This window comes from Nocardia colli, assembly GCF_008704205.1.
GTDB classification, from domain to species: Bacteria; Actinomycetota; Actinomycetes; order Mycobacteriales; family Mycobacteriaceae; genus Nocardia; species Nocardia colli.
The window spans coordinates 1-57671 of record NZ_VXLC01000043.1 but is presented as its reverse complement, the minus strand read 5'-3'; the positions used below and the strand labels follow the sequence as shown (position 1 = coordinate 57671).

Annotated in this window: 42 protein-coding genes and 1 riboswitch (1 of these 43 running past the window's edge); of the genes, 24 read left to right on the top strand and 18 right to left on the bottom strand. The window is 68.2% G+C overall.

Annotated features, from left to right (window positions below; all coding sequences use genetic code 11):
• From F3087_RS43565 to F3087_RS46355, 3 genes are all read left to right on the top strand, one after another.
• Window positions 1–7564 carry the 3' portion of a non-ribosomal peptide synthetase gene (locus F3087_RS43565; protein ID WP_150408069.1) on the top strand. The gene continues 17699 nt to the left of window position 1, outside the view, so only the last 7564 of its 25263 coding nucleotides appear in the window; its start codon lies off the left edge, out of view; the stop codon is at window positions 7562–7564.
• A 41-nt stretch (window positions 7565–7605) separates the two neighbouring features.
• Entirely contained in the window at window positions 7606–7824 is a 219-nt protein-coding gene (locus F3087_RS43560) for an MbtH family protein (protein WP_150408068.1), read from the top strand.
• A gap of 123 nt (window positions 7825–7947) precedes the next feature.
• Window positions 7948–8109 carry a hypothetical protein gene (locus tag F3087_RS46355; RefSeq protein ID WP_191094439.1) on the top strand — a complete coding sequence of 54 codons (162 nt, stop codon included), beginning with the start codon at window positions 7948–7950 and terminating at the stop codon, window positions 8107–8109.
• A gap of 27 nt (window positions 8110–8136) precedes the next feature.
• Here F3087_RS46355 and F3087_RS43555 read toward each other — a convergent pair whose 3' ends face one another.
• Complete coding sequence (locus F3087_RS43555; protein ID WP_150408067.1) at window positions 8137–9483, bottom strand: helix-turn-helix domain-containing protein; 1347 nt, start codon at window positions 9481–9483, stop codon at window positions 8137–8139.
• 257 nt (window positions 9484–9740) lie between these two features.
• Here F3087_RS43555 and F3087_RS43550 point away from each other — a divergent pair, with 257 nt between their 5' ends.
• Window positions 9741–9929 carry a hypothetical protein gene (locus F3087_RS43550; protein ID WP_150408066.1) on the top strand — a complete coding sequence of 63 codons (189 nt, stop codon included), beginning with the start codon at window positions 9741–9743 and terminating at the stop codon, window positions 9927–9929.
• A 48-nt stretch (window positions 9930–9977) separates the two neighbouring features.
• Here F3087_RS43550 and F3087_RS43545 read toward each other — a convergent pair whose 3' ends face one another.
• Genes F3087_RS43545 through F3087_RS43535 form a run of 3 tightly spaced genes read right to left on the bottom strand, consistent with a single transcriptional unit; the run spans window position 9978 to window position 12476 of the window.
• Window positions 9978–10850 carry an aldo/keto reductase gene (locus tag F3087_RS43545; RefSeq protein WP_150408065.1) on the bottom strand — a complete coding sequence of 291 codons (873 nt, stop codon included), beginning with the start codon at window positions 10848–10850 and terminating at the stop codon, window positions 9978–9980.
• A 57-nt stretch (window positions 10851–10907) separates the two neighbouring features.
• Window positions 10908–11603: a type 1 glutamine amidotransferase domain-containing protein gene (locus tag F3087_RS43540; RefSeq protein WP_150408064.1), complete on the bottom strand. Its 696-nt coding sequence runs from the start codon at window positions 11601–11603 to the stop codon at window positions 10908–10910.
• A 51-nt stretch (window positions 11604–11654) separates the two neighbouring features.
• Window positions 11655–12476 (bottom strand): carboxymuconolactone decarboxylase family protein, encoded by an 822-nt coding sequence (locus F3087_RS43535; RefSeq protein WP_150408063.1) that lies wholly within the window; start codon window positions 12474–12476, stop codon window positions 11655–11657.
• A gap of 138 nt (window positions 12477–12614) precedes the next feature.
• Between F3087_RS43535 and F3087_RS43530 the strand changes: the two genes are divergently transcribed.
• Window positions 12615–13742: a serine hydrolase domain-containing protein gene (locus F3087_RS43530; RefSeq protein ID WP_150408062.1), complete on the top strand. Its 1128-nt coding sequence runs from the start codon at window positions 12615–12617 to the stop codon at window positions 13740–13742.
• Window positions 13743–13805: 63 nt separating this feature from the next.
• Here the strand turns inward: F3087_RS43530 and F3087_RS43525 are convergent, their stop codons facing one another.
• On the bottom strand, window positions 13806–14708 hold the full coding sequence (locus F3087_RS43525) for an oxygenase MpaB family protein (protein ID WP_150408061.1): 903 nt from the start codon (window positions 14706–14708) through the stop codon (window positions 13806–13808).
• A gap of 291 nt (window positions 14709–14999) precedes the next feature.
• Here F3087_RS43525 and F3087_RS43520 point away from each other — a divergent pair, with 291 nt between their 5' ends.
• The 11 genes from F3087_RS43520 to F3087_RS43470 are packed head-to-tail and all read left to right on the top strand — an operon-like array spanning window position 15000 to window position 24578.
• Complete coding sequence (locus F3087_RS43520) at window positions 15000–15224, top strand: hypothetical protein (protein WP_150408060.1); 225 nt, start codon at window positions 15000–15002, stop codon at window positions 15222–15224.
• Entirely contained in the window at window positions 15224–15412 is a 189-nt protein-coding gene (locus tag F3087_RS43515) for a hypothetical protein (protein WP_150408059.1), read from the top strand. The genes F3087_RS43520 and F3087_RS43515 overlap by 1 nt, the downstream gene beginning before the upstream one ends.
• 19 nt (window positions 15413–15431) lie before the next feature.
• Window positions 15432–16286, top strand: a complete 855-nt coding sequence (locus F3087_RS43510) for an MlaE family ABC transporter permease (protein ID WP_150408058.1) — start codon at window positions 15432–15434, stop codon at window positions 16284–16286.
• 1 nt (window position 16287) lies between these two features.
• Window positions 16288–17151, top strand: a complete 864-nt coding sequence (locus F3087_RS43505; protein ID WP_150408057.1) for an ABC transporter permease — start codon at window positions 16288–16290, stop codon at window positions 17149–17151.
• 8 nt (window positions 17152–17159) lie between these two features.
• Complete coding sequence (locus F3087_RS43500) at window positions 17160–18524, top strand: MlaD family protein (protein WP_150408056.1); 1365 nt, start codon at window positions 17160–17162, stop codon at window positions 18522–18524.
• A 2-nt stretch (window positions 18525–18526) separates the two neighbouring features.
• Window positions 18527–19549 carry an MlaD family protein gene (locus F3087_RS43495; RefSeq protein WP_150408055.1) on the top strand — a complete coding sequence of 341 codons (1023 nt, stop codon included), beginning with the start codon at window positions 18527–18529 and terminating at the stop codon, window positions 19547–19549.
• Window positions 19549–20571 carry an MCE family protein gene (locus F3087_RS43490; RefSeq protein ID WP_150408054.1) on the top strand — a complete coding sequence of 341 codons (1023 nt, stop codon included), beginning with the start codon at window positions 19549–19551 and terminating at the stop codon, window positions 20569–20571. The genes F3087_RS43495 and F3087_RS43490 overlap by 1 nt, the downstream gene beginning before the upstream one ends.
• The gene (locus F3087_RS43485; protein ID WP_150408053.1) at window positions 20571–21671 is read left to right on the top strand and encodes an MCE family protein; all 1101 of its coding nucleotides are present in this window, start codon (window positions 20571–20573) and stop codon (window positions 21669–21671) included. The genes F3087_RS43490 and F3087_RS43485 overlap by 1 nt, the downstream gene beginning before the upstream one ends.
• Window positions 21668–22750, top strand: a complete 1083-nt coding sequence (locus tag F3087_RS43480) for an MCE family protein (RefSeq protein WP_150408052.1) — start codon at window positions 21668–21670, stop codon at window positions 22748–22750. The genes F3087_RS43485 and F3087_RS43480 overlap by 4 nt, the downstream gene beginning before the upstream one ends.
• The gene (locus F3087_RS43475; RefSeq protein ID WP_150408051.1) at window positions 22747–23925 is read left to right on the top strand and encodes an MCE family protein; all 1179 of its coding nucleotides are present in this window, start codon (window positions 22747–22749) and stop codon (window positions 23923–23925) included. Before F3087_RS43480 ends, F3087_RS43475 begins: the two co-directional genes overlap by 4 nt.
• Window positions 23926–23936: 11 nt before the next feature.
• Entirely contained in the window at window positions 23937–24578 is a 642-nt protein-coding gene (locus F3087_RS43470; protein WP_223885796.1) for a hypothetical protein, read from the top strand.
• Here the strand turns inward: F3087_RS43470 and F3087_RS43465 are convergent, their stop codons facing one another.
• The 3 genes from F3087_RS43465 to F3087_RS43455 all read right to left on the bottom strand — a co-directional run bounded on the left by F3087_RS43465 (window position 24579) and on the right by F3087_RS43455 (window position 28807).
• The gene (locus tag F3087_RS43465; protein ID WP_150408050.1) at window positions 24579–25823 is read right to left on the bottom strand and encodes a TetR/AcrR family transcriptional regulator; all 1245 of its coding nucleotides are present in this window, start codon (window positions 25821–25823) and stop codon (window positions 24579–24581) included. It abuts the gene before it with no gap.
• A gap of 189 nt (window positions 25824–26012) precedes the next feature.
• Window positions 26013–27257: a TetR/AcrR family transcriptional regulator gene (locus tag F3087_RS43460; RefSeq protein WP_150408049.1), complete on the bottom strand. Its 1245-nt coding sequence runs from the start codon at window positions 27255–27257 to the stop codon at window positions 26013–26015.
• Between the two features lie 209 nt (window positions 27258–27466).
• Entirely contained in the window at window positions 27467–28807 is a 1341-nt protein-coding gene (locus F3087_RS43455; RefSeq protein ID WP_150408048.1) for a cytochrome P450, read from the bottom strand.
• A 131-nt stretch (window positions 28808–28938) separates the two neighbouring features.
• Window positions 28939–29108: riboswitch (M-box (ykoK) riboswitch) on the top strand.
• 257 nt (window positions 29109–29365) lie between these two features.
• Between F3087_RS43455 and F3087_RS46350 the strand changes: the two genes are divergently transcribed.
• Window positions 29366–29542, top strand: coding sequence for a hypothetical protein (locus F3087_RS46350; RefSeq protein WP_191094437.1), 177 nt, complete (start codon window positions 29366–29368; stop codon window positions 29540–29542).
• Window position 29543: 1 nt separating this feature from the next.
• On the opposite strand, the gene F3087_RS43450 is transcribed toward F3087_RS46350, so the two are convergent.
• From F3087_RS43450 to F3087_RS43425, 6 genes are read right to left on the bottom strand one after another with little or no spacing between them, the layout of a single operon-like run.
• On the bottom strand, window positions 29544–31496 hold the full coding sequence (locus F3087_RS43450) for an acetoacetate--CoA ligase (protein WP_150408047.1): 1953 nt from the start codon (window positions 31494–31496) through the stop codon (window positions 29544–29546).
• Between the two features lie 30 nt (window positions 31497–31526).
• Window positions 31527–32339 carry an HpcH/HpaI aldolase/citrate lyase family protein gene (locus tag F3087_RS43445; RefSeq protein ID WP_150408046.1) on the bottom strand — a complete coding sequence of 271 codons (813 nt, stop codon included), beginning with the start codon at window positions 32337–32339 and terminating at the stop codon, window positions 31527–31529.
• Window positions 32336–32836 carry a MaoC family dehydratase gene (locus tag F3087_RS43440; protein ID WP_150408045.1) on the bottom strand — a complete coding sequence of 167 codons (501 nt, stop codon included), beginning with the start codon at window positions 32834–32836 and terminating at the stop codon, window positions 32336–32338. Before F3087_RS43440 ends, F3087_RS43445 begins: the two co-directional genes overlap by 4 nt.
• Window positions 32833–33993: an acyl-CoA dehydrogenase family protein gene (locus F3087_RS43435; protein WP_150408044.1), complete on the bottom strand. Its 1161-nt coding sequence runs from the start codon at window positions 33991–33993 to the stop codon at window positions 32833–32835. The genes F3087_RS43440 and F3087_RS43435 overlap by 4 nt, the downstream gene beginning before the upstream one ends.
• Window positions 33990–36026, bottom strand: a complete 2037-nt coding sequence (locus F3087_RS43430; RefSeq protein WP_150408043.1) for an acetyl/propionyl/methylcrotonyl-CoA carboxylase subunit alpha — start codon at window positions 36024–36026, stop codon at window positions 33990–33992. The genes F3087_RS43435 and F3087_RS43430 overlap by 4 nt, the downstream gene beginning before the upstream one ends.
• Window positions 36027–36031: 5 nt before the next feature.
• Window positions 36032–37630 (bottom strand): carboxyl transferase domain-containing protein, encoded by a 1599-nt coding sequence (locus F3087_RS43425; protein ID WP_150408042.1) that lies wholly within the window; start codon window positions 37628–37630, stop codon window positions 36032–36034.
• A 93-nt stretch (window positions 37631–37723) separates the two neighbouring features.
• Between F3087_RS43425 and F3087_RS43420 the strand changes: the two genes are divergently transcribed.
• On the top strand, window positions 37724–38317 hold the full coding sequence (locus tag F3087_RS43420) for an SACE_7040 family transcriptional regulator (RefSeq protein ID WP_150408041.1): 594 nt from the start codon (window positions 37724–37726) through the stop codon (window positions 38315–38317).
• A gap of 8 nt (window positions 38318–38325) precedes the next feature.
• Here F3087_RS43420 and F3087_RS43415 read toward each other — a convergent pair whose 3' ends face one another.
• Both F3087_RS43415 and F3087_RS43410 read right to left on the bottom strand, forming a co-directional pair.
• Window positions 38326–39072, bottom strand: a complete 747-nt coding sequence (locus tag F3087_RS43415; protein ID WP_150408040.1) for a 3-hydroxybutyrate dehydrogenase — start codon at window positions 39070–39072, stop codon at window positions 38326–38328.
• Window positions 39069–40451 (bottom strand): MFS transporter, encoded by a 1383-nt coding sequence (locus tag F3087_RS43410; protein ID WP_150408039.1) that lies wholly within the window; start codon window positions 40449–40451, stop codon window positions 39069–39071. The genes F3087_RS43415 and F3087_RS43410 overlap by 4 nt, the downstream gene beginning before the upstream one ends.
• Window positions 40452–40591: 140 nt before the next feature.
• Here F3087_RS43410 and F3087_RS43405 point away from each other — a divergent pair, with 140 nt between their 5' ends.
• Complete coding sequence (locus tag F3087_RS43405) at window positions 40592–41518, top strand: LysR family transcriptional regulator (protein ID WP_191094436.1); 927 nt, start codon at window positions 40592–40594, stop codon at window positions 41516–41518.
• A gap of 6 nt (window positions 41519–41524) precedes the next feature.
• Here F3087_RS43405 and F3087_RS43400 read toward each other — a convergent pair whose 3' ends face one another.
• Together F3087_RS43400 and F3087_RS43395 are read right to left on the bottom strand one after the other, a co-directional pair.
• Window positions 41525–42268: an ABC transporter ATP-binding protein gene (locus tag F3087_RS43400; protein ID WP_150408037.1), complete on the bottom strand. Its 744-nt coding sequence runs from the start codon at window positions 42266–42268 to the stop codon at window positions 41525–41527.
• Window positions 42269–42314: 46 nt separating this feature from the next.
• Window positions 42315–43373 carry an ABC transporter permease gene (locus F3087_RS43395; RefSeq protein WP_150408036.1) on the bottom strand — a complete coding sequence of 353 codons (1059 nt, stop codon included), beginning with the start codon at window positions 43371–43373 and terminating at the stop codon, window positions 42315–42317.
• A gap of 130 nt (window positions 43374–43503) precedes the next feature.
• On the opposite strand from F3087_RS43395, the gene F3087_RS43390 reads away from it, so the two are divergent.
• The 5 genes from F3087_RS43390 to F3087_RS43370 all read left to right on the top strand — a co-directional run.
• Entirely contained in the window at window positions 43504–44700 is a 1197-nt protein-coding gene (locus tag F3087_RS43390; protein WP_150408035.1) for a sensor histidine kinase, read from the top strand.
• Window positions 44697–45314 carry a LuxR C-terminal-related transcriptional regulator gene (locus F3087_RS43385; RefSeq protein WP_150408034.1) on the top strand — a complete coding sequence of 206 codons (618 nt, stop codon included), beginning with the start codon at window positions 44697–44699 and terminating at the stop codon, window positions 45312–45314. Before F3087_RS43390 ends, F3087_RS43385 begins: the two co-directional genes overlap by 4 nt.
• 59 nt (window positions 45315–45373) lie before the next feature.
• Complete coding sequence (locus F3087_RS43380) at window positions 45374–45799, top strand: PPOX class F420-dependent oxidoreductase (protein WP_150408033.1); 426 nt, start codon at window positions 45374–45376, stop codon at window positions 45797–45799.
• A gap of 29 nt (window positions 45800–45828) precedes the next feature.
• Window positions 45829–46578 (top strand): precorrin-4 C(11)-methyltransferase, encoded by a 750-nt coding sequence (gene cobM / locus F3087_RS43375; RefSeq protein WP_150408032.1) that lies wholly within the window; start codon window positions 45829–45831, stop codon window positions 46576–46578.
• 377 nt (window positions 46579–46955) lie between these two features.
• On the top strand, window positions 46956–57671 hold a 10716-nt coding region (locus F3087_RS43370; RefSeq protein WP_150408031.1), incomplete at its 3' end, for a non-ribosomal peptide synthetase.

The window sequence follows — 57671 nt, the reverse complement described above, 5'->3', positions numbered from 1 at the left end:
CCAGCTGGTCGGCTACGTCACCACACACAACGCGGTCGCCGAGGACGAAGTGCTACGCGCGGCCGCCGAGACCCTGCCGTCGTACATGGTCCCGTCGACCGTCCTGGTGCTGGAGGCGTTCCCGCTCAACGCTTCCGGAAAGCTGGATCGAAAAGCACTGCCGGAACCGGTGTTCGGCCGGGTCGCCTTCCGCGCTCCGGTCACACCGGCCGAACGTCTGGTGGCCGAAGCCTTCGAATCAGTCCTCGCGAGCGGGCCGATAGGCGCCGACGACAACTTCTTCGAGCTCGGCGGCAACTCCTTGATCGCCACCCGGGTGATCGCCCGCCTCGGGGCTCGCCTCGGCCGTCGCGTTCCGGTCCGACTGGTATTCGAAGCACCGACCGTGCGCGCGTTCGCGGCGTGGATCACCAATGACGCTGCCGCACTGGAACAGTCGGTCCCGCTGATCGCGGGCCCACGTCCGGCAATCATTCCGCTGGCTCCGGTGCAGCGCGGCATGTGGTTCCTCAACCGGCTCGACCCCGCCTCGGCCACCCACAACATCCCCGTGGCAATGCGCCTCGAAGGCGAACTCGATGTGCTCGCCCTGCGTGCCGCCTTCACCGATGTCGTTGCCCGGCATGAGGTGTTGCGCACGGTCTACCCCGTCGATGCGACCGGCAGTGGCCATCAGGTGATCCTGCCCGCCGAACCGGCACCGATACAGCTCGCGAGCGAAGACCTCGAGGGCCGTCCGGTCTCCGAGCGGATCGCCGAATTCCTGGTCGCCGGTTTCGATGTCACCACCGAGGTGCCGGTGCGCGCGGTGCTGCTGCGGGTGCACGAAGCCGAGCACGTGCTGGTCGTGGTGCTGCACCACATCGCCGCCGACGGCTATTCGATGAGTCCGCTGCTGCGAGACCTGCTGTCCGCCTACCTCTCTCGCGCATTGGACACGGCACCGAGCTGGCCGGACTTGGCCGCGCAGTACGCCGACTATGCGCTCTGGCAGGCCGACGCAGTGGATTCGACTGCACGAGAGCAACTCTCGTACTGGACCGAGACGCTGCGCGACCTCCCGGCCGAATCGGCACTGCCGACGGACCGCCCACGTCCCGCGGTGGCGACAGCGCATGGTGCGAGCGTGCGTGCCCGAATCGGCAGCGAAGTCGCCACCCGAATCGGCGAAATCGCGAGGCAGCACAACGCAACTCCGTTCATGGTGGTGCACGCCGCCTTGTCCGTGCTGCTGGCTCGGCTGTCCGGCGCTGCCGACACCGCCATCGGCACCCCGGTGGCCGGACGCGGCGAAGCGGCCCTCGACGACCTGGTCGGCATGTTCGTCAACACCGTCGTCCTGCGCACCCGGCCGGACCTCGATCGATCGTTCACCGACCTGATCACCCAGACCAGAACCACCGACCTGGCCGCATTCGGCAACGCGACCGTGCCGTTCGACCGAGTGGTCGACGAGCTGGGCATCGAACGCTCCCCGGCCCGGCATCCGCTCTTCACCGTCGCTCTGAGCTACCTCAATACCGGCACCGCCACCTTCGACGTGCCCGGATTGGCGCTCACCGCAGTCGAATTCGACGAGCCGGTGGCCCGTTTCGATCTCCAGTTCACCGTCGCCGCCGAGCCCGATGCCGACGGTCACCTCGCCGTCGAACTCGACTACGCCACCGATCTTTTCGACGAAGCCACCGCCGCAAACCTGCTCCGCAGATTCGGTCGTCTGCTCGGCACTCTCACCGCCGAACCGGACCGTCCGATCGGGGCCGCGGACCTGCTCGCCCCGGCCGAACGCACCGAACTACTCGCCCGCCGCGGCGCACACCCCGTCGAGCCACACACCCTCGCCGACCTGATGGCCGCCGCCGTGGCCATGAACCCCGCCGCCACCGCGCTGATCTCGGCCGACCGCACCCTGACCTACCGCGCACTGGACGAACAATCGGCACGCCTGGCCAGAATGCTGATCGGCCACGGCATCGGCGCCGAAGACGTGGTCGCCATCGCCATCGAGCGCTCGATCGAATCGCTGCTCGCCGTCTGGGCGGTCGCCAAGACCGGCGCCACCTTCGTCCCCGTCGACCCGACCTACCCGGCCGAGCGCATCACCCACATGCTGTCGGATTCCACGGCCGCCCTCGGGCTGACCACGAGCCGCTCGCACCGGACGCTGCCGGCGGACGTCGAATGGCTGGTCCTCGACGCGCCCGCGACCGCGGTCCGGATGCGGCACACCAGCGCGGCCCCGATCGCCGCGGACGAGCTGATCCGCCCGGTCCGCGTGGGCAATCCGGCCTGGATGATCTACACGTCCGGTTCCACCGGAACCCCCAAGGGCGTGCTCGCGACCCACGCAGGCCTCGCCGGAGTGGCCCGCGCCCAGCGCGACCGGTACGAGATCACCGCGGCCGCCCGCATCCTGCACGTCGCCTCGCCGAGCTTCGACGCGTCCATGCTCGAACTGCTGCTCGCCCTGTCGGCGGGCGCCGCGCTGGTGATCGCGCCGGCCGGGGTCTACGGCGGCGCCGAACTGACCACGCTCCTGCGTGAGCAGCAGGTGTCGCACGCCTTCATCACCCCCGCGGTGGTGCGCACCCTCGACCCGGCCGACCTGCACGACCTGCGGCACCTGACCGTCGGCGGCGAGTCCTACGGCCCGGATATGGTGCGGCGCTGGGGAATCGGCCGCGCCTTCTACAACACCTACGGCCCGACCGAGACGACGATCATCACCACGATCAGCGCCCGGCTGCGCCCGGACGATCCGTTCGACATGGGCACCCCGATCCATGGCATGTCGGCGGTGATCCTCGATGCCCGGCTGCAACCGGTGCCGGTCGGCGTCACCGGCGAGCTTTACCTGCGCGGACCCGGTCTGGCCAGGGGTTATCATTCACGGCCTGGTCTTTCGGCCGAGCGGTTCATCGCCGACCCCTATGGTCCGGCAGGCGGGCGGCTCTATCGCGCCGGCGATCTGGTGCGGTGGACCACGACAGGCGCGGTCCACTATGTTGGACGCTCGGATCAGCAAGTGAAGGTACGTGGGTTGCGCATCGAACTCGGCGAGATCGATGCCGTTCTCGCGACTCATGCCTCGGTCGAGGCGGCGGTGACCCTGGGGCACACGGATGCCGCAGGTGTGACATCGCTGGTTTCGTATGTGGTCGGCCGCGGAATCGACGCCGAAGAGCTGCGGGCCCATGCCGGTCGCTCGCTGGCCGCCTACATGGTGCCCGCCACCGTCATGGTGCTCGATGAGCTGCCGTTGACGCCGGTCGGCAAGCTCGATCGGCAGGCCCTGCCCGAGCCGGAGTTCCGGGTGGCCGAGTTCCGCGCGCCCCGGACCGCCGCCGAACAGGCCGTCGCCGAAGTCATCACCGACGTGCTCGGCCTCGACACGCAGATCGGGCTCGACGACGACTTCTTCGCACTCGGCGGCAACTCGCTGACCGCGACTCAGCTCGCCGCACGGCTCGGCAACCGGCTCGCGCTAGGCGTCGGTGTGCGGCTGGTGTTCGAGCATCCGACCGTCGTCGCGCTCGCGGCGGCGGCTTCGGGAGCGGCCCAGTCGGGTCCGGTGCTGGCGAGGCGTACGGAAACCGGTCCGGTGCCACTGTCACTGGCGCAGCAGCGCATGTGGTTCCTCAACCGTCTCGATCGGCAATCGACCGCCTACAACATCCCGCTTGCCGTGCGGTTGACCGGTGATCTCGATGTCGCCGCGCTGAATGCCGCGATCGCGGATGTGGTCGACCGGCACGAGGTGTTGCGCACCGTCTACCCGCAGCACGAGTCGGGCCCGGTGCAGGTGGTGCTCCCGGCGGGGGAGTCGGGCACGCCGGTGCTCGCACCCATCGCCGTTCCCGCCGACGATCTCACCGCCGCCGTCGCGGACTTCGTCGGCGGCGGATTCGATGTCGCCGAAGCGGTTCCCGTGCGGGCCCGGCTGTTCGTGCCGGTCGCCGCGGACGCGGCGGCGCGCGAACACGTGCTGGTGGTCGTCGTGCACCACATTGCCGCCGACGGTTCGTCGCTGGTGCCGCTGGCCCGGGACGTGATGGTCGCCTATGCCGCGCGCAGGCAAGGTAGTGCGCCCGAATGGGTCCCGCTGCCGGTCCAGTACGCCGATTACAGCCGGTGGCAGCGCGAGTTGCTCGGGGCCGAGGACGATCCGGATTCGCTGGTCTCGCGCCAGCTCCGGTTCTGGACCGGCACCCTCGACGGCCTGCCCGCTCAGCTGACCCTGCCGACCGACCGGCCGCGGCCCGCCATCGTGGCCACCCGCGGCGGCCACGTCGACTTCGCCATCGACGCGCGGGCGCACGCCGGTCTGATCGCGCTCGGCCGGGAGTCCGGGGCCACGCTGTTCATGGTGCTGCACGCCGCGTTCGCGGTGCTGCTCGCTCGGCTGTCCGGCACCACGGACATCGCGGTCGGCACGCCGGTCGCCGGGCGCGGTGCCGCCGAACTCGACGACGTGGTCGGCATGTTCGTGAACACGCTGGTGCTGCGGGCCCAGGTCGACGCGGGCACCGGATTCGCCGAGCTGCTCGATCAGGTGCGGGCCGCCGATGTCGCCGCGTTCGCGCACGCCGATGTCCCGTTCGAGCGACTGGTCGAGGTGCTGAACCCCGAACGGTCGACGGCCCGGCATCCGCTGTTCCAGGTCGGCTTCTCCTTCCACAACCAGGCGGGCGCCGACTTCGCATTGGACGGATTGACCGCCACCGCAGCCGATTTCGACTCCGAGGTCGCGCAGTTCGATCTGCACCTGGTGGTCACCGACCGTTATGACACCGAGGGCGTGCCGACCGGGATGGCGGCCTCGATCAGCTACGCGACCGCATTGTTCGATGAGGGCACCGTCGCCGGATTCGCGGGCCGGCTGCAACGACTGCTCGCGGCGGTCTGCGCCGATCCGCAGGTCCCGGTAGGCGATCTCGCGCTGCTCGACCGGGCGGAGGCCGAGCGCATGCTGATCGCATGGAATCGTCCTGAACGCGAATTCGCCACGACCACACTGATTTCCGCGTTCGAGGCGCAGGTCGCCCGGACGCCGGACGCGGTGGCGATCGTGGATGGCGCCGAAACCCTCACCTATGGCGAATTCGGTGCTCGGGTAAACCGGTTGGCGCGGGTACTGATCGACCGTGGCGTCGCGCCGGAATCGGTTGTCGCCCTGGCCATCCCGCGTAGCGCGGAGCTGCTCGTCGCGATGTACGCGGTGGTCACCGCGGGCGGCGCGTACCTGCCGCTCGACCCGGCCCACCCGTTGGATCGCACCGTGCGGATACTCGCCGCAGCGAGCCCGGAACTGGTGCTCACCTCGGCGGCGCATCCGATGCTTCCGGTTGCCGTGTCGAATCACGCTGTGGTGCTGGATATTTCGACGATCGATCCGTCCATCGACGCACGGCCGGTACGAGACAATGAGCGGTCGGCGTCACTGTCACCGTCGAACACCGCGTACCTGATCTTCACCTCCGGATCCACCGGAACCCCGAAGGGCGTGGCCGTTCCGCATGCCGCCGTCGCCCATCAGCTGGAGTGGATGCAGTCGGAATACGCGCTCGGCGCCGACGACGCCACCCTGCTGATGACCTCGGCCGCCTTCGACCTCTCGATCTGGGAATTGTGGTGGGCGCCACGGACCGGCGCCAGAATCGTGCTGGCCCCCGCTGCCGCGCACCGGGACCCGGCCCAGGTCCTCGACCTGATCCGGCGCGCCTCGATCACCACCGTGACCCTGGTCCCGTCACTACTGGCCATGCTGAGCGAAGCCGCGGGCGATCGGCTGCCGCGCTCCCTGCGCAGGCTGCTCGTCATCGGTGAACCACTCCCGGCGACCACGGTCTACCAGGTCCGCGGCCGGACCGACGCTCGGATCGACAACCTGTACGGGCCGACCGAGGCGGCGGTCTCGGTCACCCGCTACCGGACCGTTCCCGGGACGCGACACACGGTGGTGCCCATCGGCACACCGGAATCCGGCAGCCGCGTCTACGTGCTCGACGACCGGCTGCATCCGGTCCCGGCCGGCGTCACCGGCGAGCTGTACCTCGGCGGCGCGCAACTGGCCCGCGGCTACCACGGCAGGCCCGAACTGACCGCCGAGCGCTTCGTGGCGGACCCGTTCGGCGCGCGGGGTACCCGGTTGTACCGCACCGGTGATCTGGTGCGCTGGGGAGCCGACGGGAACCTCGAATACGTCGAGCGCCGCGACTTCCAGGTGAAGGTCCGCGGCTACCGCATCGAACTCGCCGAGATCGAGCACGCGCTGCGCTCGCGGCCCGCGGTGTCGGAGGCCATCGTCGTCGCGCAGCACGCCGGCGACGAGAACGCGATGCTGGCCGGGTATTTCACCGCCACCGAGCCGGTCGATACGGACATCCTGCGCGCCGCGGTGGCAGACCTGCTGCCCAGCTACATGGTGCCCGCGGTGCTGCGGCAGCTGGACACGCTGCCGCGCAACGCGAACGGCAAGGTCGACCGGGCCGCCCTGCCCAAGCCCGAACCGCGCGGCCACGAGTTCCGCGCCCCGGCGACGGAACTGGAGCGGCAGTTCTGCGCCTGCTTCGCCGAGGTGCTCGGCGTCGACCGGATCGGCCTGGACGACAGCTTCTTCGAACAAGGCGGCAATTCCCTGCTCGCCACCCGCCTGGCCGCCCGGTTGAGCGCGGCTCTCGCCGAGCCGATTCCGGTCGTCTGGCTGTTCTCCGCGCCGACGCCGGGGGCGATGGTGACCCAGTTGGCCCAGCACCGGTCGGGCCGTGGGCGGGTCGATGCGGCCGCCGCGTTCGACGTGCTGTTGCCGTTGCGCGCCGGCGGATCGCGCGAACCGCTGTTCTGCCTGCATCCGGCGGGCGGCGTCGCGTGGTCGTTCGCCGGTCTCGCCGCCCATATCGACCCGGAGCGCGGCGTATACGGCATCCAGTCGCCCGCGCTGAGTTCGGCGGCGCCGCTGCCGGAGTCGATCGAGGACTGGGCCGGGCGGTATGTCCGGGAGATCCGGGCCGTGCAGCCGGAGGGCCCGTATCACCTGCTCGGCTGGTCGCTCGGCGGCGTGCTCGCGCACGCGGTCGCGGTCCAATTGCAGGACGCGGGCCAGCATGTCGCGCTGCTGGCCATGCTGGACAGCTCGCGGCAGAGCACGGTGGACGAGTCCGCGACCGTCCCGGTGGCGGATCTGCTCGGTGGGCTGCTCGGCGACCACGCCGCCGAAACCGACCTGGATCTCACCCAATTGGCGCTCCGGATGGCCGAATTGCCCGAGCCGTTCGCCTCGTTCGGCGCCGACCGGCTCGCCCGGGTGCTGGACGCGGGCACCCGTGCGGTGAACCTGATCACGCGTTACCGACCCCGCCCCTACAAGGGCAATCTCCTCTATTTCACCGCGGCCCTGGACGATCCCACCGGTGCTACCGGGGCCGCAACCTGGGCGGATGCCGTCGACGGCACCGTGCACAACCACGCCGTGCATACCTCGCACTGGCGGATGACCACCGAGTCGGCGCTGGCCAGGATCGGCCACGTCCTCACCGCCCTGCTGGAGCGTGCCGACCGCACCTGAGCCCCTCATACCTGACCCAACCAGGAAGAAGGAAAACCCCGATGAACAACCCTTTCGACGATGACGGCGCACAGTTCTACGTCCTGATCAACGACGAAGGCGAGCATTCGCTCTGGCCGATCTTCGCGGCCGTACCGGGTGGCTGGACCATCGCCTACGGCGCCGCGGCGCGTAAAGCCTGTCTGCACTACGTCGAAACGCATTGGCTCGATATGCGACCCAAGTCACTCATCGAGGCCATGTCCAACGAAAGTCCCTGAGGTTCCGGACAACCGCCCAAATCCACCTGTATGCGCGGGGCGCGCCGGTCCACATCCCCCCTGCTGACCGCCGCGCCCCGCCCCCTACTCGTACTTCGCTGCGCCCCAGTGCATCATGGACCTATGACGAATCAACGGATCACCCCCACGCTGCCGGAGACGTTGATCGAAGCAGCCCGTCGCTGGGCGGGCGGACGGCCGACACCCGCACAGACGCAACAGATCAGCGGCTGGCTGGATCGAGTGATGCACCGCCAGCACCCGCAGGACGCCGCGCAGGCGTAGCGGCACAGCGGCGCGAATGACGCTCCGCTATGCCTTGGTTCGTGCCGACTCGATCACCGCGCGAGCATGCTGGCGCCACTCCGCGACCGCGCGACCGCGAAATCCGGTGAGCGCCGCGTCGAACTTGCTCGCCCGCTTGGTGACGGTCAGCCCGATATACGTGTGATTACTGGTGATCGCCTGTGTCGCAACGGAACACGCTTCGTCGATCTCGCCGGCGCTCAGCAACGCGGTGGCGTGCTCGAACCGGACCAGCGCGGGCTCCATTGTTTCCTGCGGGTCGTAGAGGCTGAGTGCGCGCGCCGCGGCCTTGGCGGTTTCCGCCGCCCGGCCGAGATTGGAGTTGCCTATCGCCTGATAAAAAGCAAGTTTTTCCGGTCTATAGGAAAAGATCCCAATCGTAAGCTCTTCCTGCCCAACATTTTCCAATGCGCGTCCGGATTTCTCGATACACCGGGCAAACTGGACAGCATTTCCCAGGCTGGCATGCGCCCGCGCGGCCATTCCCCACAGCCAGGCGGCGGCGGGTCCGTGTGCCGGATTTTCTTCGAGGCGTCCGTCGAGCAAGCTCAAGACTTCCGCCGGTTTGTCGCTATAGGTCGGTAGATATGCGAGACCGGCCAGCGCGATATCCTCGGAATAGCGATCGCCTATGTCCTGGGCGGCGTGGATCGCGGTGGCGTACCACATCCTGGCCTGGCCCAAATGTCCTTCGTTGAACAGGATTTCGCCGACCACGTTGGCCAGCCTGCCCGCGGTGCGGACCAGCCGGACCTGATGGTGGGTGGCCTGCCGCTGCGCGAGAGTGCCACGGACAGTGCGGAATTGCTCGAGTGTGGTGTGCAGCAGCTCGTGTGGCGGCACCTGCACCACCCGCTTGCCGAGCGCCTCGGCCGATTGCTCCAGCAGCCCTAGCCTGCGCTCGCTGATGGATCCGGCATCCAGGGTGGCCAGCATCTTCTCCGGCTCGCCCGCGACCAGGTCGGCGGCCGTGCCGGTCAGACCGACCCCGATGCAGGCCAATAACTCTCGCCTTCTCACGTCGTCATCCTCGACTTCCTTGTCGAGCCCGATGTCCCTACCGAGCTGGGTTTCCGTATCGGGCGCCGAGTCGGAGGCTTCGAGGTCGAAGCCCGTGTCCCGGCCCGCGGTGACGGCACGCTCGAATCGTGCGACGACGACCGGATCGGCTTCTGACACGACCTGGTCGAGCAGACGTTGGCTTGCGGCATGCATCCGGGTTGTCCGGCCGTTTTCCCACAAGACCACGGTGCGCGGGGTGACGCCCACCAGACGTGCGAATTCGTACCGACTTCGCCGCATCGCGGCGCGAAGCGCACGGACATCCTCGCCCGTCCAGTCGATCTCAACCATAGGTCCTGCTTCCTCGCACCAGGCTGATACAAACGGAAACTACCCGCAATTACCGCATTCGGGTCTGTTATCCACCGAATCGCAACATGCACGCTGAATCAGCACCCGGCGCCGGGGTTCTGCCCAAACCCTTACCGGGGCGCCGGCATTCCGGAATCCGACGCACGGTCCCGACACGGCCCGATCCATCCGTGTCGAGCGGTGATTCCGTGGGGCGCTCAGGCGCCGGGTGCACTGGCTTTACTCGGAGGTGAACAATGGACGTATTGCACACGGATGTTCGTGAATTGTGGCTGGTACAGAGCCGCGACTGCACGCAGGATCCGGTGGGTCTCAGCTACGACCGAGCGCGGTTCATCCTCGCCGTGCACGGCGGTCACGGCGCCCGTTGTCACCAGTACCTCGGCGCCTCGGCCTACTGCTGTCGCCGGGCCGCCGAGAAGTGAGCAAGGCGGGCTCGACCGCAGCCGGGCCCGCCTTGTTTCGGGGTCGATTCAGGCCGCCGCGGACAGCGCCTCGAACTCCTTGTCGGTCAGCGTGATCCGCGCGCCCTCGGTGTTCTCCTCGAGATGCGCGATGCTGGACGTGCCCGGAATGGGCAGCATCACCGGCGACCGGCGCAGCAGCCAGGCGAGGGCGAGCTGGGCGGGGGTCGCGCCGTGTTCCTTGGCGATCGCGTCGAGCGGTCCACCCGGCTTGGCGAGTTCACCGGTGGCGATGGGGAACCAGGGGATGAAGGCGATGTTCTCCCGCTCGGCGTAGTCGAGCACGTCCTCGTCGGTCCGGTTGGTCAGGTTGTAGAGGTTCTGCACCGAGACGATGGTGGCGATCTCGCGCGCCTGCTTCAGCTGTTCGACGCTCACCTGGGATACGCCGATGTGGCGGATCTTGCCCTCCTGTTGCAGCAGGACGAGCTCGCCGAGCTGGTCGGCCAGCGGCACCTGCGGATCGATGCGGTGCAGCTGGTAGAGGCCGATCTGCTCGACGCCGAGGTGGCGCAGGCTGAGTTCGGTTTGCTGGCGCAGGTATTCGGGCCTGCCGACCGCGCGCCAGTCGCCGGGGCCACTGCGGGTGAACCCGCCCTTGGTCGCGATCACCAGGTCATCGGCGTAGGGGTGCAACGCCTTTCGGATGAGCAGTTCGCTGACGAACGGGCCGTAGGAGTCGGCGGTGTCGATGAAGTTGATGCCGAGTTCGACGGCGCGGCGCAGCACCCGGACCGCCTCGTCGGGGTCCTTCGGATCACCCCAGACGCCGGGTCCGGTGAGCTGCATGGCCCCGTAGCCGAGCCGGTGGACGGGCAGGTCCCCGCCGAGTGCGAAGGTGCCGGACGCTTCGGCAGGCCGTGCGTGGAGGTTGGTGCTCATGGGTTCGGTTCCTTCCGGAGTGGAATTACGCGAAAGCGGACGAACTCGAGTGAAAGGTCAGCCGATCGCGCGCAGCAGTTCCTCGGCCACCGCCGCCGACGAGGCCGGATTCTGCCCGGTGATCAGGTTGCGGTCGACCACGACCTTGGGCGCCCACGGCTCGCCCTCCTGGAAGTCGGCGCCGAATTCGACGAGCCGATCCTGCAGCAGCCACTTGGCCTGGTCGGCCAGCCCGGCCTGCTGCTCCTCCACGTTGGTGAAACCGGTGAGGGTGTAGCCCGCGAAGGCGTTGGCGCCGTCGGGGCCGACTGCGGCGAGCACTGCGGCGGGGCCGTGGCAGACGATCGCGAGCGGCTTGCCGGATTGCAGTGCGGTGGTGAGGAGTTCGCCGGACTCGGGGTTCACCGCGAGGTCTTCCATCGGGCCGTGTCCGCCGGGGTAGAAGACCGCGGCGTAGTCATCGAGGTCGACCTCGGACAGCTTGATCGGGTGCTGCAATTCGGTGCTCGCGGCCAGTACCGCGGCCCGCTGGTCGGCGCCTTCCTGGCCGCCGTTGAAGTCGGGGGACAGGCTGCCCTGGTCGACCGGCGGCACCACGCCGCCGGGGGTGGCCACCACGATCTCGTGGCCCGCGGCCTTCGCCGCCTCGTAGGGCACGGCGAACTCCTCGGCCCAGAAGCCGGTCGGGTGGGGGGTGCCGTCGGCCAGGGTCCAGGTATCGGCGCCGGTCAGTACAAAAAGTAGTTTCGCCATGTCATCGACAGTAGGACCGTCGCCGATACGTGGCCAATGGGATCGCCGATATCAGACATCGGAATTCTGATGGCTCTCGCGCTCGGCGAAGACCGTGCGCGCCACCCCGATTCCATTGAGCGCGGCCGGGAATCCGGCGTAGCCGGCCATCTGGATCAGTACCTCGACGACCTCGGTTTCGGTGCCGCCGACATTGAGCAGGCCGTGGATGTGCACGCCGAGCTGGGGCGCGACGCCGAGCGCGGTGCACATGGCCACCGTCACCAGCTCGCGGGTCTTCAGGTCGAGCCCGGGCCGGGAGTAGATGTCGCCGAAGGAGAACTCGATCAGGATGCGGGCGAAGTCCGGGGCGATGTCCTGCAACGAGGCGATCACCTGCTCGCCCGCGTGCCCGTCGACCTCGGCCAGCTTGGCCGATCCGCGCTCGAATCGGTCACCGTCCGGCGCGCCTGCCGCGGCGGGCTCGGCGGGCAGGTCCGTCCGGGTGGCGAACACCTCCTTCGCTGCGGTCAGGCCGTTGAGCGCGGCCGGGAAACCCGCGTAGACGCTGGCGTGCACCATGACCTCGACGATCTCGGTGCGGGTCGCGCCGACGTTGAGCGCGCCGTCGATGTGGAATCGCAGCTGGGGCGCGGCATTGCCGAGCGCGGCCAGCGCGCCGACGGTGGCGAGCTGGCGCTCGCGCAGGGTCAGGCCGGGCCGCGAGAGGATGTCGCCGTAGCCGAACTCGACGGTGATGCGGCCCAGATCGGGGGCGATATCGGCCAGGCTGTCCAGCACGGCCGGACGCTCCTGCCCGCCGATGTGCTGGAGCAGCGCGAGGCCGCGCTCGTAACGATCGTTCTGGCCGGTGGCGTCCTGTGTGCTGGTCATGGCACGACCTTAGAAGTTGGAGTGCGCTCCAGCGCAAGTGCCGCGGACGCCTCATCCTTGAAGGGGAGGTGAGATCAGGGGGAATCTCGGGGTGCGTCCCCGATGTGGCCCGGCGGCCTGCTCAATAGCGTTTCGGGTATGCGATTCGCCCCGATCATCGTCGCCATCTCCGCGGCTGCCCTGCTCGCCGGGTGCACGTCGGGCCGGGAGTCGGACACCGCTTCCGGTATGTCGGACAACAAGATTCGCGCCGTGCAGGCCGATATCGACGCCGTCGTGGCGACGGGGGTCACCGGGGCGATCGCCACCGTCACCGATAACGGCAAGACCGTCGTACTCACCAGCGGCGTCGCCGATATCGCCACGGGCGCAACGATTCCCGCCGATCCGCCGCAGCGCGTCCGGGTCGGCAGCATCTCGAAGACCTTTACCGGTTCGATCGTCTTGCAGCTGGTCGCGGAGGGCAAGGTGCGGCTGGACGAGCCGATCGAGACCTATCTGCCCGGCCTGTTGCGGGGCGAGGGGATCGACGGGCGGGCGATCACGGTGCGGCAGGTGCTCCGGCATCAGAGCGGATTGCCGGAGATCACCAAGGATCCGCGCATCGACGAGTATCAGGCGGCACTGGAGAACCGGATCATGACGCCGGCCGAGGTCATGGCGATCGGGCTGCTCCGGCCCGCCGACTTCGCCCCCGGCGCCCGCTTCGAATACAGCAACACCAACTACTACGTCGCGGCGATGCTCGTCGAAAAGGTCACCGGCGCAGCGTATGCCGACGAGCTGAACCGGCGCATTCTGCGACCGCAGGGGCTGTCCGACACCTATCTGCCCGCCGCCGGGGATCGCGATATCCGCGGTCCGCATCCCAAAGGCTATGCGGTGGTGGACGGTACGCTCACCGACGTCACCCGCATCGAGCCGTCGGTGCCGTGGGCGGCCGGTGCGCTGGTCACGACGGGTTCCGACCTGAACCGCTTCTACTCCGCATTGCTCGCCGGGCAGGTGGTTCCCGATGCCCAGCTGCGCGAGATGCGCGATGGTGTGCTGATGGACGAGGGCCTGAAGATGTACTACGGACTCGGCCTCGGTCACACCACATTGCCTTGCGGCGCAGAATATTTCGGACATTCCGGCGGCATCTTTGGCTACAACTCCATTGCCGGCGCGACGCCGGAGGGTCGCGCGGTCACATTCACCTTCACCAAATCGGTGGATACGATGCCCGACCTGATCGGCATGCTCGGCCACGCACTGTGCCCGTAGGGCTTTCCTCGAGGGGTCTCCGCCGTCCGGGCGCTCAGCGTCCGGACGGCGGTGTCATGTCGCTCAGAGGAGGTTCTCCTGCTTGCGGATTCGGCGGCGCACATCCGCCATCAGGCTGTGGGTTCCGCCGTGCCGCAGGAAGCGCGGGATGAACCGGTTGACGAAGGCGACGAACACGAACAGATGCTCGAAGCGCCGCTGATCGGCGGCGGTCCATTCGACCCGGAGTTGTTCGCGGAAAATCGGCGCGAGGAATCCGATGGTGAGGAATTTCAACAGGTTTCGGAACGGCAACCGCAGATACCAGTGGATCATCCGCAGGTTCAGCAGGTCGTCCAGGTAGCCGCGCACGTATTCGTCGATCGAGACCTGCGCGCAGGCCTCGTTCCAGTACTGATCGAATTCCGCCCGGGTGGCGGGCCACATCTCCTCGGTGACCTGCAAGGTGGTGCCCAGCGTCGAGGACGACACATAGAACGCCTCGGCCTGCTCGTCACTCATCCGGCCTTGCAGCAGTTGGTAAGTGTCCTCGAAGCCGATGTACAGGCAAGCGGCGACCCATAATTGGAGATTCCGGTCGAATGCGTTGTACTTCACCGGTGCGCCCGGCGCCGAATGTACTTGCCGGTGCGCGACATTCACTGCCTCGCGATAGGCGAGCCGCTCCGCGTCGGTGCCGAGAATGGCGACGGCCAGATACTGCGTGGTGGTGCGGGCACGCTTCCACGGATGCCGCATCAAGGACCCGGACTCGACCTTGCTCTCCGCGACGCCGTAGCCGACGCCGGGCCGGGCCATCTGCATCGCGACATTGGCCGCCGCGCCGGCGAAGGACCAGAAGTCCAGCGCGTCGGTCAGCTTGATCGCGCGTTTGGTGATCGGGCGGTGAGCGGTGCCGATGTGGATCCGGGTCTGGTCCTTCGACAGCGGGATGGCCTGTTCCGAGGGGTGAGCGGCGGCGGTCATGAGGGAGTCCTTTCGGGTCCGGAATCGACTCCGCAGGGCGTGAACAACCTGTGAACTATTGATAACTTAGGTGCGTGCGACCCCTCGCGTCAACGGGTGGGACTGCATGGGGATATTCCTGGCTGTCTGGCTGTGAATGTCTGCGAAAGGGTTCCGCAATGTGCGGAATCGTGCGTAACATACGGGCCCATACCGGACCGTGAGGCGTCCGGGAAGGATCCAACGGCGGATCCCGGTTCGGGGCCTGCCGTGGGCGTCCGGTCGTTTCGACCGGCACGCGAAAGGACGCGCATGCTCAAGAGGCTGGATCGGATATTCAGCTACGAGATGAAAGTCTCGGAGTTCCTCGGGACGCTGATCATTCTCGGCATCCCGTACGGGTTGATCGGTGTCATCTGGACACTCACGCACACCAGCCAGCTACGGAACATGCACGGCATCGACGTGGTCATCTCGTTCCTGGGCTCGATCGTCTGCTGGCCCGTGCTCACCTTCTCGAATGTGTGCATGACCTGATGATGATCTTGGTCTGGCTCATCGACATCGTGGTGATCGGGGTGAAGGTCCTGGGTGGGCGCACACGGGTCAATCCGGTGCTGCGGTTCGGCCTGTGGCTGGCTGTGCTGAGCACCCTCGTGGCGGGCGTCGCCGTCGTCGGCTACCTCCTCGTGCTGCTGCAGCGGCAGTTGAGCGGCACCGCGTGACCCGGAGAGGCAGGAACGAGTGACCACCACCGAGCGACCGCCGGAGCGGACCGATCTGGAGCGGGCCGTCGACGACCTCCGGGGTCTGTGGCAGCGGCACCCGCAGCGGTCGCTGGAGACGCTGGGCAGGCAGGTGAAGCTGGGCCGCGACGCCGTGCTGGAGATGCTGCGCGCGATCCTCACCCGCCGGTTCCCGTTCCAGGAATTCATCAAGCAGTGCGCGTTCATGGCCAGCGTCTCCGCCGCGCCGACGGTGTTCGTCGCGATCCCGGTGGCGGTGGTGGTCTCGATTCAGTTGGGCGCGTTGGTGAGTCAGGTCGGCGCGACCACCTTCATCGGCGCGGTCAGCGGCCTCGGCATCATCCGCCAGGGCGCGCCGCTGGTCACCTCGCTGATGATCGCCGGCGCGGTCGGCTCGGCCATCTGCGCCGACCTCGGCTCGCGCACGATCAGGGAGGAGATCGACGCCATGATGGTGATGGGCGTCGATCCGATCCGCAGGCTGGTCGCGCCGCGGCTGGCGGCCGCGGTGCTGGTGAGCATGCTGCTGTGCGGCTTCGTGGTGTTCGTCGGCTTCGCCACCGGCTATCTGTTCAATGTCTATGCGCAGGGCGGCACTTCGGGCACGTTCATCAGCACGTTCGCCTCGTTCGCCGTCGCGAACGACCTGATCGTCGCGCTGCTGAAGGCCGCGATCTTCGGTGCGCTCACCGCGATCATCGCCTGCGACATCGGCCTGCACACCAAGGGCGGGCCCGGCGGCGTGGCGAATTCGGTGAACGCGGCGGTGGTCAATTCGGCGCTGATGCTGTTCGCCACCAACATCATCATCACGCAGGTCTACAACACGCTGTTCCCGGCGAAGGTGCTCTGACATGGGCTCGCGCTATACGCCACCGGCATTGCAGCCGTTCAAGGTCGTCGGCGGCGCGATCCGCGGGCCGGTGCGGGCCAATCAGCGGCTCGGTCATCAGGCCATCACCTTCGTCGCGGCGGTCGTGGCAATACCGTTCGTGCTCAAGCACTATCGCAAGGAAGTGCTACGGCTGACCGCTGATGTGGGCTGGGGCAACGGGTCGCTGATCGTCGGCGGCGGCACCGTCGGCGTGGTGGTCATCCTGTGCGGATTCGGCGGGATCACCGTCGGCATGGAGTCCTACACCGCGCTGAACCTGCTCACGATGAACCCGCTGACCGGGGCGATCTCGGGATTCGCCACCACGCGCGAGATCGGCCCGATCCTGGCGACTTTGGCGTTCGCCATCCAGGCGGGCTGCCGATTCACCGCGCAGCTCGGCGCGATGCGGATCTCCGAGGAGATCGACGCGCTGGAATCCATTGCCATCCGGCCGCTTCCGTACCTGATCACGACCAGGATGATCGCCGCGACGCTGACCATCGTCCCGCTCTACAGCGTCGGTCTCGCGGTCGCGTACCTGATGACCAAGCTGTCGGTGCTGTTCCTCGGCGGCACCTCCGCGGGCACCTATGACCACTACTTCTTCCAATTCCTCAACGGCGCCGACGTTTTCTACTCGGTGCTCAAAGTGGTGGTGTTCGTGATGATTTCGACGTTCTTGCAGTGCTACTACGGCTACGTCGCGACCGGCGGGCCGGAAGGGGTCGGGCAGGCGGCGGGGCGCGCGATCAAGATGGTGATCGTCGTCATGGTGTTCGCGAATCTGTTTCTCACGCTGGCGATCTGGGGCATCGATCCCGGCTTCCGGATCTCGGGATAGGGGGCGCGATGATCATCGATCCCAGTGGCCGCGGGCCGAGCGCGCGTCAGCTCTCGCTGGCCGGCATCGCGCTCACCACGGTGCTGTTGCTGTTGTTGTTCCTGCTCGGGCTGCGCTATACCGGTCGTTTCGAGGACAAAGTAGGCGTGGTCGCCCTGCTCACCAGCACCGGCGACGGGCTGCCCGAACACGCCGACGTGAAGTTCCGCGGCATGATCGTCGGCTCGGTGGCCGACGTGGAGGTGGTCGCCAAGGGCGAGCGCCAGCGCGCTGAGATCGACCTGAAACCGGCTGTCGCGGCGATGATTCCGGCGGCGGTGACGGCCAGGGTCATCCCGAACAACATCTTCGGCGTGACCGCGATCGAACTCGTCGACAACGGGCACACCACCCAGACGCTGCGCGCCGGTGCGGAAATCCCCGAGGACACCAGCGAGGGCACCGTTCAGTTGCAGACCACGCTCAGCGTGCTGCGCGACGTGCTCGACCACATCCAGCCGGAGAAGCTGGGCCGGGTGCTCGCGACGCTGGCCGACGCGCTCGACCCGTCCGTGCGCGTGCCCGGGTCCACCATCGAGCGCTTGGATCTCTGGCTCACTCAGATGCATGCCATTCCGGGGATCGGCGACCTGCTGGGCAATCTCGGTCGCGCCGCAACGGCATTGAGCGTGTCCGCGCCCGATCTGGTCGGGGTGCTGTCGGAGTCGGTGACCACCGCCCGCACGCTCACCGAACGCCGGGACCAGCTGGTCGCGCTGCTGACCAACGCGAGTGGGGCGGTCGACTCGGTGAATTCACTGTTCGCCCGCAATCCCGACGCAGGCAAGGAAGTGGTCTCCGGCCTCGGCGAACTCTTCGGCAGCTTGGCCGAGGATCCGCAGGCATTGCAGCAGACCGCGGCCAATCTCAATGTCTCGCTACAGAAGTTGCGCTCGGTGTTCGGCTTCGGCCCGAGCCGCCAGATGATCTGGAAGATGGACGTGTCCTTCACCCCGTTCCAGCAGTACACGGCCGCGGACTGCCCACGTTACGGGAGCATGGCCGGGCCGCGCTGTGGTGGCTCGTCGGTTCCGGAAACCGCACCACCACAAGAATTCCCGGCTCAGATGACGCCGAAGTGGTTGGAGTCGGCGGGACCCGCGCCGGTCGTGCCCACACTGCCTGCCATTCCGGGTATTCCGATGATTCCCGGCCTCACCGCACCGGCCGCCGCTAAAGACCCGGCACCGAACACGGTAGAGCCCAACGGTTTACGTGGCCCGGAGGCGGTAGCGGCGATCGTCGGCGGCAGGCCGACCGCCGCGCAATATCTGCTGTTGTCGCCGTTGCTGGCCGGCGGCTCGGTCGCCCCGGCGGACAAGGGCGGTCGCTGATCATGAAATCGAGAAGGGCACTGCTCGGCTTCAGCCTGTTCGCCGTCGTCGCGATCGTGCTGACCTACACGATCTGGTCCACCTTGCAGCGCTCGGTCACCGGCGACACCGACTCCTACTCCGCCACCTTCTCCGACGTCCTCGGCCTGCGGGTCGGCGACGACATCCGGATGGCCGGCGTCCGGGTCGGCCGGGTGGACGCGATCGACTTCGACGGCGACTACCGTGCGCGCATCGAGTTCCGGATCCAGCGCAGGCAGCACCTCACGACCACCACCAAGGCGCTGGTGCGTTACCAGAACCTGATCGGGCAGCGCTATATCGCGCTCGTCCCCGGCACCGGCGATGGACAGGTGCTCGCGGCCGGTTCGGCGATACCGCTCGAGCGCACCGAGCCCTCGTTCGACGTGTCCGCGCTGCTGTCCGGGTTCGAGCCGCTGTTCAGTGTGCTGCAACCGGATCAGATCAACTCGCTGTCGGAGACCCTGATCCAGGCCCTACAGGGCAACAATGTCTCGCTCAGCGCGTTGATCACCCAGGCCGCCGAGCTGGCGGGGACGTTCGGGCAGCGCGACAAGATTCTCGGCGACGTGATCAGCAACCTGAGCAGCGTCATCGCCGGACTGGCGCATCGCAGCGGCGACCTGGAAACGCTGATCACCCAGGCACGTTCGCTGGTCGAGTCGCTCTATGCGCAGGGTGAGTCGTTGAAGGGTTCGGTCGATCAGGTGGCCACTTCGACCGACTCGCTGGCCCGGCTGATCGGCCAGGTGAAGCCGAATATCGCGCGGGCACAGAACGATGCGACGAGCGGGGTGGCGCTGCTGCTGCTCAACGGGGCGTCGCTGGATCAGGCGGCCGTCGAGCTGCCGAGTCTGCTCAACGGCATCGCCCGGTTCACCAGTTATGGCGCCTACGGCAATGCCTACATCTGCCGACTGGATGTCTCGCTGTGGGGCGTGCTGCTGCCACCCGGGCTGTTCTCGCAGGTCGGCGGCAATTCGCAATCGGAGGTGTGCCGGTGATGACACGAGCGCGGTCCCTGTTCGGCCGGGTCCGATTGCCGCGGAACAGGCTGCTGTGGCTGGGTCTGCTGGCGGCGGGTTCGGTGGTGCTGCTGCTGGTCGGGTCCAGCGCCTTGTCGCAGGCTCGGTTGGGGGACAAGACGATTCAGGCGGAGTTCGCCCAGGCGGCCGGGCTGCGCGCAGGTGCGTCGGTGGATGTGTCGGGTATCGAGGTGGGGACGGTGCGCGCGGTGCGGCTGGACGGCGCGAAAGTCGTTGTCGACCTGCGGGTTCGCCGGGATCTGCGGCTCGGCCCGGACACGCATGCGGCGATCAAGATGACCACCATTCTCGGCAAGCTGCACGTCGAGTTGGTGCCCGGCAACGGAAAAGGGTTGCCGGACAGCCGGATCGTGCTGGCGAACACCTCGGTGCCGTACAACCTCGGCAAGGTCATCCAGGATCCGGTGTACAAGTCGTCGTTCGAGCGCATCGAGCGGATCGATCCGGCCAAGCTGCGCCAGTCGCTGGATCTGCTCAGCCGGCAGATGGGTGACTCGCCGCAGCTCACCGTCGAGGCGCTGAACAGCGTCGGCGCGCTGGCCAAGGTGATCAACGATCGTCGCGACGAGGTCGACGTGCTGTTGAAGAGCATGGATCAGGTCTCGCAGCTGGTGTCGGACAATCGCAACAGCGTGTTGCTGCTGCTGACCCGCGGCGAGGCGATCGGCAACGCGGTCGCGCAGCGCCAGACCATGCTGAAGTCGTTGCTGGACAACGTCGCCGAGCTGTCCCGGCTGCTGCAGCAGATGGGCCTGGAGAACAACGATCAGCTCGGGCCGATGATCCAGAGCCTGAACACCATGTCCGAGGGCCTGGAGAAGAACAAGGACAACCTCGACTCGCTCTACGAAATCATGCCGGTGGCCCTGCGGCAGTTCAACAACGCGCTCGGCAACGGCCCCTACGGCGACGTGTGGGCGCCGTGGATCTTCCCGGACAACTGGCTGTGTTTCGCCGGTGCGGTACAGGGGTGCAACTGATGAAAATAGGTACTTTCTGGAAAACCGCGGTGCTGTGCTGGGCCGCGGCGACGGCCTCCGGCTGCTCGCTGCTGCCGGACAGCCTCAGCACGCTGCCGGAGGAATACCTCGGCGAACACCTGCGGATCAGCGCCGATTTCGAGAACGTGGCCGGCCTGTACGCGGGCAACGACGTCGCGATCCTCGGCGTCCCGGTGGGCAAGGTCGACACGGTGACCGCCAGGGGCAGCTATGTCGAGGTGACTATGTCCATCGACAAGAACGTCAAGGTGCCCGCCGGCGCGGTCGCCGCGCTGGTGTCGCCGCAGCTGATCACCAACCGGCACGTCGAGCTCGCGCCCGCCTACGAGGGCAACGGACCCGTGCTGGCAGACGGCGCGCACATCCCGCTCGAACACACCCGCACTCCGGTCGAACTCGACCGCATCCTGGACAATTTCGATCAGCTCGGCCGGGCGTTGAAGGGCGACAACGAGACCGGGCCGATGGCCAGCCGGGTGCTGTTCCCGCTGCTCGACGGCAACGGCGACAAGCTGCGCGAAACGCTCGACGCGATGTCCTCGGCGTTCGAGGTGAGCCTGGCCAACGGCGACCAGATCTCCAACACCATCGTGAAACTCAACGAGATCACCCAGATCATCGCCGAAAACGACCAGACCGTACGCGATTTCAGCGGCCGGCTCACCGAAATGGTGCAGCTGATGGGGGATCAGGCACCCGGGTTGCAGGCTGTGCTGACGCAGCTCAACGACTTCGTCACCAACACCTCCACCGTGGTCGGCACCAACCGTGAGCAATTACTGGGTGCGCTGACCAGATTCACCACGCTCACCGGTCAGATGCGGGCCAACGCGCGATCGGTCACCGAAATCGCCGACGTCACACCGCTGTTCTTCCAGAACCTCGCCAACGCGACCAGCCGCGAACATCAGGCGCTGCGCCTGCACGGCCTGCTGGACAAGTCGGTCCTCGACGGCGAGGCGCTGTCGGTGTTCTGCGAACGGGTGCAGATGCGCCTGGACGGCTGCCGGACCGGCAAGATCCAGGACTTCGGGCCCGACTTCGGCCTGACCGCCGCACTGCTCGGACTGACCAAATGAGGACGAGAGCGCTCGCCACGCTGGCCATCGCGGCGGCCGTCGGCGCGAGCTCCGGCTGCGCCGTGACGGTGGACAACGTCCCGCTGCCCAAACCGGGGATCGGCGGACCCGGCTACACGCTGCACGCGGTGTTCAAGGACGCGCTCAACCTGCCGGCGAACGCGCACGTCAAGATCGGCGGCACCGACGTCGGCACGGTCTCCGCGATCAGCACCACCGACTTCCTCGCCGACGTGGAAATGCAGATCCGCCAAGACATTCAGCTGCCCCGCGGCACCACCGCCGAACTGCGCCAGGCGACCCCGCTCGGCGATATGTTCGTCGCGATGACCCTGCCCGCCAAGCAGGACAGCGCCGAACTGCTGCGCCCGGGCGACACCATCGCGCCCGACCACACCGCGACCGGTGCGTCGGTGGAGCAGCTCATGATGTCGGTCTCGTTGCTGCTCAACGGAGGCGGCCTCAACCAGGCGGCGCGGATCACCTCGGAGATGAACTCGATGTTCGGCGGGCGCGCACCGGAGCTGTCGCATCTGATCACCGAGATGACCGACGTGCTCGCCGCACTCAACCAGCGCACGGCCGATGTGGACGGAGTGCTGTCCGGGCTGAATACCCTCACCGGCGAATTGGCCAGGCGCAAAGCCGAATTGGGCGCGGCGGCGGACACCTTCCCGCCGCTGATCGGCCTGGTGGCCGAAAACAACAAGGCCATCGCCGATCTCATCGCCAAGGTCTCGGTGACCATGGCCGCGCTCGGCGATTTCACCGACACCACCGGCCCGGATTTCCTGAGCCTGTTCGACAGCATCCAGCGGTTGATGTCCGGATTCGCCCAGATGGGTGACGATCTCGCCGGGGCGTTGGACGGGCTGCACGCCATCTACCCGTCGATCTCGGCCAGTCTCGATGGCCCGGTGCTCGCGGTCGCGGCCACCGTGTCCTACCTCAGTGTCGGCGCGCTGACCGACCCGAAGGGCAGCAGGCCACCCGAAATCGGTGACGTACCAGCCTTTATCGGCAGCCTGGCGCAGGTCATCGAAAAGGTCATCGGCCGGCTGCAGGGCGGTGTCCGATGAATCCGCCGCTGTGGCAATGGCTGGTCCGGCACCGGATCGCGGTGGCCAATATCGGCCTGATCGTGGTGCTCGTGCTCGGGGTGTCCTATCTCGGCGCCAACGTGCTCCGGATCAATCTGCTGCCGAGCACGTACACGGTGCGGGTGGAGCTGGCGAATTCCGGTGGCCTGGCGGCGAACAACGACGTCACGTTCCGCGGCACCCGGGTCGGCCGGGTGCACGAGGTGCGGATATCCGGCGACGGCGTCGCGGCGATCGCCGAAATCGACAAGGCGGCACGGATTCCGGTGGGCGGCACGGTCGCCGTCGGCCGGCTCTCCGCGGCGGGGGAGCAGTATCTCGACTTCCGGCCGGACGTGAACAGCGGGCCGTTCCTCGGCGACGGCGCGGTGATCGAGCGGGCCCGGACGACGGCGCCGGTGACGGTGCAGTCGGTGCTCGGCAGCATGAGCGGCTTGATCGGCGGCATGAATCCGGCACGCCTCAATGTGATCGTCGACGAACTCGACAAGGCCCTCGCGGGCGGGCCGGATCGGTTGCGCAACATGATCTCCGGCATCAGCCGGGCCATGGCCGGGCTGACCGATCTGCTGCCGCAGACCAGGCAGCTCATCGAGAACCTCGAGGTGATCGCCGATACGACAGCGCACGCGCAACCGGACCTGACCACCCTGACCTCCGGTTCCAGCGCCCTGTTCCAGCAGTTGACCGCCGCGGACCAGGAGGTGCGCAAGTTCCTCGACCTCGGGCCCGGTCAGCTGGCCACGCTCGGCGGCATCGTGCGCGACACCGAGGATCCGATGACCAACCTGGTCACCAACTTCGTCGCGATCACCAAGGCCGCCAAGCTGCGGGCACCGGCCATCGCGGCGCTGTTCCCCGCGCTGCGCACGGGTTCGGCGGCGATCGGCGTTCCGGCGCACGACAACGCCTATCACACCCTGGTCGACCCGTGGCCGCGCCCGAGCTGCGACTACGACACCATGCCCGTGGTGCCGACCACGAAGACCGTGGACACCAGGGTGCGGCTCTACAACTACTGCGTCACCAGCAATCCGGCGCTACAGGTTCGCGGTTCGGCGAACGCGCCCCGGCCGAATGTGCCGGACAACGGATCCGGCCCGCCGCCCGGCGTCACCGGCAATGAGCTGTCCCGACCGGCACCTGGCAGATAGGAGCACATCCGATGAACGACAACGGCGAGATCGCCGCACCACCCGAGGACTCGACACCGGTGGGGTCCAGCAATGTTGTGGCCGAGCAAGTTTCAGCAGAGGCAGAGCCGTCTCCGGCCGCGCGCAAACGGCTCCGGTTGGTCCCGGGCCGCACCGGGCGACTTGCCCTGCAAGCGGCCGCTGCCGTACTCCTCTGTGCCGCAGTCGCTTCGACCGTCTTCTTCTACCTCCAGAACAAAGGCAACAAGGCCACCATCGACGCCAACGCGGACGCGCGCGCCGCCGCCTGCAAGTACGCGCCGATCCTGGCCGACTACGACGCGAAGAAGCTCGACGACTACTTCGCCGCCGTGCTCGACGGCGCGACCGGCGACTGGAAGAAGCAATTCGACAGCACCAGTAAGGAACTGCGCGAGGTGCTCACTCAGGGCGAGGTGGTGTCGAAGGTCAACGATGTGCAGTGCGCGATCAAGACCGGCGACGAGAGCTCGGCCGAGGCCATCGTGGTGATCGGCCAGACCATCACCAGCATGCGCACCCAGGGCAAGCCCGCGCCCGGCCAGCTGTCCATGGTGATGCGGCTGGCGAAGGTCGGCGACCGCTGGCTGGTGAACAAGGTGAACTCGCCGCTGGCCCCGCCGGCGCAGCCGTAACTACCCGCCGCCGGGACCGAACAGGACGACCCGCATCAGGTGAATCACCCGCTGCCGCGAGCACACCGGGTCGTCGGAGCCGAAGCGCTGCCCCAGATCGACGACCAGGGCCAGTGCCGCGTGCACCAGCAGCCTGGCGTCGGCGGCGGACAGCTCGGGCCGGACGCCGACCAGCAGCTTGGCCCACTCTTCGACGTTGAGCCGCTGGATGTTTCGCAGCACCGTCCGATCGTCGGCGGGCACATTGCTGATCTCGGCGTAGTAGACGAAGGTCAGCTCGCGCTCGGCGAACGACCCGGCGACATACAACTCGATCAGTGTCGTCAGCGCCTGCTCCGGCCCGTCCGCCGCCGCGACCGCCGGACCGATCGCGGCCGAAACCCGGTCCGCGGCACGGCGGAACGCGGCCGCGAGGATATCGCCCTTGCTGCGATAGAAGCGGTACACCGCCGACGACGCGGGCAACCCGGCCGCGGTGGCGATGTCCTCGACGCTCACATTCGGATAGCCGCGCTCATGGAACAGCTCGATCGCCCGCGCCAGCAGCAGCTCGTGCTTGAAGGTCAACGGGATCTCCGTTGCCACAAGGGGTTCGGCGGGTGCGGCCGAAGGGGGCAGGGTGTAGCCGGCGACCGCACGGCACGCGGTGCCGAGCAGAGTTGTCAACGCCCGCAACGGGATCGACACGTGGTGATCGCCGATGCTGCTGAGCACGCTGAGTATCGCGGCGGACAGCACGGCCCGATCCGCCTTGTCCAGCTCCGGCCTGGTCTCGGCGAGCAGCGTCATGAGCACCGAAGTCACCTGTGCCAGTTGGCCATCCAGGATCGCGGCATCGGCGTCCTCGAGATAGCGGCGTTGCCAGCGCAACAGCGCGGCACTGCGCCGATTGGCGATCGAGGACGCGATCAGCGCATCGATCACCTGCCCGAGTCGTTCCTCGGCCGGCAGCGCGCGGGCCGAGTCCGGCAGGCGCACGGCCGCTTCGCTGAGCCCGCCGAGCCGCAGGGTCTCCTCGCGGAACAGCGCGTACTTGCTCGGATAGTGCCGGTAGAGCGCGGCCGAGCTGATGTCGAGCCGGGACGCGATGTCCTCCATGCTCACACCGTGGTAGCCGAGCGACCCGAACGCCTCCGCGGAGGCGGCCGCGATCTGCGCCCGACGATCGCGCGGCCGCCGCCGGACCACCCGCGCGGCGGATCCGTCGGACGCCTTGTCCGCGGCGCGGCTTTCCTGGGCACCCATGCCGCGATGGTAGCCGAATCGGACGCTCGGCAACGGGGCCTTGATCGGTTGGAATCAAACTGAATGGAAGATCACAACTAGGGGTATGATTTGGTCCGCTACCTCAATATCTATCAGTTCAAAGATATGGAATATCGCGTAACATAAACGACCGGTCGGTACCCCGGTCTCGCCAGCTTGCCCGGGTGTCTAAACGGCGGCTGGACGCCCGAAAAGGACCACCTGCATCAGCAGGCGCACCCGCTCCTGCGCCGCCATCGGCTGGTTGTCGAACGCGCGGCCCAGATCCACCACCAACGCGAACGCGGCGTGGATGAGGAAACGCGCCTCGGCCGGGGAAAGTTCCGGCCGCACCTCGCGCAGCAGCCGCGCCCACTCTTCGACGCTGAGCCGCTGGATGTTCCGCAGCACCGTGCGTTCCTCCGCCGGAACATGCTGGAACTCGGTGAAATACACGTAGGTCAGCGCGCGCTCGGCGAACGACCCCACGACGTACTGGTCGATCAGCGTGGTCAGGGCCCCCTCCGGGCTGGCCGCGGTCGCGACCGCCGGGCCGACCGCGCCCGAAACCCGTTCCGCCGCACGGCGAAACGCCGCGGCCAGCAGATCGCTCTTGCCGCGATAGAACCGATACACCGCCGACGCGGCGGAAAGCCCTGCGGCGGTGGCGATGTCCTCCACGCTGACATTCGGGTACCCGCGCTCGTGGAACAACTCCACCGCCTTGCGCAGCAGCAGCTCGTGTTTGAACGAGTCGGGGATCTCGACCACCTGGAGCGGCTCGGTGGGCCGCTCGGCCGGCAGTTCCGTGCCGATAATCGGCTGGCAGGCCGAACTCAACAGCCGGGCAAGGGATTTCGCCGGCAGCGTGGCGTGATGGTCGGCGATGCTGGTGATGGTGCTCAGCAGCGCCATGCGCAGCACGCGAATATCGTCCTCGGTCAGCTCCGGCCGCAGCACGGCAAGCTGGTCGCCGAGCGCGCCGAGCACGGCGAACTGCTGATCGTTCAGCGTGGTCAGGTCGTCGGGCTCGAGGTAGCGACCTTCCCAGCGCACCAGCGTGACCGTCGGCCGGTTCTCGATGGTGACCGCGATGAGGGCATCCAGCACATGGCGCAGCCGCCGCTCGGGCGACCACGCGGCGGCCTCCGCCGGCAGCTCGACCGCCTCGGTCATGGCCCGGCCGACCCGCAGCAATTCCTCCCGGAACAGCGCGTACTTGCTCGGATAGTGGCGGTACAGCGCGGCCGAGCTGATGCCGAGACCGGTGGCGATGTCCTCCATGCTGACACCGTGATAGCCGAGCGCGCCGAACGCCGCGGCCGAGGCGGCGGCGATCTGGGCCCGTCGATTCTTCGGCCTGCGCCGGATCTCCCGGGGTGCCGAGTCGCCGGTGCTCGCCTTCCGCGCCGTACGGCGATTGTCGACACTCATGCGGACATCGTACTTATCCGAGCAGGTGGGACGGGCTACGGCTCGGTACGGGGCGGCCGCCGGAGCGGCCGGGTGCCCCAGGTCACCCGGAATCGGGGGCGGTACCTGCCGGAAGGCGGCGGCCGTCGCCCCGACCCGTAGGCACGGGTCGGCGCAGGTGAGTGCCGACACAGCCGATCGGCCACGGCCGGGCCGAGCGCAGTTCCCGATCAGTCGCGTGGCGTGATGACCAGCCGGGCCTTGCGTTCGGGGACCGTGGTGATGTTGCGGGTCTTGCCGCGTTCCGGCTCCGCGTCCTCTGGTCGCGAAAGCGAATGGCGCACAAGGATTTCCCGCAGCACCGCAGTGCCCTCCATCAGCGAGAAACCCGCGCCGATGCAGCGCCGGACCCCACCGCCGAAGGGCAGCCAGGTATTCGGGGCCACCTCGCCGGAGAGGAACCGGTCCGGCCGGAAGGCGGCGAGGTCGGGATAGTTGTCGGGGCTGCGGTGTGCCAGCAGGATCGAGGTGTTCACCACCGTGCCCGCGGGCAGTCGGCGGCCGCCGACGGTCAGATCCCTGGTCAGTTTTCGGTTGGTGCCGTTGATGATGACGTGCAGCCGCATCGCCTCCTTCATCACGGCCTCCAGGTATTTGTCGTCGCCGGTGCGCGCGGCGGTGACGGCGGCCTCCTGGATGTCGGGATGCGTCGCGATCTCATACAGCGCCCAGGACAGCGCGGACGCGGTGGTCTCGTGCCCCGCGAGCAGCAGCGTGATGAGCTGGTCGCGCAGCTCGGCGTCGGTGAGCGGCGGGTCGTGATCGTCGCCGGTGCCCGCGTGCAGCAGCCGGGACAGTACATCGGTGCGTTCGGCCAGGTCCGGCGCGCGCCGCCGCGCGGCGATCTCGGCGTAGAGCAGGGCGTCGACCGCATGCATGTTCTCCGCGAATCGTTTCCACGGCCCGATCCGGCGGAGCAAGGGCGACTTGATCCCGAGGAACACCAGCGGGTTCAAATGGACGATCCGCCGCAGTCGCGGCGCGAGTTCGGCGCGGGTCTGTTTGTCGGAGACGCCGAACACCACCTGGACGATCACCTCGAGCGTGAGCGCGTTCATCCGGTCGAGCGTGATCAGCGTGGAACCCGGTGTCCAGCGGTCGATTTCGGCGACGGCGATCTCGGCGACCAGGGCGCGATAGTCGCGCAGTGCGGAACCGTTGAAGGCGGGCATCAGCAGCCGTCTGGCGCGCGCGTGCTCGTCCTCGTCGGTGAGCAGCAGCGAGTGCTGGCCCATCACGACGCCGAGGATCTGGTTGCCTTCGCCCGCGTGCAGGTCACGCGGGTTGCCGGCGAAGATCTCCTTGATGTGCTCCGGGCGGGAGAACACCACGGAGTGGTCGGCGACCGGCGGGATGCGCAGCGTGAAGACGTCGCCGTACCGGCGTGCGATGGCGGGCACGAAGCGCTGCCGATCGAGCTGGAAAAGGATGCTCTGCACGAAGGCGGGCAGCCGCGACCCCGGCGGATACGCGGTGGTCTCGTCACGCTCTCGGACGTCCTGTGCGGCCACGGTGCCACCTTCGTTGAGTATGAGACGAACCTGTTTCATACACGCTAGGAGATCTACGCCGCACGGTCTATAACGCGACAGGTAATCAACCGCACTTGACGCGACGGCGGCGAACGGCCATCCTGGGTCGGTCAGCACCTCGCTAGGCGAGGCTCCTGCGCGAACACAGGCCACTGATCCGACGACGTCGAGAGACGCCCAGGATCAGGACAGATCGCTTCGGATTAAGGGGCGATCCCAGGTGGCTTCCCGACCAGGGATACGTCGTGCAGTGCCGAAGCTCTGACGAGAGGGGTGCCCGCCCGGCCGTTTTCCCGGCGTTCCCCTGCCTTGCGTGGTCCGGCAACGATATTCAGCGACGCGTGCGTCTCGGCGGCAGGGAGGTGAGGGATGTGAAGTCAGGCGATAGTCCGTATCCGAGTACGGATTCGACCCCCCACTCGCTCCCGGCCCACCACCGCCGTGTGATCGACTGAACCCGAAGCCTTTTCGATTCGGGCGTTCGGTCGTGCCCGAAAACGGTTGTGGTGGTGGGCCTTTCTCCCGAAGGAGTCCATCATGACGTTCGCATTCGCCCGTGAGCTACCGGTGTGGCCGGCGCTGGTCCACTCTGCTCGCCGCACGCTGGCTCGGTACCGCCTCACCCCCGAAGAACAGCGCAATCTGGCCGAGGCGCGTGCCGCCAGGGCAGCCATTTTCACGGCCGCCCTGGGCGGGCATTCCTACTACCGGTGACCTACGCGCCGCCGCCGTTGGGGCGCTGCGTGGCGTACCAGTCGAGCAGGTCCGGGTTGTCGACCGCGCTGCGTTCGACCACCCGGGCCGCGTCCGCGCCCTGGAACAGCTTCTTGATCGGCACCTCGAGCTTCTTGCCGGTGCGGGTGTGCGGGATGCCGGGCGCGAGCAGGATCTCGTCCGGGACGTGGCGCGGGGAAACCTCGGTGCGGATGGTGCTGTTGATCCGGGTCTTCAGGTCGTCGGTGAGTTCGGCGCCGGGCGCGAGCACGACGAACAGCGGCATCCAATATCCGCCGTCCGGCTGTTCGGCGCCGATGACCAGGGCCTCGGCGATCTCGGGGAGACGTTCGACGGACTGGTAGATGTCGGCGCTGCCCATCCGGATGCCGTGCCGGTTGAGCGTGGAGTCCGAACGGCCGTGCACGACGATGGAGTTGCGGTCGGTGATGGTGATCCAGTCACCGTGCCGCCACACGCCGGGATACATGTCGAAATAGGCGTCGTGGTAACGCTTTCCGTCGGCGTCGTGCCAGAAACGCACCGGCATGGACGGCATCGGCTTGGTGAGCACGAGCTCGCCGACCTCGTCCCGGACCGGTTGCCCGGTGCCGTCGAAGGACTCCAGCGCGGCGCCGAGGAAGCGGACCGACAGCTCGCCCGGCCAGGCCGGGACCGTGCGCGCGCCGCCCATGAAGGCCGACACCACGTCGGTGCCGCCGCTGAGCGAGTTGACCTGGACATGGTCACCGGTGTTCTCGCCCAGCCACAGTGCCGACGAGGTGGGCAGCGACGCGCCGGTGATGCCTACGGTGCGCAGCGCGGACAGGTCGTGCTCGGTGCGCGGCACGGCGCCCGCCTTCATGCAGGCCAGCACGTACCCGGGGCTGGTGCCGAGCACGGTGGTCTTGGTCTCGGCGGCGATGCGCCACAACGCATCCGGGGCCGGGTAGGTCGGGCTGCCGTCGTAACAGACGATGGTCGCGCCGGTCAGCAGGCCGGAGACCTGGAAGTTCCACATCATCCAGCTCGGGCTGGTGTACCAGAAGAAGGTGTCGGCGGGTCCGATATCGGATTGCAGCGCAACGGCTTTGAGGTGCTCCAGCAGCACGCCGCCGTGGCCGTGCACGATGCCCTTGGGCAGCCCGGTGGTGCCGGAGGAGAACACGATCCACAGCGGATGATCGAAATCGACCGGCTCCGTGGTGATCACGGCGGGCGCGGCCTCGTCGTTGGTGATCGCCTCGGTCCAGGCGGTCGCGTCCGAGACCTCGAGGCCGAGCTGGGAGACCGCGATCGTGCCGCGCAGCGTGCTCAGTCCGGCTTGCAGCGCGGCGATGTCGTCCCGCTTGTCGTGCGCCTTGCCGCCGAATCGGTAGCCGTCCACGGTGATCAGCACGGTGGGTTCGAGCTGACCGAGCCGGTCCAGTGCGGCCTTGGCCGAGTAGTCCTGCCCGCAGGCGCTCCAGACCGCGCCGATGCTGGCCGTCGCGAGCAACGCGACGACCGTCTCCGGGATGTTGGGCAGATAGCCGGCGATCCGATCGCCCGCCTGCACGCCCATCGCACGCAGGGTGCGGGCCAATGCCGCGGTGTCGTCGATCAATTCGGCCCAGGACACCTCGCGCGGCGGTGCGTCCTCGGTGACCCCGATGATCGCGGGCCGGTCGCTGCGGAACTGGCGGATGAGCTGATCGACGTAGTTCAGCCGCGTGCCCGGGAACCATTGCGCGCCCGGCATTTCGGCGTCGGCCAGCACCTCGCCGGCGACCTCGCCGAGCTCGAAGTAGTCCCAGACCGCGTGCCAGAATTCGGGGAGCTCATCGACCGACCACTGCCACAGCGTGTGGTAGTCGGGCGCGACGAGGCCGGTGCGTCCCTCGACGAACTTCGCGAAGTCGGTGATCCTGGCGTCGGCGATATCCTGCTCGGTCGGCACCCACTGTGGTTGCACCGCGTTCCTCCTGGCTGTTCGAACTGGTGGTCAGGCGCGCTCGGCGCGCCGCACGATCTGCTCGGCATGTCGCAGGACGGGGGCGTCGACCATGCGGCCCTCGAAGGCGAACACACCACGATGCTTGGGTACCTCGTCGAGTACCCTTCGGGCCCAGTCTATTTCGGTCTCCGACGGCGCGTAGGCCGCGCGGATGACCGCCACCTGGCTGGGATGGATGGCCACCTTGCCGTCGAATCCGACGGCGACCGCGTCCAGTGCTTCGGCCCGCAGGCCGTCGAGATCGCGGATATCGAGGTACACCGAGTCGAGCGCGAACTTCCCGTACGCCTTGGCCGCGAGCAGCGAGGTGGACCGAACATGCCGCGCCACATCGCGATAGCTGCCGTCGGCATGCCTGCTCGACTGCCCGCCGAGCCCGGCGACGAGGTCTTCGGCACCCCACATCACGCCGATCGCGTTGCCTGCGGTCATCGAATCGCCGACCGTGATCGCGCCGAGCGGGGATTCGATCAACGCGAGCACCTCGTACTCGGCCAGCGCCGTGATCTGTTCGGCCGATTCACATTTCGGCAGCATGACGCGCCGATAGCGGGTGTCGGCCAGCGCGGCCAGATCGAGAGCGTGCTCGTCGGTACCGGCCGCGTTGACCCGGACGAACGTGGTCTCGGGATCCAGCGGCGTCTCGACGAGCGCCTTGCGCGCGGCGGCCTTGTCGCCGGCGGCGACGCCGTCCTCCAGGTCGAGGATCACCACATCCGCTGCGGCGGCGGCCTTTTCGTAGCGTTCCGGCCGATCCGCCGGGCAGAACAACCACGCGGGCCCCGGCATCGTCCAGGTCATGACTGGCCGGACTCGGGACGCAGGCGGATCATCGCGTTGCGCACCGCGACCGCGACGACGGCGCCGTGCTGATTGCGCGCGGTGTGCCGGAAGGTGACGATGCCCTCGCCGGGCCTGCTCTTCGACACCCGCTTGTCCAGCACCTCGGTCTCGGCGTAGACGGTGTCCCCGTGGAACAGCGGCGCGGGGAACTTCACCTCGGAGAAGCCGAGATTGGCGACGGTGGTGCCCTGGGTCAGGTGCGCCACCGCGAGGCCGACCATGGTGCCGAGGGTGAACAGCGAATTGACCAGGCGCTGATGGAACGGCTCCTGGGCCTCGCTGTAGGCCGCATCGATGTGCAGCCCCTGCGGATTCATGGTCAGCGTGCTGAACAGCACGTTGTCGGTCTCGGTCATGGTGCGGCCCGGCCGGTGCTCGTACAGCACGCCGGTCTCGAGCTCCTCGAACCACATGCCGGTCTGCACGACCCGGCGCAAGCTGTTGGTGTCGGTCATAGCCCGAGCTCCCGTCCGATCAGCATCAACTGCACCTCCGTTGTGCCCTCGCCGATTTCGAGGATCTTGCTGTCCCGGTAGTGCCGGGCCACCGGGTATTCGTTCATGAAGCCATAGCCGCCGAAGATCTGGGTGGCGTCGCGGGAGTTGTCCATGGCCGCCTCGCTGGCCACCAGCTTGGCGATGGACGCCTGCTTCTTGAACGGCTTGCCGGCCAGCATCAGCGCTGCGGCGTCATAGTAGGCGGTGCGGGCCGTGTGCGCCCGCGCCTCCATCCGGCCGATCTTGAACGCGATGGCCTGATTGCGGCCGATGACCTGGCCGAATGCCTCGCGCTCCTTGGCGTAGCGCACGCTCTCGTCGACGCAGCCCTGCGCGGCGCCGACCGCGAGCGCCGCGATGGCGATCCGGCCCTCGTCCAGGATGCGCAGGAAGTTGGCGTAGCCGCGGCCGCGCTCGCCGAGCAGATTCTCCTCGGGCACCCGGACGTCGGTGAAGCTGAGCGGGTGGGTGTCCGAGGCGTTCCAGCCGACCTTGTTGTAGGCGGGTTCGGCGACGAAACCGGGGGTGTCGGTGGGCACCAGGATGGTGGAGATCTCCTTCTTGCCGCCCGCCTGACCGGTCACCGCCGTCACCGTCACCAGCGTGGTGATGTCGGTGCCGGAGTTGGTGATGAACTGCTTGCTGCCGTTGATCACCCAGTCACCGCTGTCGGCGATCGCGGTGGTCTTGGTCCCGCCCGCGTCGCTGCCCGCGCCGGGTTCGGTGAGCCCGAACGCGGCCAGCGAACGCCCGCTGGTCAACTGCGGCAACCATTCTTGCTTCTGCTTGTCGTTGCCGTAGCGGTAGATCGGCATCGCGCCGAGCGAGACGCCGGCCTCCAGCGTGATGGCCACGCTCTGGTCGATCTTGCCGAGTTCTTCCAGGGCCAGGCACAGCGCGAAGTAGTCGCCGCCCATGCCGCCGTACTCCTCGGGGAACGGCAGGCCGAACAGGCCCATGTCGGCCATGCCGGCGACCACCTCGTACGGGAAGGTGTGCTTCGCGTCGTGTTCGGCGGCGACCGGCGCGACCACCGTCCGCGCGAAATCGCGCACGGTCATGGCGAGGTCGCGGTACTCCTGCGGCAGTGCGCCGGTGGACAGGAAGTCGGTCATGCTGGGTTTCCTTCTCGCTCGGCGGTATTCGAGTCTTCGGCGGGTGCCGCGACGATGCGGGCCAGTACTTGATCGAGGCGCACCTGGGTGCCGGGCGTCACGAGTATCTCCACGGTTCCGGCGATCGGCGCGGTGAGCGAGTGCTCCATCTTCATCGCCTCCACGATGACCACCGGGGCGCCCGCGGCGACCTGGGTGCCGGTGTCGGCCTGCACGGCGATCACCGAACCCGGCATGGGGCTTTTGATTTCGGCGTCGCCGACGTGTTCGGCGGCGCCACGCACGCTCGCCTCGGCGACCTCGCGCAGCATGGCGATGCCGGTGGGCCCGGCGAGCCACAGCTGGCCGTCGGATTCGGCGATCCGGTACTCGCGCCGGATGCCGTCCAGGATCAAGGTCAGCAGATTGCCGGCGAAAGTCGCTGTGACCGAGGTCGATTCGCCTTCGGCGATGCGCGCGGTCGCGGCGGCGGGGGTGCCGGTCAGGTACACGTGCTCGGTCCGGTCGCCGCCGGTCAGCCGGATCGAGGTGGGCGCGGCGTTGCCGATGCGCCAGCCGGACGGGACGTGCCAGGGATCGCTCGGCGTCGCCGGCCAGCGCCGCAGCCAGCGGTAGGTGGCGGCGGCCAGGAACAGCTCGTCGTGCACGGGGGCGGGGTGGAAGTCTGCGACCCGGCGGTCGAGCAGCCCGGTATCCAGGTGTCCCGCCGCGACATTCGGGTCGGCGAGCAGGAAGCGCAGGAACTCGATGTTGCTGGTCGCGCCGAGCAGCACGGTATCGGCCAGTGCCCGATCGAGTTTCGCGATCGCGGCGGTCCGGTCCGCGCCGTGGGTGATGACCTTGGACAGCATCGGGTCGTAGTCGCTGCCGACCACCGTGCCGACGCGCAGGCCCGAATCCACCCGGATGCCAACGCCTTCGGGCTCCACGAGATCGAGCACCGTGCCGCCGGTGGGCAGGAACCCGCGACCGGGATCCTCGGCATAGACCCGGGCCTCGATGGCGTGGCCGATCATCCGGATCTCGTCCTGCTCGACCGCGAGCTTCTGCCCGGCCGCGACCCGGACCTGGCATTCCACCAGGTCGACGCCGGTGACCAGCTCGGTGACCGGGTGTTCGACCTGTAGTCGGGTGTTCATCTCCATGAAGAAGAACTCGTCCGGCCGGTCGGCGGAGACGATGAACTCGACCGTGCCCGCGCCGACGTAGTCGACGCTGCGCGCGGTGTTGCAGGCGGCGGCGCCGATCCGGGCCCGGGTCGCGGCGTCGAGCAGCGGGGACGGGGCTTCCTCGATCACCTTCTGGTGCCTGCGTTGCAGGCTGCATTCGCGTTCGCCGAGATGCAGCACGTTGCCGAACTGGTCGGCGAGCACCTGCACCTCGATGTGCCGCGGGCGGGTGACGAAGCGTTCCAGGAACAGGGTGTCGTCGCCGAACGCGGACGCGGCTTCGCGGCGCGCGCTGAGCAGGGCCTCCGGCAGCTGCGCCGGATCCTCGACCAGCCGCATGCCCTTGCCGCCACCGCCGGCGGAGGGCTTGACCAGCACCGGGTAGCCGACCTCGCGCGCGGCCTCGATCAGGTCGGCGTCGGTCAGTCCGGGCCGGGCGATACCGGGCACGACGGGGACATTGAAGGCGGCGACGGTGTTCTTCGCCGCGATCTTGTCGCCCATGACCTCGATCGCGCGGGCGGGCGGGCCGAGGAAGACGATGTTCGCGTCCGCGAGCGCCGCGGCGAAAGCGGCGTTCTCGGAGAGGAATCCGTATCCGGGGTGCACCGCTTGAGCTCCGGTGCGCACCGCGGCGTCCACGACTTTGTCGATGGCGAGGTAACTTTCGCGCGCGGGTGCCGGACCGAGGCGCACCGCCGTGTCGGCCTCGTGCACATGCCTGGCGTCGGCGTCGGCATCGCTGTAGACCGCGACCGAGCGAATGCCCATGGCGCGCAACGTGCGAATGACCCGCACCGCGATCTCGCCGCGGTTGGCCACGAGGACGGTGTCGAACCCGACGGGATGAGATTTGTTCAGCATCGCACTCACATCCGGAAGACGCCGTAGGAAACGGGTTCGAGCGGCGCTTGCGCGCACACCGAAAGGGCAAGTCCGAGGACGGTTCTGGTGTCCGCGGGGTCGATCACGCCGTCGTCCCAGAGCCGGGCCGTCGAATAGTAGGGGTTGCCCTGGCTCTCGTACTGGTCGCGGATCGGCGCTTTGAACGCCTCCTCGTCCTCGGCCGACCACGGCTGCCCGGAGCTGTCGAGCTGATCGCCGCGCACCGTCGACAGGACGGAGGCGGCCTGCTCGCCGCCCATCACCGAGATCCTGGCATTCGGCCACATCCACAGGAAGCGCGGCGAATACGCGCGCCCGCACATCGAATAGTTGCCCGCGCCATAGGATCCGCCGATCACCACGGTCAGCTTCGGCACCCGCGCGCAGGCCACCGCGGTGACCATCTTCGCGCCGTGCTTGGCGATGCCGCCCGCCTCGTAGTCGCGGCCGACCATGAAGCCGGTGATGTTCTGCAAGAACAGCAGCGGGATCTTGCGCTTGTCGCACAGCTCGATGAAATGCGCGCCCTTCATGGCGGATTCGCTGAACAGCACGCCGTTGTTGGCGACGATGCCGACCGGGTGGCCGTGGATGTGCGCGAAGCCGGTGACCAGGGTCTTGCCGTACTCGGCCTTGAACTCGTGGAAAGTGCTGTCCCCGTCCGGATCACCGTCGACCAGGCGAGCGATCACCTCGCGGACGTCGTATGGGGTGCGCAGGTCGACCGGCACCACGTCGTACAGCTCGGACTCGGGCGCCGCGGGTGCCACCGGCGGCAGCACCGCCCACGGGGCCGACGGCCGCGGGCCGAGGGTCGCCACGATGCGGCGCACGATGCGCAGCGCGTCCTGATCGTCCTCGGCCAGATGGTCGGTGACACCCGAAGTGCGCGAATGCAGTTCGCCGCCGCCGAGGTCTTCCGCGGTGACCACCTCGCCGGTCGCGGCCTTCACCAGTGGCGGCCCGCCGAGGAAGATGGTGCCCTGATTGCGCACGATCACCGCCTCGTCGCTCATCGCGGGCACGTACGCGCCGCCCGCGGTGCAGGAGCCGAGTACCGCGGCGATCTGCGGAATTCCCTTGGCGCTCATATTCGCCTGGTTGTAGAAGATGCGCCCGAAGTGCTCGCGATCGGGGAACACCTCGTCCTGCTCGGGCAGGTAGGCGCCGCCGGAATCGACGAGATACAGGCAGGGGAGCTGATTCTGTAGCGCGATCTCCTGCGCGCGCAGATGCTTCTTCACTGTCATCGGGTAGTAGGTGCCGCCCTTGACGGTGGCGTCGTTGGCCACGATCACGCATTCACGGCCGGACACCCGGCCGATCCCGGTGATGATCCCGGCGCCGGGGGATTCGTCGCCGTACATCCCGGTCGCGGCCAGTGGCGAGAGTTCGAGGAATGGGCTGCCCGGGTCGAGCAGCTGGTCCACCCGCTGGCGGGGCAGCAACTTGCCGCGCGCCACGTGGCGATCCCGGGCCTTCGCAGACCCGCCGAGCGCTGCGGCGGCCAGCCGGGCACTCAGGTCGTCCACCAGCGCCTTGTGGGCGACTCGGTTGTCGACGGCCTCTTCGGTAACGGTCATGACTTGGTCCTGTCGGTCAGTTAGTCGCCGATAACTGGAATCCAGGTTAATCTTGGTTAACCGAGATGTCCAGGTAGGGCGAAAGGAGCGCGTGTGACCAGCACTGACCCTGTCACGCTCACCCGCCGTGAACAGCTGAAGGCGCAGCGACGGCAGCAACTCCTCGACGCCGGTGCCCGGCTCATAGCCGACCGTGGTTTCCTCGGCATGCGTCTCGACGACCTCGGCGCGGCCGTCGGCATCAGCGGGCCCGCGGTCTACCGCCATTTCCCGAACAAGGAAGCGCTGCTGGTCGAACTGCTCGTCGGCGTCAGCCAGCGACTGCTCGACGGTGGCAAGGCGGTGGTCGCGCGCACGGCCGGCGCGGCCGAGGCGCTGGACGGTCTCGTCGACTTCCACCTCGACTTCGCGCTCGGCGATCCGGACCTGATCCGGATCCAGGACCGCGATCTGGAGAACGTGCCCGCCACCGCCCGCCGGGAACTGCGCCGGACCCAGCGCCAGTACGTGGAAATCTGGGTCACGGTGCTGCGCGAACTGCATCCCGGGCTACCCGAGGAGACGGCGCGGGTGCAAGCCCACGCCGCCTTCGGGTTGATCAACTCCACCCCGCACAGCGCGAGCACCGCGACGGCCGTCCGGGCCAGGCCCGTGCTGCGCCGAATGGCGTTGTCCGCCTTGGGGTGAGGGCTCGATCATCGAGCGCTCCAGCCGCCGTCCATGGTGTAGGAGGCGCCGGTCACCATGCCCGCGTCCGCCGAGACGAGCCAGCTCACCAGCGAGGCAACCTCTTCCGGCTCGACCAGGCGTTTGATCGCGCTCTCAGTGAGCAGGATCTTCTCCAGCACTTCCTGCTCGGGGATGTTGTGCGCCTTGGCCTGGTCGGCGATCTGCTTGTCCACCAACGGGGTCCGGACATAGCCCGGGCTGACGCAGTTGCTGGTGACGCCGTGCCGGCCGCCCTCCAGCGCGGTCACCTTGGACAGGCCCTCCAGTCCGTGCTTGGCCGTCACGTAGGCGGACTTGAACTCCGAGGCCCGGAGTCCGTGCACCGACGAGATATTGACGATCCGGCCGAAACCCTGCCGGTACATGTGCGGCAGCGCCGCGCGGATGAGCAGGAACGGCGCCTCGACCATCAGCGTGAGCAGCGTGCGGAACTGGTACGGGGCGAAGTCCTCGATCGGGCTGATGCTTTGCACCCCTGCGTTGTTCACCAGGATGTCGATCTCGAGTTCGAGCGTTTCCAGTTCGTCGGCTTCGAGAAGGTCTACCGCCCAGGACTTTCCGTCTAGCTCACGGGCCAGCGCTTTCGCGCCCACCTCGTCGATATCGGCGATGGTGACCTGGGCGCCGCGGGCGGCGAGGGCCCGCGCACAGGCGGCGCCGATCCCGCTGGCGCCGCCGGTGATCAGGGCGGAACGGCCGGTGAGGTCGCTCATTTGACGGCCACCGCGGCGGGCTGGCCGGCCAGGTATTCGGCATCGGCGAGGTCGACGGTTTCCAAATCCAGACCTTTCGTTTCCCGGGCGAAGTAGACGGCGACGACGGTGACGGCCGCGGCGATGGCCAGGTAGATGGCGATCGGCACCGCGGACTTGTAGGTGTTCAGCAGGCGGACCGCGATGATCGGCGCGAGCGATCCGGCCACGATCGAGGTGACCTGATAACCCAGGGACACACCGGAATACCGCATGCGGGTCGGGAACATCTCGGCCATGATCGCGGGCTGCCCCGCGTACATGAAGGCGTGGAAGACCAGGCCGATGATGATGGCGAACAGGATGACCGCGTTGTGCCCGCTGTCCATCATCGGGAAGGCGAAGAAGCCCCAGGTGCCCGCGGTGACCGCGCCTATCAGGTAGATCGGCCGCCGGCCGAAGCGGTCGGACAGCCGCCCGACCAGCGGGACCGTCACGAAATGCACGGCGTGCGCGGCGAGCAGCCACCAGAGGATGACCTTGGTGTCGACGTGCACCTGCACCTTCAGATAGGTGATGGTGAAGGTGACGACCAGGTAGTACAGGATGTTCTCGCCGAAGCGCAGACCCATGGCGGTGAGCACGCCGCGCGGGTAGCGCTTGAGCACCTCGACGACGCTGAGCGAGGTCGCCTTGATCTGCTCCAATTCCTGTTGCGCGGCAACGAAAATGGGCGCGTCGGTGACCTTGGTGCGGATGTAGTAGCCGACCAGCACGACCACCGCCGACAGCCAGAAGGCCACGCGCCAGCCCCAACTCAGGAAGGCCGCGTCCGACAGCCAGGTGGTCAGCGCCAGCAACACGACCGTCGCCAGCAGGTTCCCCATCGGCACCCCGGCCTGCGGCCAGCTCGCCCAGAACCCACGGCTGCGGCTCGGACTGTGTTCGGCCACAAGGAGAACCGCGCCGCCCCACTCACCGCCGACGGCGAAACCTTGGATGAAGCGCAGCACGACCAGCAGCGCCGGCGCCCAGTAACCGATCTGACCGAACGTCGGCAGGCAGCCCATCAGGAACGTCGAGGCGCCGACCAGGATGAGGCTGAATTGCAGCAGCTTCTTGCGGCCGTACTTGTCGCCGAAATGCCCGAAGACGATGCCGCCCAACGGACGTGCGGCGAAGCCGACGGCGTAGGTGATGAAGGCGGCGAGGATCGCGTCCAGATCGCTGGTGCCCTTGGCGAAGAACACCTTGCTGAACACCAGCGTCGCGGCCGTGCCGTAGAGGAAGAACTCGTACCATTCGACGACCGTGCCCGCCATCGATGCGGCGACCACCCGTCTCAGGCCGGTCGGCACCCCGCCCGGGTCGCTTGGCCACAATGCACTGCGCACGCTCATCGAACTCTCCTTCGTGCCAGGGGTCACATCAGGGTGTAGATGTGATGGCCCCCACAAAACTCGGCTGCAACGAAGTATTAGTGCAGATCGGTTTGTCCGCAATGACTAGATGTGCAGTACGTATCTGCGAGGATGCAGATATGAACGTCGGTTCCGCGGGGTCTGCCCGTCGGCCGAGCGCGGACGACCTGTTGGTACTGCTCGCTGTCGGCCGATCGGGTCGTTTCGTGTCGGCGGCCGAGGAACTCGGCATCAACCACACCACCATCTCCCGGCGGATCGCCGCGCTGGAACACACCCTCGGCGGCCGGGTGCTGACGCGCGCGGCCGGCGGCTGGGAACTCACCGAACTCGGCAAGGAAGCGCTGGCGGCGGCCGAAGTGGTCGAGTCCGCCGTCAAGTCCCTCGCCGCCGACGCCGACGGCAGCCGGGTATTGGAGGGCGTGGTCCGGATTTCGGCCACCGACGGCTTCAGCGCCTACCTCGCTGCTCCGGCGGCCGCCGAGGTGCAACGTCAACATCCCAAGATCACCGTCGAAATCGTCGCCACCACAAGGCGAGCCTCGACCCAGCGCTCAGGTCTGGACCTAGAGGTAGTCGTCGGCGAACCACAGGTCCACCGCGCCACCGCGATTCGTCTCTCCGACTACTGCCTCGGCCTCTACGGCAGCCGAGACTATCTGCGCGAACACGGAACTCCCGCGACCATCGATGACCTGGCCCAACATCCGTTGGTCTACTTCATCGATTCCATGCTCCAGGTAGACGACCTGGACCTGGCCTCCAGCTTCGCCCCCGCGATGCGCGAATCCGTCACCTCCACCAACGTTTTCGTCCATGTCGAAGCCACCCGGGCCGCCGCAGGCATCGGTCTGTTGCCTTGCTTCATGGCCGACCGGCATTCCGACCTTGTCCGTGTTCTCCCCGCCAAGGTCTCGGTCCAGCTCGCCTATTGGTTGGTCGCGCGCGCTGAAACTCTCCGCCGCCCTGAAGTAGCCGCCTTCGTAGACGCTCTCCGCACCAAGGTCTACCGCGAACAGAACGCCCTGCTCGGCTACCGCAAGTAGGTGTGCTCAGGCCGAGTGCGGGACGAATCGCGCTGGAACGTCCGAGTTCTGGGTCAGGTGACCGTCGGTCATGGTGTGGACGGCCGTCATGCGGTGCAGGTGGGTGCGGTCGTGGGTGACCAGGAGGGTCGCGGCGTTGTGGTCGTGGACGATGGTGAGGATCAGGTCGATGATGGCGGCGCCGCGTTCGGTGTCCAGGGCGCTGGTGGGCTCATCGATGACGAGCAGGGCGGGGTTGTTCATCAAGGCGCGGGCGATATTGACCCGTTGACGCTGACCGCCGGAGAGCTGGGCGGGGCGCTTGGCGTGCTGGTCGGCCAGCCCGACCGCGTCGAGGAGTTCCAGTGCCCGAGCCCGGGTTTCGTGGCGCTGACGGGGCGAGATGTGCAAGCGCTGGCCCAGGTGGGACATGACCTGGAGTTGTTCGACGGCGGTGAGGGCGGGGATCAGGTTCGGTTGCTGGAAGACGATGCCGATGGAGGTGCGGCGTAGTTCGGCGGCTTCGCGGCGGCCGACCGTGGCGAGATCGACGCTGCCGGTCGAGGTTTGGAGGTCGATGCGACCCGAATCGGCGCGGATCAGGGTGGATGCGACGGCGAGCAGGCTGGATTTACCCGAGCCGGACGGACCGGTGATGGCGGCGATCTCGCCACCCGCGACGCGTAGGTCGACGCGGTCGAGTGCGGTGAGCCGGCCCGCTCCGTCGGGGTAGGTGAGGGTGACGTCATCGAGGGTCAGGGTGGTGGTCATAGGTCGGAAGCTCCAGTGCGTCAACGAGTCTTGGGTTCGTGCCGAGTCAGCGTCCCGCGCCGAGTGCGGTCAACGGGTCGGTGGTGAAGAGGAAGCGGAGCGCGAAGGCCGCGCCCAGCAGGCCGAGGACTATGAGGGCCAAGGCGGGTAGCAATGTGGTCGCTGGGCTCAGGACGAAGGGGAGCGCATCACCCATGAAAGCGGCTGCGGCGACGGTGATTCCGAGCCCGACGGCAACACCTGCGGACAGGACGATGGCGGCCTGGGCCAGCGCGTCGCGGACCAGCGATCCGGAGGTAGCGCCCAGGGCCTTGAGGGTGGCGATATCGGGCATGCGCTGGACGGTCCACACGGTGAAGAACGCGCCGATCACCAAGGCGGAGATGGCGAACAGGAGCACGGTCATCAGGGTCAGCGAACCGTTCTCGGCTTTGTACGCGCTGAGCGCGGACAGCGCGCCGGACGGGTCGGTCGTCTGGGTGTGCGCGGTGGCGTTCAACGCTGCCTGATTCGGCACGCCGGAGACGGCGAGCACGGTGGCAGCACCGGAGCGCGGGCTCATCGCCTGCCAGTCCGAGAGGGTTGTCCAGACCACCGGAGTGTGGCTGTACCAGTCGTCTCCGCGCACCGCCGCCACGGTGAAATCGCGGCCGCTGATCATGACGGAGTCGCCTGCGCCCGCGCCCAGATCTTTGGCCGCGCCCGTGCTGAGCACCACGCTCCCGTTCTCGGTTGCGGACCGGTTGCCGAAAGCCGTTCCGGTGGTGCCGAAGAAGGCCACCTGCACCGCGGCGCGGCCACGCGGATCGACCTTGCCGTGGCTGATCCCGATCGGGGCGACGGTGCCGTTCGGGCCCGCCGCGGCCTGCCAGGCGGCGACCTGCTCGGCGGTCAGCGTCGAGGCGTCGAACGACGGCGCGGCGCCGGTGTCGGCGAAGACGACGGTGTCGCCGGGGAACGATTCGACGGCCGAGATGTTCTGGTGCGCGAGCCCGGCGGTGAGCCCGCTGAGGAAGCTCACCAGCAGCGCCACCAGCGTGACGACCAGGGTGATGAGCAGGAAGCGGCCGCGGGCGGCGCGCAGATCTCGGAGTGCGACGAACATGCCTTCACTGTTCCGCGCGGGGAGCCCGCGGCCATCGCGCGCGGGAAGGAAAGGCGCACCATCGAACGGTGGGTGGCGTTTTACACCTTTCGATGGATGCCGCCGGGGTAGCCGCACATAAGCTGGCAAGGTGCACTCGTCCCCGCTCACGCCCGTCTTCACCGCGCTGCGGCTCGGACTGCATGTGCTGATGACGGCGCTGGCGGTGGTGATCGCTGTGCGTGCGCTGCTGCCCGGCGCGCCGCACCCGGTCCCGGTGGTGGCGCTGACCGTGGGGTTCCTGGCGACGTACTTCGCCGGTCACGTGCTGAGCGGCCGCCGCGGCGGGATCGCGATCTGGTTGACCGCCTTGACGGTCTGGTGGCTCTGCCTCGTCGTGCTCGCCCCGGACGCCGGATACCTGGCCTTCGGCCTCTTCTTCCTCTACCTGCATCTGCTCCCGCGGCCGTGGAGTCTGCTGGCGGTGGCCGGGGCGACCGCGATCGCCGTGGTGGGTTTCGGGGTGCACCGCGGCTGGTCGGTGGCCGGCGCGATCGGCCCGATCTTCGGCGCGGCGGTCGCCGTCGGTATCGGCCTCGGTTATCAAGCGCTGTTCCGTGAGTCCGCCGAGCGGCAGCGACTGATCGACGAATTGCTCAGTACCCGAGCGATACTCGCCGAACAGGAGCGCACGGCAGGCAAGCTGTCCGAGCGTGAGCGACTCGCGCAGGAGATCCACGACACCGTCGCCCAGGGCTTGAGCAGTATCCAGCTGCTACTGCATGCCGCGGAACAGTCGGCACCGGATCACCCTGCACTGCAACAGATTCGGCTGGCGAGGGAAACGGCCGCCGAGAACCTCGCCGAAACCAGAAGACTGATAGCCGAATTGGCTCCCGCCGCACTCGACGGTCAATCGCTCGCACAGGCCTTGGAGCGAATCTGCTTGCGCGCGAATGCCCCCGGCCTCGCCACGCAGCTGGTGGTCGAGGGCACCCCCGAACGACTGCCGATGCCGATCGAGGCAGCACTGGTGCGCATCGCGCAGGGCGCGGTCTCGAACGTGGTGCAACACGCGAAGGCCGACCGAATGCGCCTGACCCTGACTTACGCCGACGCCGAGGTCCTCCTCGATGTCGTGGACGACGGCATCGGCATCGAACCCGATGTCCTCGATCACTCGCCGTCCGGCTCGTTCGGCCTCGCCGCCATGCGTTCCCGAGTAGAGCAGCAGGGCGGCACCATGGCGGTGGAATCGGAACCGGGTCACACCGCCGTCACCGTCGCCTTCCCCCTCGAACCCGCTGCCCCCGAACCGGATTCGGCCGAACCGGGAGACCGCGCATGATCCGCCTGCTGCTGGCCGACGACCACGCCATCGTCCGGGCCGGCCTGCGCGCACTGCTCGACGGCGGCGACGACATCACCGTCGTCGGCGACGTGCCGACCGGCGAGGCGGCCGTCGCGTTCTGTGCCACCACCCCGGTGGACCTGGTGCTGATGGACCTGAGCTTCGGGCCCGGCCGCTCCGGCGCGGACGCCACCGCCGAGCTGCGCGCGCTTCCGCAACCGCCGAATGTCCTGGTGGTCACCAACTACGACACCGACGCCGACATCCTCGGCGCGATCGAGGCCGGCGCCTGCGGCTACATCCTGAAGGACACCCCGCCCGCCGAACTGCTCGCCGCGGTCCGCTCGGCCGCCGCGGGGGAGAGCGTGCTGTCGCCCGCGGTCGCCTCGAAGCTGATGACCCGGGTGCGCCGCGCCGACACCACCCTGAGCGCCCGCGAGATCGAGGTACTGCGGCTGGTCGCCGACGGCCGCTCCAATCGGGAGATCGCCAAGGAGCTGTTCCTCAGCGAGACCACGGTCAAGTCCCACCTGGTGCACATCTACGCGAAACTCGGTGTCCGCTCCCGCACCTCGGCCGTCGCCCGCGCCCGCGAGCAAGGCGCGATCTGAGCGCGACATGCGCCCGCTGCTGCCCCGTCCGGCCGCCTGCGTGCCCCTAGGCTGAAGCAATGGCTTCTCTTTCGGATCCTCAGGTGCGGGAGTTCCTGCTCGACGGCACGCGGACGGGCAAGGTGGCCTTCGTCGCCGACGACGGCCGGCCGATGGTGACGCCGGTCTGGTTCGTGCTCGAGGATGACGAACTCGTCTTCAACACCGGCAAGAACACCGCCAAGGGCAAGGCGTTCGCGCGCGACGGCCGGATCGCGGTGATCGTCGACGTCGAGGCCGAGCCGTACCCGTCGGTGCAGCTGCAAGGCACCGTCACCTTGTCCGAGGATCCGGAAGAACTGCTCCGCACCGCCACCGAGATCGGCGGCCGCTACATGGGCGCCGACCGCGCCGAGGAATTCGGCAAGCGCAACGGCGTCCCCGGCGAACTCGTCGTCCGGCTGCGCCCGACCAAGGTGATCGCCCACTTCGACGCGACGGCCTGACCCGAACCTCGCTGAATACACTCACCCGCATGACCGTGCACTTCATCGGCGCCGGGCCGGGTGCGGCCGACCTGCTGACCGTGCGGGCGGTCACCCTGCTCGGCTCGTCGCCGGTGTGCCTGTACGCGGGCACCTACCTGGACCCCGAGGTCCTCGCGCACTGCGCGCCCGACGCCGAACTGATCGACACCCAGCACCTGGACCTCGACCAGATCACCGAGCATCTGGTGCGCGCGGACCGGGCAGGCAAGGACGTGGCCCGGCTGTGCTCGGGTGACCCGTCGATCTACTCGGCACTGACCGAACAGACCCGCAGGCTCGATAAGCACGGCATTGCCTGGGACGTGACCCCCGGTGTCCCCGCCTACGCCGCCGCGGCCGCGCTGCTCGGCACCGAACTCACCGTCCCCGAAGTCGTGCAGTCGGTCGTACTGACCCGAACCCAGGCGCGTTCGACCGCGATGCCCGGCACCGAGGCCCTGGCCAACTTCGCGGCCACCGGCGCCACCCTCGTGCTGCACCTGGCGATCACCCGAATCCGCGCGCTGGCCGCCGAGCTCGTCGCCGACTACGGCAGCGACTGCCCGGTTGCCGTGGTCTACCGCGCCAGTCAGCCCGGCCAGCTGATCCTGCGCGGCACCCTGGCCGGCATCGCCGATCAGGTCGAGGCCGCCGAGCTGCGGCAGGCCGCGATCATCCTGGTCGGCAAGGCCCTCGCAGACCCGGTGTCGTGTGCCGAATCCCACCTCTACGACCCCGCCCGCGCCCGTCATCGGTGACCCGCCGCGCCGCCCGCGCGGCCCGTCGCGCAGGATGTGAGGTCTGCAACATGAGACCCGCAAAGTACGGACAACTCGACTGCCTGTGATGATGTCGGTCAGCTATCGAGGTTGGTTGGTTCGGTGCGGGCGACGACGGTAGATTGGTTCGGTGATCTGCAGCGAGATTCCCGGCATTGCCGGTCGGTGGGTAGTGGGCGCGGTCGCGCCTATGTAACAAGGTCACCCTGGCGAACAGATAGTGCCAATGAGCTTTTTTTGCCTGATTGATTAGAGAACTGAACCCCGAGACGCGGGCGCCACGCTGGGATAGGTGAGCGTCCTGTCCGGGTGTCGTCGGGGAGCGCTTGCGTGGTGTTCCGGAAGCGAGGTTACGGTTGGACCGGCTGGATTTCGGCGGAAACGGCGAAGCTGGTGACGAACGGGCAAACGCTGGTTCGGGCTACTTCCCGCTGTCTCCTGCGCAGCTGGGCATCTGGTACGCGCAGCATGTCGACCCGCAGGTGCCGGTCAACATCGCGCAGTACGTGGATCTGCACGGCGCGCTGGATGTCGAGATCCTGGAACAGGCCAGCATCGACGCCTCGCACGAGCTCGGTTCGGGCTTCCTGCGCATCATCGAACGCGACGGCGAGCCGTTGCAGTACGTCGATCACAGCATCGCCGACTACGACAAGGTCACCTATGTAGATCTGCGCGCCGAGGCCGATCCGGCCGCGGCCGCGATGGAGTGGATGCGGGCCGAGTACAGCCGGCCGATGGATCTGACCACCGATCGGCTGATCGCGGTCGCGGCGCTGCAACTGGCCGACGACCACTGGTACTGGTACTCCCGGGCGCATCACGTCACGCTCGACGGCTTCGGCGCCATGACCAACCTGAACCGGATCGCCGAGCTCTACACCGCCTACACCAACGGCACCGAGCCAGCCGTCTCCAAGGCCACCGATCTGCACACGCTCTATGAGCAGGAAATGGCCTACCGCGAGAGCACGCGGTTCAGCTCCGACAAGGAGTACTGGATCCAGCGGGTCGCGGGACTGGAGGACGGCACCAGCCTCACGGGCCGCTCCGCCCCGCCCGCCGCGATCAACGGGATCGCCAGCGCGGCGCTCTCGGATGAGCAGAACACGCTGCTGGAAGCGGCTGTGCAGCGCCATGATTCGTCGCCGGCCGGGCTGCTGCTGGCCGCGTTCGCCGGGTATCTGGCGCAGTGGAACGGCGTCGAGGACGTCATCCTGAGCCTGCCGGTGACCGCGCGCACCACCGCGGCGATGCGCCGCTCGGGCGGTGTGTCGTCGAACATCGTGCCGCTGCGGCTGCACGTCGGCCACGACACCACGGTGAGTGAGCTGCTCAAGCAGGTGACGGTCGAGGTGTCCGGCGCGCTGCGGCATCAGCGTTATCGGCACGAGGACATCCGTCGCGACACCGCCGGCGACGGCATGGTGACCACGGAGTTCTTCGGGCCGTGGGTCAACATCATGCTGTTCCACGACGAGCTGGTGATGGGCCCGATGGTCGGCCAGCTGCACGTGCTGTCCACCGGCAGCATCGAGGATCTCGGCGTCAACTTCTATCAGTCGGTCGCGGGCACCCGCTCGCACATCGACTTCGAGACCAACCCGAACCTCTACACCGAAGCCGAAGCGGCGCGCCATCATTCGCGCTTCCTGGAGTTCTTCGACCGGTTCCTCGCGGCGGCGGACGATGCCGCGGTCTGGGCCTTGGACGTCACCACCGCCGACGAGCGGGAACGCTCGCTGCTGGAGTGGAACGACTCCGACCAGGAGGTGCCCGACACCACGCTGTCGGCGCTGCTGGATGCGCAGATGCCGGTAGCGCCGGACAACATCGCGCTCGATTTCGAGGGTGCGACCCTTACCTACGCGGAGTTCGACGCGCGGGTCAACCGGCTGGCCCGGTTCCTGATCGCCGACGGCGTCGGCCCGGAATCGCTGGTCGCGCTGGGCATGCGGCGGTCGCTGGAGCTGGTCATCGGCATGCACGCGGTGCTGAAGGCCGGTGGCGCGTATGTGCCGATCGATCCGGATCATCCGGCCGATCGCACCGCCTACATCCTCGACAGCGCGGCACCGGTCTGTGTGTTGACGCTGTCCGCCGATGAGCTGGAACTGCCGGATGCGGTGCGGCAGGTGCGGATCGACACCCTGGATGTGTCGGAGTTCTCCGCCGCGCCGGTGACCGACGCGGACCGGCTCGCGCCGCTGCGCCCGGACAACACCGCCTACGTCATCTACACCTCGGGTTCGACCGGACGCCCCAAGGGCGTGGCGGTCACCCATCACGCGATCGTCAATCAGCAGCTGTGGATGCTCGACGAGTACCGGCTCACCGCGGACGACGTGTATCTGCAGAAGACCGCGACCACGTTCGACGTGTCGCTGTGGGGTTATTTCCTGCCGCTGCTGGTCGGCGCGAAGTTGGTCATCGCCTCGCCCGACGGCCATCGTGATCCGTTGTATGTCGCGGACATGATCGAGCGGCACGGGGTCACCGTGACCGACTTCGTGCCGTCGATGCTGACGGTGTTCGTCTCGCACGCGACCCAGGCGCAATGTGCCACGCTGCGTGCGGTTTTCGTGATCGGCGAGGCGCTGCCGCCGGAGACCGCCGCCGGTTTCCGCGCGATCACCTCGGCGGGCCTGCACAACCTGTACGGCCCGACCGAGGCCGCCGTCTCGGTGACCTACTGGGAGGCGACCGCCGCCGACACGGTGACCGTGCCGATCGGCATCCCGGAGTGGAATGTCTCGGTCTACGTGCTGGATTCGCGGCTGCGACCGGCCGCGATCGGCGCACCGGGTGAGCTCTACCTCGGTGGCCGTCAGCTTGCCCGCGGTTACCGCGGTCGTCCGGATCTGAGCGCGGATCGTTTCGTCGCGAATCCGTTGTCGGCCAACGGCGAACGTATGTACCGCACCGGCGATCTGGTGCGCTGGAACGACGCGGGCACGCTGGAATACATCGGCCGCACCGACTTCCAGGTGAAGTTCCGTGGTCAGCGCATCGAGCTCGGTGAGATCGAGACCGATCTGCTCGCGCATCCCGCGGTCAGTCAAGCCGTTGTGCTGGTGATGGATACCGCCACCGGTCAGCAGCTGGTGGCGTATGTGGTTCCCGCGCCGGGGCATTCGGTGGATCCGACCGAGCTGACCAGGTTCGCGGCCGAGAAGCTGCCGAGCTACATGGTGCCGGCCTCGATCATGGTGCTGGACGGGTTCCCACTCAACACCTCCGGCAAGCTGGACCGAAAGGCGTTGCCGGAGCCGGTGTTCAGCGTGGACGCGACCAGCTTCCGCGCCCCGCGTACCCAGGCCGAGCAGATCGTGGCGGGCATCTTCGCCGACGTGCTGAGCCAGGACCGGATCGGCATCGACGACAACTTCTTCGATCTCGGCGGTAACTCGCTGGTCGCGACCCAGGTGGTGTCGCGGATCGGGGTGGCGTTCGGTACCCAGATCGGGGTGCGGGCGCTGTTCGAGTCCCCGACCGTGGCCGGGATCGCCGCCCGCGCGGAGAACGCGAGCCAGACCGAGGGCGCGCGGCCGCCGCTGGTGGCCCAGCAGCTGCCCGAGCGGGTGCCGCTGTCGCTGTCGCAGCAGCGGATGTGGTTCATCAATCAGTTCGATTCGACCGTGCCCGCCTACAACCTGCCGTTCGTGGTGCGGTTGCGCGGCGAGGTCGACCTGGACGCGTTGCAGGCCGCGCTGATCGATGTGGTCGCGCGCCAGCAGTCGCTGCGCACGATCTTCCCCGAGTCCGGCGACGGCGGTTACCAGCAGGTGCTGCCGGTCGAGCAGGTCGATCTCGGCATCGCGATCGAGCCGATCGACGAGGCCGAATTGCACGGTGTGCTCACCGCTTTCGCCTCCACCGGCTTCGATGTGTCGCGGGAACTGCCGATCCGGGTCCGGGTCTACGCGGTGACCGGCGGCCGGGACAACGGCACCGCCGATTACGCGGTCGCGTTCGTGGTGCATCACATTGCCGCGGACGGTTTCTCGTTCGGCCCGCTGGCCCGCGACGTCGCCGCCGCCTACCTCGCGCGCGCCGCGGGGCAGGCGCCGAGCTGGGCGCCGCTGCCGGTGCAGTACCAGGACTTCAGCGTCTGGCAGCGCGAGCTGCTCGGCGCCGAGTCCGACCCCGGTTCCATGGCGGCCCGCGAAATCGCCTACTGGCGCCGGGCTTTGGCGGGGCTGCCGGATCAGCTCGATCTGCCCGCCGACCGCCCGCGCCCGCCGGTGCAGAGCTTCAGCGGTGGCCGGGTCGCGTTCGACATCGATGCCGAACTGCACCAACGGCTTTCGGCCTTGGCGCGCGCACAGGGCGTCAGCCTGTTCATGGTCATGCACGCCTCCCTGGCCGTGCTGCTCGCGCGTTTGTCGGGCACCAATGACATCGCCATCGGCACCCCGGTCGCCGGGCGCGGCGAGCAGGCCCTCGACGACCTGATCGGCATGTTCGTCAACACCCTGGTGCTGCGCTCGGAGGTCGACGGCAGCGAGCCGTTCACCGAATTCCTCACCCGCACCAGGGAAACCGACCTCGCCGCGTTCGCGTTCGCCGACGTGCCGTTCGAGCGCCTGGTCGAGGTGCTCAACCCGACCCGCTCGCAGGCCCGGCACCCGCTGTTCCAGGTGATGCTGTCGTTCCAGGAAATGTCGCACGCGACCCTGGAATTACCCGGGCTGTCGGTCGCCGCCGACGAGCTCGAGGTCGATATCGCCAAGTTCGACCTGCAGTGGACCGTCACCGAAGAGCGTGGCGCGCAGGGCGAACCCGCCGGCATGGCCGCCGTGGTCTCCTTCGCCACCGACCTGTTCGACGCCGCGACGGTCACCGAATTCACCCGCCGCTACCTGCGCGTGCTCGAGGCCGCGGTCAGCACACCGCAGGCCGCCGTGCGCGACATCGACATCCTCGACGATGCCGAACGCGCCACCGTGCTCACCGGCTGGAACCAGACCGCGCACGAGCTGCCCGCGGCGACCGTGCTCGAGCTGTTCGAGGAACAGGTTCGCCTGCGCCCGAACGACATCGCCGTCCTGTTCGACGGCGGCACCCGCAGTGCCGGTGAATTCGGCCCGCAGGTCCACCTGACCTACGCCGAGTTCTCGGCGCGGGTGAATCGCTTGGCGCGCAAGCTGATCGCCGAGGGCGTCGGCCCGGAATCGCTGGTCGCCGTCGGCATCCGCCGCTCGGTGGACATGCTGATCGCCATCTACGCCACCATGACCGCGGGCGGCGGCTACGTGCCGATCGACCCCGATCATCCGGCCGAGCGCACCGACTACGTGCTGGCGAACTCCACGCCGGTGTGCGTGCTGACCACCCTGTCCGACGACGTCGAGTCCGCCGACTGCCCGGTGATCGCCGTCGACACCCTGGATTTGAGCGAGTTCGGCGACGGACCGGTCACCGACGCCGAGCGCCGCGCACCGCTGCGCCCGACGAACACCGCGTACGTGCTCTACACCTCCGGCTCCACCGGCCGGCCCAAGGGCGTGGCGGTCAGCCACGCCAGCGTGCTGAACCAGATCGCCTGGATCACCGGCGAATACCGCATGGGCCCGGCCGATGTGGTGTTGCAGAAGACCCCGGTCACCTTCGACGTGTCGGTGTGGGAGTTGTTCGGCACCTTGACCGTCGGCGCCCGGATGCTCATCGCCGCGCCGGACGGGCACCGCGATCCGATGTACCTGTCCGAGATCATCGGGCGGCACCAGGTCACCATGACCTCGTTCGTGCCGTCGATGCTGTCGGTGTTCGCGGGCGCCGCGTCGACCGCCGAATGCGCTTCGCTGCGTGCGGTTCTCGTCGCCGGTGAGGCGCTGCCGCCGGCGACTGTCGCCGCGTTCCGGCAGTTCTCCACCGCCGCGATGCACAACCTGTACGGCCCGACCGAGTTCACCGTGCACGCGACCGCCTGGCACCTCAACGAGGTCGCCCCCACGTCGGTGCCGATCGGCCGTCCGGTGTGGAACGCGCAGGCCTACGTGCTCGACGAGGGCCTGGAGCCGGTCCCGGTCGGCGTGCCCGGCGAGCTGTACATGGGCGGCGTGCAGACCGCCCGCGGCTACCACGGCCGCCCCGATCTGAGCGCGGAACGCTTCGTCGCCAACCCCTTCGGCGCGCCCGGCACCCGCCTCTACCGCACCGGCGACCTGGTCCGCTGGGTCGAGCCGCACGACCCCGAGGTCGGCACGGCAGGCGTGCTGGAGTACATCGGCCGCACCGACTTCCAGGTGAAGTTCCGCGGCCAGCGCATCGAACTCGGCGAGATCGAGGCCGCGCTGCTCGACCACCCGGCCGTCACCCAGGCGGTCGTGCTCGTGCTGGACACCGTCGCGGGCGATCAGCTGGTCTCCTACGTGGTCACCCCCGCGGGCCCGGTCGACATCGACAACATCAAGAACGCCCTGCACCGCACGCTGCCCGCCTACATGGTGCCGTCGGCGATCGTGGTGCTGGAGGCGTTGCCGCTCAACCCGTCCGGCAAACTCGACCGCAAGGCGCTGCCCGCGCCGGTGTTCGAGGTGCGCGAATTCCGTGCGCCGACAACGCCGATCGAGGAGATCGTCGCGCAGATCTTCGCCGAGGTGCTCGGCATCAACCGGGTCGGCGTCGACGACGACTTCTTCGAGCTCGGCGGCAACTCGCTGATCGCGACCCAGGTCGCCTCCCGCCTCGGCATCGCGCTGGACACCCGTGTCCCGGTGCGCATGCTGTTCGAGGCGTCCACCGTCGCCGCGCTCGCGGCCCGGGTGGAGTCGCATGCCGGTGACGGCGCGCGCAAGGCGCTGGTCGCCCGGGTCCGTCCGGAGGAGGTGCCGCTTTCGCTTGCGCAGCAGCGCATGTGGTTCCTCAACCGGTTCGACACCGCGTCCGCGGTGAACAACATCCCGGTCGCGATCCGCCTGTCCGGTGACCTCGATGTGGCCGCGTTGCAGGTGGCGGTCATCGACGTGATCGACCGGCACGAGTCGCTGCGCACCGTGTTCCCGGAGACCAAGACCGGTCCGGTGCAGGTGGTCCTGGACGCGGCGCAGATCGTGCCCGACCTGACGCCGATCCCGGTGACCGAGCACAACCTGATCGACCACCTGGTCCAGCTCGCCTCCATGGCGTTCGACGTGACCAACGAAGTGCCCTTGCACGCAAGGCTTTTCGAGATCAGTGAGACCGAGTACGTGCTCGGCATGGTGGTGCACCACATCTCCGCCGACGGCTGGTCGATGGGCCCGCTGGCCCGCGACGTGATGGTGGCCTACGCCGCGCGCACCTCGTGGGAGGCGCCGGCCTGGTCGGCGCTGCCCGTGCAGTACGCGGACTACGCGCTGTGGCAGCGCGAGGTGCTCGGCTCCGAGGACGACCCGAGTTCGTTGATCGCCAACCAGATTCGCTACTGGGCCCGCGAACTCGCGGACCTGCCGGACGAATTGGTGTTGCCCGCGGATCGGCCGCGCCCCGCGGCGGCGTCCTATCGCGGCGGTACCTATCCGTTCGTGATCTCGGGCGAGACCCAGCGCGCGCTGGTCGATCTGGGCCGCAGGCACAACGCGTCGCTGTTCATGGTCATGCACAGCGCGCTGGCCGTGCTGCTCGCCCGGGCCAGCGGCACCGGCGACATCGCCATCGGCACGCCGGTGGCCGGTCGCGGTGAGGCCGCGCTGGACGACCTGATCGGCATGTTCGTCAACACGCTGGTGCTGCGCACCGAGGTCGACGGCGCGGCGAGCTTCGCCGACCTGCTCGCGCAGGCCAGGGAGAAGGACCTGCACGCGTTCGCGCACGCGGACGTGCCGTTCGAGCGGCTGGTCGAGGTGCTCAACCCGGCCCGCTCGCAGGCCCGGCATCCGCTGTTCCAGGTGATGCTGACCTTCCAGAACACCCGGCAGGCCAGCCTCGAGCTGCCCGGACTCTCGGTCAACGGCGTCGACTACGACGCGCGCCTGGCGAAGTTCGATCTGCAGCTGACCCTGCAGGAGACCCAGGACGAACTCGGCGACGCGGCCGGCATGTCGGCCGAATTCTCCTACGCCGAGGACCTTTTCGACGAAGCCACGGTGGCCGCGTTCGCGCGCAGGCTGGACCGGGTGCTGGCGGCGGTCACCGCCGACCCGAACGTGCCGATCGGCGATATCGACCTGCTTGCGCCGGAAGAGCAGGCGCAGGTGCTGGTCGACTGGAACGACACCGCGCACCAGGTGCCCGCCGAGACCCTGGTCTCGCTGTTCGACGCGCAGGCCGCGGCCACGCCGGACGCGGTGGCCCTGGTCTTCGACGAGGAGCGGCTCACCTACCGCGAGCTACAGGTGCGGGCCAACCGCATCGCCCGGCAGTTGATCAAGGCGGGCGTCGGCCCGGAATCGCTGGTCGCCCTGTCGATCCGCCGCTCCAACGAGCTGGTCATCGCGATGTACGCGGTGCTGCAGACGGGTGCGGCGTACGTGCCGCTCGACCCGGATCAGCCCGCCGACCGGATCAACCACATCGTCGACACCGCGCGGCCGCGGATGATCCTGTACCGCTCGGCGGACGGGTTCGACATCGATCTGCAGCGCGAGGTCTCGGTCATCGCGATCGAGGGCATCGAGGGTGTGCCGGGCATGGCCGCCTCCAGCGGCGCGCCGATCACGGATGCCGAACGCACCCAGCCGCTTCGGCCGGGCAATACCGCCTACGTCATCTTCACCTCGGGTTCGACCGGCCGGCCGAAGGGCGTGGCGGTCAGCCATGCCGCGATCGTCAACCGGTTGCTGTGGATGCAGCACGAGTACCCGATCGGGTCCGACGACGCGGTGTTGCAGAAGACGCCCGCGACCTTCGACGTGTCGGTGTGGGAGTTCTTCTGGCCCTTGCAGACCGGCGCGCGACTGGTCGTGGCGAAGCCGGACGGGCATCGCGACCCGGTGTACCTGGCGCAGATCATCGCCGAACACGGCATCACCACGGCGCACTTCGTGCCGTCCATGCTGTCGGTGTTCGTGTCCACCCTGGGCAACGAGAACGGTGACGCGGACGGTTACCCGTCCTCGCGGTTGCGGCAGGTGTTCGCCTCCGGTGAGGCGCTGCCCGCGCCGACCGCGCAGCGGCTGCGCGAGCTGACCGGCGCCAAGCTGCACAACCTGTACGGCCCGACCGAGGCCGCCGTCGACGTCACGTATCACGAAGTGACGGAAGCGGATTCGGTCTCGGTGCCGATCGGCGCCCCGGTGTGGAACACCCGGGTCTTCGTGCTCGACGCCCGGCTGCACCCCGTCGCACCGGGTGTCGCGGGTGAGCTCTATCTCGCGGGCGATCAACTCGCGCTCGGTTACCTCGGCCGCCCGGATCTGACCTCGGATCGCTTCGTCGCCAATCCGTACGGCGGCGCGGGGAAGCGGATGTACCGCACCGGTGACCTCGTCACCTGGACCCCGGCCGGCGAGCTGGAGTACTTGGGCCGCACCGACTTCCAGGTGAAGCTGCGCGGCCTGCGGATCGAGCTCGGCGAGATCGAGGCCGCGCTGCTGACCCAGCCCGGCGTCGCACAGTCGGTCGTCGTGGTGCGCACCGACGCGCACGCCGGCGATCAGCTGGTGGGTTACGTTGTCGCCGAATCGGATTCGGTGATCGACACCGACGCGGTGAAGCTGGCGCTGGCCGGCCTGCTGCCCGGCTACATGATTCCGGCCGCGCTGGTCGTGCTCGACGCCTTCCCGGTCAACGCCAGCGGCAAGCTCGATCGCCGGGCGCTGCCCGCGCCGGTGTTCGAGGCCAAGCAGTTCCGCGCCCCGGCCACGCCGATCGAGGAGATCGTCGCGGAGGTCTTCGCCGACCTGCTCGGACTGCCGCGCGTCGGCGTAGACGACGACTTCTTCGAACTCGGCGGCAACTCCCTGGTCGCCACCCAGGTGGTCGCGCGGCTGAGTGCTGCGCTGGACACCGAGGTCGGCGTGCGCGTGCTGTTCGAGGCGCCGACCGTGGCGGCGCTGGCCGCCCGGGTCGAGTCGCGGGCCGGAACCGGTGCGCGGCAAGCGCTTACGGCACAGGTGCGCCCCGAGCGCCCGCCGTTGTCGCTGGCCCAGCAGCGGATGTGGTTCCTCAACCGCTTCGACGCCGACTCCGCGGCCAACAACATTCCGGCCGCGGTGCGGCTGGAGGGTGCGCTGGATCTGGCCGCGCTGCGCGGCGCGGTCGCCGATGTGGTCGCGCGGCACGAATCGCTGCGCACCGTTTACCCGTCCCAGGACGGCGTCGCCTATCAGCGGGTGCTGCCCGCGACCCGGGCGATCCCGGATCTCGAGGTCTTCCCGGTCGCCGAGGGGCAATTGCTCGGCGCCCTCTACGAATTCGTCGAGCGCGGCTTCGACGTGACGGCCGAGCCGCCGGTGCGGCTACGCGCCTACCAGCTCGGTGACCAGGACTACGTGCTGGTTGTCGTGGTGCACCACATCGCGACGGACGGCTTCTCGATGCGGCCGCTGGTCCGCGACCTGATGACCGCCTACGTGGCCCGCACCTCGGCGTCCGAGCCGGGCTGGCCGCCGCTCGCGGTCCAGTACGTGGATTTCGCGCTGTGGCAGCGGGAAACCCTTGGCTCCGAAGACGATCCGACCTCGCTGATCTCCGAGCAGCTCGACTACTGGCGCACCGCGCTCGACGGCCTGCCCGACGAGCTGCGCCTGGCCGGGCGTCCCCGGCCCGCGGTCGCGTCGTATCAGGCTGGGACACACCGCTTCCGGGTGCCCGGCGAGCTGATCGACGAGCTGAACCGGGTCGCGCACGCGCACGGCACCACGCTGTTCATGGTGGTGCACAGCGCCTTCGCGGCACTGCTGGCCCGGCTGAGCGGCTCCGACGACATCGCCATCGGCATCCCGGTGGCCGGTCGTGGCGAGCGGGCACTGGACGACCTGGTCGGCATGTTCGTCAACACCCTGGTGTTGCGTGCGCAGGTCGACACCGACGCGTCGTTCACCGACCTGCTCGCCCAGGTCCGCGAGCGTGACCTGCAAGCCTTCGCGCATGCCGACGTGCCGTTCGAGCGGCTGGTCGAGGTGCTCAACCCGGCCCGTTCGCAGGCG

Excerpts from the sequence above, each read along its gene's own strand:
- F3087_RS43560 (WP_150408068.1), top strand. The coding sequence starts at position 7,606 with ATGAACAACCCTTTCGACGATGACGGCGCACAGTTCTACGTCCTGATC.
- F3087_RS46355 (WP_191094439.1), top strand. The coding sequence starts at position 7,948 with ATGACGAATCAACGGATCACCCCCACGCTGCCGGAGACGTTGATCGAA.
- F3087_RS43555 (WP_150408067.1), bottom strand. The coding sequence starts at position 9,483 with ATGGTTGAGATCGACTGGACGGGCGAGGATGTCCGTGCGCTTCGCGCC.
- F3087_RS43550 (WP_150408066.1), top strand. The coding sequence starts at position 9,741 with ATGGACGTATTGCACACGGATGTTCGTGAATTGTGGCTGGTACAGAGC.
- F3087_RS43545 (WP_150408065.1), bottom strand. The coding sequence starts at position 10,850 with ATGAGCACCAACCTCCACGCACGGCCTGCCGAAGCGTCCGGCACCTTC.
- F3087_RS43540 (WP_150408064.1), bottom strand. The coding sequence starts at position 11,603 with ATGGCGAAACTACTTTTTGTACTGACCGGCGCCGATACCTGGACCCTG.
- F3087_RS43535 (WP_150408063.1), bottom strand. The coding sequence starts at position 12,476 with ATGACCAGCACACAGGACGCCACCGGCCAGAACGATCGTTACGAGCGC.
- F3087_RS43530 (WP_150408062.1), top strand. The coding sequence starts at position 12,615 with ATGCGATTCGCCCCGATCATCGTCGCCATCTCCGCGGCTGCCCTGCTC.
- F3087_RS43525 (WP_150408061.1), bottom strand. The coding sequence starts at position 14,708 with ATGACCGCCGCCGCTCACCCCTCGGAACAGGCCATCCCGCTGTCGAAG.
- F3087_RS43520 (WP_150408060.1), top strand. The coding sequence starts at position 15,000 with ATGCTCAAGAGGCTGGATCGGATATTCAGCTACGAGATGAAAGTCTCG.
- F3087_RS43515 (WP_150408059.1), top strand. The coding sequence starts at position 15,224 with ATGATGATCTTGGTCTGGCTCATCGACATCGTGGTGATCGGGGTGAAG.
- F3087_RS43505 (WP_150408057.1), top strand. The coding sequence starts at position 16,288 with ATGGGCTCGCGCTATACGCCACCGGCATTGCAGCCGTTCAAGGTCGTC.
- F3087_RS43500 (WP_150408056.1), top strand. The coding sequence starts at position 17,160 with ATGATCATCGATCCCAGTGGCCGCGGGCCGAGCGCGCGTCAGCTCTCG.
- F3087_RS43495 (WP_150408055.1), top strand. The coding sequence starts at position 18,527 with ATGAAATCGAGAAGGGCACTGCTCGGCTTCAGCCTGTTCGCCGTCGTC.
- F3087_RS43490 (WP_150408054.1), top strand. The coding sequence starts at position 19,549 with ATGACACGAGCGCGGTCCCTGTTCGGCCGGGTCCGATTGCCGCGGAAC.
- F3087_RS43485 (WP_150408053.1), top strand. The coding sequence starts at position 20,571 with ATGAAAATAGGTACTTTCTGGAAAACCGCGGTGCTGTGCTGGGCCGCG.
- F3087_RS43480 (WP_150408052.1), top strand. The coding sequence starts at position 21,668 with ATGAGGACGAGAGCGCTCGCCACGCTGGCCATCGCGGCGGCCGTCGGC.
- F3087_RS43475 (WP_150408051.1), top strand. The coding sequence starts at position 22,747 with ATGAATCCGCCGCTGTGGCAATGGCTGGTCCGGCACCGGATCGCGGTG.
- F3087_RS43470 (WP_223885796.1), top strand. The coding sequence starts at position 23,937 with ATGAACGACAACGGCGAGATCGCCGCACCACCCGAGGACTCGACACCG.
- F3087_RS43465 (WP_150408050.1), bottom strand. The coding sequence starts at position 25,823 with ATGGGTGCCCAGGAAAGCCGCGCCGCGGACAAGGCGTCCGACGGATCC.
- F3087_RS43460 (WP_150408049.1), bottom strand. The coding sequence starts at position 27,257 with ATGAGTGTCGACAATCGCCGTACGGCGCGGAAGGCGAGCACCGGCGAC.
- F3087_RS46350 (WP_191094437.1), top strand. The coding sequence starts at position 29,366 with ATGACGTTCGCATTCGCCCGTGAGCTACCGGTGTGGCCGGCGCTGGTC.
- F3087_RS43445 (WP_150408046.1), bottom strand. The coding sequence starts at position 32,339 with ATGACCTGGACGATGCCGGGGCCCGCGTGGTTGTTCTGCCCGGCGGAT.
- F3087_RS43440 (WP_150408045.1), bottom strand. The coding sequence starts at position 32,836 with ATGACCGACACCAACAGCTTGCGCCGGGTCGTGCAGACCGGCATGTGG.
- F3087_RS43435 (WP_150408044.1), bottom strand. The coding sequence starts at position 33,993 with ATGACCGACTTCCTGTCCACCGGCGCACTGCCGCAGGAGTACCGCGAC.
- F3087_RS43430 (WP_150408043.1), bottom strand. The coding sequence starts at position 36,026 with ATGCTGAACAAATCTCATCCCGTCGGGTTCGACACCGTCCTCGTGGCC.
- F3087_RS43425 (WP_150408042.1), bottom strand. The coding sequence starts at position 37,630 with ATGACCGTTACCGAAGAGGCCGTCGACAACCGAGTCGCCCACAAGGCG.
- F3087_RS43415 (WP_150408040.1), bottom strand. The coding sequence starts at position 39,072 with ATGAGCGACCTCACCGGCCGTTCCGCCCTGATCACCGGCGGCGCCAGC.
- F3087_RS43410 (WP_150408039.1), bottom strand. The coding sequence starts at position 40,451 with ATGAGCGTGCGCAGTGCATTGTGGCCAAGCGACCCGGGCGGGGTGCCG.
- F3087_RS43405 (WP_191094436.1), top strand. The coding sequence starts at position 40,592 with ATGAACGTCGGTTCCGCGGGGTCTGCCCGTCGGCCGAGCGCGGACGAC.
- F3087_RS43400 (WP_150408037.1), bottom strand. The coding sequence starts at position 42,268 with ATGACCACCACCCTGACCCTCGATGACGTCACCCTCACCTACCCCGAC.
- F3087_RS43395 (WP_150408036.1), bottom strand. The coding sequence starts at position 43,373 with ATGTTCGTCGCACTCCGAGATCTGCGCGCCGCCCGCGGCCGCTTCCTG.
- F3087_RS43385 (WP_150408034.1), top strand. The coding sequence starts at position 44,697 with ATGATCCGCCTGCTGCTGGCCGACGACCACGCCATCGTCCGGGCCGGC.
- F3087_RS43380 (WP_150408033.1), top strand. The coding sequence starts at position 45,374 with ATGGCTTCTCTTTCGGATCCTCAGGTGCGGGAGTTCCTGCTCGACGGC.
- cobM (WP_150408032.1), top strand. The coding sequence starts at position 45,829 with ATGACCGTGCACTTCATCGGCGCCGGGCCGGGTGCGGCCGACCTGCTG.